The following is a 47490-nucleotide window of genomic DNA, read 5'->3' on the forward strand; positions in this document are numbered from 1 at the left end:
CATCGATCTGACGCGCGGCAGCCTTGTCCGCGGCGCCGCCGAGCCAAGTTTCGAGGAGGCCGGTGCCACCTGGCACAACTCTCAGCGTGTACGTGTTCGCTCCGAGGCCAGTGATCCGGTAGCTCCCGTCGGCACTTACGGGAGCAATCCGAGCGGTTTGTTTGTCCGCCGGGACCCAGCGTTCTTGAAGCCAATAGTCGGCCGCGACTGACAGTTGGCTTACATCAACCCCCGGCGGCACGGTGATCTTCCCCGAGACGCTGGCTCCGACACCCATCTGAACGTCCACGTTGTCCAGATCTGAATCGTTGACGGAGAGAATCGTGGCGTCCTCCTGGCGCGAAACGTTCCCGTACCAGGTATCGGCCAGGCCGGTTTCACCGGCCAGGACCTTGATAACGGCGGATCCAATACCGTAATAGGAACACCGGAACCGGCCACTTTTGTCGACCGGAACTGGATCATCGAGGCCGCCCTGGGGCCCCCTGATGTGTACCTGCAACTGGTCGAGCCGAGTGCCCGGCGGCGCCGAAATGGTCCCCTGGAGATAGTAAATAACACGATCGTTGGCCCCGGCGGAGCCGCCGGCGGACGCCACGAGCGCCAGTAAAACCCCAACCGCCATGGCTGTTCCACGTCGAAATACGGTCCGCAGCGTCATGCTGCCGCCTTCCTAAACGGCGGCATCAGCCGCTCTCCCCCATGAGCTGCCAGCTGCAACTTCGGACAGTCTAGGTCAGGGGCGGGAGGGTGTAAACGATTTGTGAGAGCCGACTTTGCAGCCGCACTCCCTGAGTAATCCCAGCCGCTGCCCGCGCGTGATCAGGCCCCGGCGGCTACTTGGCGCGCCGTGCCGGCCCCGCGACGAGACGTGAGGGCAGCACCCGCGAAACCGAGGTCAGGACCTTGTAGCGCTTGCTCGGGATCGAGACTGCCTTGCCCTTGGCGTTGTCCGCCAGGCCCTCGCTGACCACCTGCCTCGCCTCGAGCCACATCCAGCGCGGCGTCGCGGTCTTGTCCATCCCCATCCGGTCGTGGAACTCGGTGTGGGTGAAGCCGGGGCACACGGCGGTGACCTTCACCCCGCGCGCCGCGTAAGCCATGTTGGCCGAACGCGAGAAACTCAGCAGCCAGGCCTTCGCTGCGGAGTACGTTCCGCGGGGCAGGAAGGCCGCCACGCTGGCGACGTTGATGATCCTGCCGGACTGGCGCCCCAGCATGCCTTGCAGGGCGGCATGGCTGAGCTCCATGGCGGTTTCGACATGGAGCTTCAGGTGCTTTTTCTCCTCGGCAATGTCGTTGTCCTCGAAGGGCCGCAGCAGGCCGATTCCCGCGTTGTTGACCAGGATCTCCACCGGCCGCGCGGGATCGCTGAGCCGCGCGACGACGGCGGCAATCCCGGCGTCGTCGGTCAGGTCCGCGGCGATCGTCTCCGCAGCGGTCCCGTAGCTGTTCTCCAGTTCCGCCGCTGTGGCCGCGAGGCGTCCGGCGTCGCGGGCCACGAGCACCACACGGTGGCCCTGTTCGGCAAGCTGGCGGGCGAACTCGGCGCCGAGGCCTGCTGTCGCGCCCGTGATCAGGGCGGTGCTGCCCGGTGTAGAGGCTGTTTGTGGGTTCATAGCGACAGCCTAGCCTCGTCCGGGCTCAGGCCAGGGCCGTGTCTTGCGCCAGTTCGTCCCCTGCCGGGTCCTCCCCATCCAGCAGGTGGCGGTTCTGTAGCTCTTCAGCCGCGAGTTCGTACCAGGTGTGCGCCCCGAAAGACGGGGTGGTGGTGTCGAGGTGGCGGTACAGGGCGTCCGCGAGCCGGCACAGCGCAGTGTCGGACAGGGCCCGGACCGTGGCCACAGGATCGAGCGTCCCCTCGAAGTACTCCGAAAGCGCCAGTCCGTTGATGGCGCCAAAGTCGTTGGCGCTGCCGGTTTCCGCGGCCAGAGGGCTGTTGGCCTCCCCCAGCCCCGAGTCGAGTCCGGAGCCCGGCCCGACGTCGAGCAGTCCGGCGGATTCGCTGTATCCGTTCCCAGCGACGGCGACCGGGGCCGGGCGGTAGCCGGTGTCGAGTTCGGCGAGGACTTCGGCGTCGGCGCCGGCGTGCAGGAGGCAGATAGGCAGCACGGCCGGCTCGTCGAGGGTGAGCCGGAACGGCACAGCCGCTGCGGGGTCCCCGGCGTCCGGAGACGGCAGGTGTCCGGACTCCGCGAGCCGGCGAAGGTCCAGCAGGACTTCCGGGTCCAGGTGGGACGTGCCGTGCAGGTCGATCACCACCAGGGCCCCCGCTTCAAGGCGGCAGGCACGGCGCACGATATGCAGGAGGGCAGCCGAATCAGACCGGGTAACGCAGCCGGTGATTTCGAGGGTGACCTGTGCGGGATCGACGTCCACACGTACAAGCACACGCAGTTTATGGTTCATGGGGGTACTCCAAAGTGACCTGTCCAAGAGCCAACTGCATAACTCTGCTCAAACTTTACGAGGTTGTCCTCCGGCTCACAAGCGGGCAGCGCACCGGCGCCGGTCCGGCATGCCGGGCCAGGCGCTCAGGCTCCCTCAGGGACCTGTTCCGGCCAGTCCACATACTGGTGGTACGACTCATGTTTGCGCAGGTAGCGGTACATGAACGGGCAATTGGGGATGATCCGCTTGCCCGATGCAACCACGTCATCGAGGGCGAAGTGCGCCAGCACTTTGGCGAGACCTTGGCCCTGGAACTGCTCTGCTGTATCCGTGTGGATGAAGTCGATATGGCCCGGCCTGTCGATGAAGCGCACCTGGACGGCCGGCTTGCCGCCGACACGGAGTTCGTAACGGTGCAGCTCGTCGTTCCGGGTGGTGGAGACATCCGGGGCGAAGGTATCTTCCGTGGTTGCCGAGTTCTCCGTCATGGTTCGACATTGGCACTTAATGGCGGGCGTGGCAATGGCGGTTCAGATCCGCCCTGCCGGTCCGGAGGCGTTATAAGCCGAACCGGAATCCGGCCCAGGAGCACGACGGCGAGCGCGAAGCAGGCGGCACCCTCGCCGAGGAGTCCGGGCGTGAGCCCGGTGAGCGCGGCGCTGACTGCCGGGACAAAAACGGCGACGGCGGCCAGCAGCACGGCGGCCGCCGGCCGGCTCTGCGACGGGCCGGACGCCGTCGGCCGCTCCTCCAGCCTGCCAAACAATGCCACCACCGGCAGCAGCAGCGCGACGACGCCCATCAGCACCAGGGGCCGCCCCCACCACCAGGCCGCGCTCCCTCCGGCCGGCTGGGGGAAATTCGTCAACAGCAGCAGCCCGGACATCGCCGCCAGCAGCGGCAGATGCCACAAATAAACGGTCATGGACCGCCGGCCGGCCACGCCCATCATCCGGCGCACCCCGGCCAGGGACGCGATCCGGGACAGCCCGGGCCGGAAGAGCAGGAGGGCGGCGGCCTGCGAGATACCCAGGAGCAGCAGCGTCACATTGGGCGGATTAAGATTTACCAGCATATTGCCGGAGTACAGCCCCAGCAGGACTATCAGCCCCAGCACCATGTTGCTGGCAACCATGATGCCAAAGTGCGCCGTCCGGCCCGGCAGCAGCCGCGTGCCGTCGGCGACGATGAATCCGAGCTGCTGCACTGCGCACCACAGGAACACCATGTTCAGGTAGGCCAGCGGCGGCAGCACTCCCCGCAGGCAATCGACCGTCACCACAAGCGCGGTGAGCCCTGCGAGGGTCAGCCACGGCGCGCGGGCGTGGAGGGCAGCCAGCCAGGGCAGGTTAAGTTGCGCGGCGAGGAACGCGGCCAGGAACCACAGCGGCATGCCGGCTCCGCTGGTGAGCAACTGGATGACCTGGGGGCTGACCCCTGCGAGCCGGGCCGCCGAGAGGGCAATGAACATGGCGGCCAGCAGGACGGCGGCCGGACGGATCAGGCGCAGCAGCCGGCCCTGCATGAAATCGAAGGCGTCCCCGCCCCTGGCGCGGAGCCGCCGCCAGGACTGCAGCCCGGTGATCCCGCCGGCCACAAAGAACAGCGGCATGATCTGGAAGACCCACACCACAGGTTCAAACCAGTGCTGATTGCCCAGGGTGTTTTCGGTCGTCACGGTGCCGTCCGGGTGCAGCACGGGGCTCACCATCATGGTGTGCGCGACCACCACTAATGCCAGGCAGAAGAACCGGACAAGGTCGATCACCGGGTCTCGGTCCGGCATCGGCGCCGGGCCACCGGCTCGCCGCTGCTGCGCAAGCATGGCACCCCTTGAGAAGGAAGGCTGTGTTGCCATCATTGTCGGGTTTGGGGCGCCCTGACTGCCAGAGCAGTTTGGCCCGGGTTCCGATGGCCTCCGTTCCGCCGGTTGCGGGTCAGGCAGTCCGTCAGCGTGAGAGTGTGGCCAAAGCGGTTGCCGCGAACGTTCTGGCCGAACCGTCCCACTGGCGCAGCAGTGCCTGGAGGTTCTCGCCGTCGGCACGGTGCGCGGCGGTCTGTTCCTCGAGGACCGCCAGGACGCCGGTGCGCAGCTCGGTGTTGAAGTTGACCTTGCCCACGTTCATGGCGGCGGCCTTGACCAGTTCCTCGGCCGGAATGCCGGAGGCGCCGTGCAGGACCAGCGGGATCCGGGTCCGCACGGCGATGTCCTGCAGAACGTCCCAGCGCAGCCGGGGCTCCCCCTTGTACTTGCCATGGACATTGCCCACGGCCACGGCGAGCAGCTGCGCCCCGGTGCGGGCCACGAAGTCCTCCACCTGGGCAGAGTCGGTGAGGCCGGCGGGTTCGTCCGCCACTGTGCTGCCTGCGTTATCCGCCGCGTCGGTCCCGAAGGCCCGGTCCTCGTCGCCGGGGAGGCCGCCGAGTTCGGCTTCAATGACGACGTCGGCCCGGCCCTGCGCCGCCAAGGCAGCACGGACGGTCCGAACCAAGGCGATGTTGTCCTCGTAGGGCAGCGAGGACCCGTCGACCAGGACCGAGTCGGCCCCGGCGCTGACGGCGTCGGCGATCACCTGCGGGTCGGTGGCGTGATCCAGCTGCACCGCAATCGGAACGGAGGCGGCGTCGGCGAGTCCGCGCAGGGCAGTGATCAGCCGCAGCCCGTTGGGTGTGGCCGCGGTCTTCGGTGCGACGAGCAGGATGGCGCCCCGGCCGGATTCCTCTGCCGCCGCCACAACGGCGAGCGCGGTGGTGAAGTCGTAGCAGGTGAAGGCAGGGACAGCGGAGCCGTGCTGGAGGGCGCCGGTGACAAGGGTGTCGAGTTGGGTACGCATCAGGCGCTCAAGCCTCCCACCAGGAACCAGGCCACGAACGTCAGGGCGAAGCCGGCGAGCCCGAGAATAGTCGTCAGCACCGTCCAGGTCCTGAGGCCGTCGGAGACGGTCAGGCCGTAGTAGCGCACGACGGTCCAGAATCCGGCGTCGGTCACGTGGGACAGGCCGAGGGCACCGAAGCCGATGGCGATCACGATCACGGCAATCTGGGCCGGCGAGTAGCCGCCGCCGGTAACGGCGGAGGTCAGCAGGCCGGTGGTGGTGACGATCGCAACTGTGGCTGAGCCCTGGGCGGCGCGGAGGGCAAGGGAAATGATGAAACCAAGAACGATGACCGGCAGGCCCAGGTTGTCCAGCGTCTGGGACAGGGCTGCACCGATACCGGAGGTCCGCAGGACCTCGCCGAACACACCGCCGGCCGCGACGACCATGAGGATGGATGCGATGGGAGGCAGCGCGCCTTCGAAAATTTCGCCGGTTTCCTTCAGCGACCAGTTGCGGCGGACGGCCAACAGGAAGAAGGAGAGTGCCACGGCCACCAGCAGGGCGAAGAACGGGTTGCCGATGAAGGCAGCCAGGCCGTACCAGCCGTTGTCCTTGGGAATGGTGAGGGTGCCCAGGGTGCCGATCAGGATCTGCACGATCGGGGCAGCGATGAGGAAGATGATCAGGCCCGGACGCGGCGGGGCAACGGCGTGGGCACCTGGACCTTCGTGGCCGACGCGCACCAGGGAGTCTGAACCGTACTCGTCCACCTGGGCTTTGACGGCGGGCAGCAGCTCGTAGTCCCTGCTGTTCATGATGCTGGCAACCCAGTAGGACAGGAAGCCGAGCGGGATGCAGATGAGCAGCGAGATGAGGGTGATCAGTCCAATGTCGGCGCCGAACACGCCGGCACCGGCCACGATGCCCGGGTGCGGAGGGACAGCCACGTGAATGGACAGCATGATGCCGGCCATGGGGAGGCCGAACTTGACCGGGTGCACGTTGGCGATCTTCGCGAAGGCGTAGACGATCGGTACGAGCACGATGATGCCCACCTCGAAGAACACCGGGATGGCCACGAGGAAGCCAACCGCGGTGAGGGCCACGGCCACCCGCCGGGCGCCGAGCTTGGCGGTGAAGTGCGCCGCGAGGGACTGCACACCGCCGGAGACCTCGATCATCCGGCCCAGTATGGCGCCGAGGGCGATCAGGAGGGCGACCTTGCCCATGGTTCCCCCCACCCCGGTGGCCACCACGGTGAAGACGTCTTTGAGCGGGATCTGGGCGGCCACGGCCACCAGGATGCTGACGGTCAGCAGCGCCACGAAGGCCTGGATCTTGAAGCGGATGATCATGAGTAGAAGCAGGGCTACGCCGGCGGCGGCGATGGTCAGCAGCAGCGGAGTTCCCAGCTCCACGGCCGGTTTGATGACGGGCGCGTCGGCCGCGCGCACCATCAGGGAATTGAGCAAGGGGGTCATGAAGAGGTGTCTCCTTTGACAGGAAAGTCGTCCGACGAGTCAGTCGTCGGGATCAGGGGCGGGGAGGGGCCCGGCGACGGCGGAGGGGGGACCGCCGTCGTCGGGGGTGGGATGGCTGGTTAGGCGGTGCGCTTGGTGGGGGCGATGACCTTGATGACGGCGGAGTCGTCGGCGGCGGCGAGGCCCTGGGCCTGGCCCAGGAGGTAGAGCTGCTCCGCGGCGGCGGCCACGGGGGCGGCGAGGCCGGCGGCGCGGGTGGCCTTGCCGACGATCCCCATGTCCTTGACGAAGATGTCCAGGCGGCTGAGGACCTCGGCACCGTTTTCCGTGTAGGCCTCCAGGATGCGCGGGCCGCGGTTGGAGAGCATGAAGGAGCCCGCCGCGCCGGCTTCGAGGGCGGCGAGGGTCTTGGCCTGGTCCAGGCCGAGGGCGTCGGCCAGGGCCATGGCCTCGGCGGCAGCGGCGATGTGGATGCCGCAGAGCAGCTGGTTGACGGTCTTGAGGGCCTGGCCGTCGCCGGGCTTGTCGCCCACCACGGTCAGGGTGGAGGCCAGCAGCTCCAGGGCCGGGCGGGCCTTTTCCTGGGCCTCGTGCGATGCGCCCACCACGATCAGCAGGTCGCCTTCGCCGGCACGCTTGGGGCCGCCGGAAAGCGGGGCATCAACCAGTTCGACGCCGTATTCGGCCAGGCGGTCCACGGCGGCCGGGATGGCCTCGGTGCCCACGGTGCTGCCCAGGATCACGACGGCGCCCGGCTTGAGCACGGAGGCCACGCCGTTCTCGCCGAAGAGGACATCGTTGAGCTGTTCACCGTTGCGCACGGCCAGCAGCAGCGCGTCGGCGCCTTCCGAGGCTTCCCGTGCGGAGGCGAAGGTGCGGATGCCGGCCTCTTCAGCCAGCTTCAGGCGCGGCTCGGCGATGTCGAAGCCGTGGACGGTGAGCTGGCTTGCCAGGCGCGTGGCCATGGGCAGGCCCATGGCGCCAAGGCCCAGGACGGTGATGGTGTAGTTGCTGGTCATGGTGTTCTCCATCGAATGACGTGTTGTGGCGTGCGGTGTTGAGGTTGGTCAGAAGGTGTTGCTGAGTTTGCGGGTGACTTGGGCGAGGGACTCGTCGTCGCCGACGTTTCCGGCGAAGACGATGTACGGGATGCCCTTCGCGGGCCCGTCCACCGGTTCCCAGAGGCTCACGATGCCCGGCAGCATGGGCCCGCGGACGATCCCGTGCCGGATCTCCAGGCCGTGGGCGGCGACGTCGGAGGACGTGATGCCGCCCTTGGCGATGACGAACCGCGGCGGGAAGGTCTTGAGCGTGCGATTGACGACGGAGACGACGGCGGCCGAGACGGTGCGCGCGATCCGCAGGCTTTCGGCGGCGTCATCGGTCTTGATGAGCAGGCGGCTGGTGTGGACGATGACGTCGCCACCATGCAGGGCATCGACGACCGTGTCAACGGTCTGGTCCAGGTGGCTGTCCGCGTCTTCGCCGAGCAATTTCTCGACGTCGATTTCCACGATGCGGGCGGCGCTGTGCTGCTCGGTAAGGACCTTGAGCTGACGGGTAGTGACGCCCACATGCGAGCCAACGACGATCAGGCCGCCGGCCTCCGACGGGGTGTTGCCGGCGTAGGCTTCCTCGCCGCTGAGTTCGGTGCGGATCTCCTGGCCGATCCGTGCGCGGACGAACGGCGGGCCGACGCGGTAGAGGAGCTTCTTGCCGCGGTGTTCTGCTTCTTCCAGGCCCAGGGACAGGGCCCGCAGATCGTTTTCGGTGACGATGTCCGCCACGATTGGGGTGGAGTCCGTGGCGGCGTCGATGGCGTCGGCAATGGCCTTGGCGGAGATGTTCGGATCGGTGGAGGCCCGGATGATGTCCAGATCCAGGACGATCACCGAGTCTGCGGAGAAGCGGCCCTGGGACTTTTCCTCCACGTACTTGGCCATCTCGGAGTTGGCGAACCCGAAACTGGCGTCCTTGGCGAATTCCGTCTCGGCGACGGGGGTGAGCTTGCCGGCGTCGTCGCCGGTGCCTCGCATGTAGTGCACGCCGCCGATCGTCACGCGGCCGGCGTCGGGGAACGCGGGGACGATCACGACGCCGTCCGTTGTCTCGCCGTTGACGGCGGTGACGGTGGCGGCGATGACGTCGGGTTCGAGCGGGTAGTGGCCGCGGAGGGTGGAATCGCTGCGGCTGACAAAGCTGAGGCGCAGCGCGGGATCAGCGGATGCGGCGGCCGCGAGGGCGTTCCGGACGACCTCCTCGTTGCGGCCAGCCGCCTCGGCAGGGTCAAGGCTGCGGGTGTTGGTCAGCACGTAGACCGCGCGCTGGCGCTGGCCGTTGACTTCGTAGGCGAATGCCCAGTCGAAGTCCGCCACTTCCCAGCGGGTGAGGACCGGCAGGTTCGCCACGGACTGGGTGCCCGTGGGGTCGTCGTCGAGCACTACCAGGATACGGGGGGACGCCTCGGCGGAGGCGGCTACGCTGTCTGCCACCAGGCGGGCGGGGATCTGTACTTCCGCGGGGAAAGCGGCCAGCACGTCTGCTTCGAGGGGCACTATGCACTCCATTGTGTGTGGATCTATCAGTGGAAAAACTGCGGTTCTCCGCGAGCCGCAGAAGGGACTAAATGTAAGATGTCAGACATCTTGCATCTGAGTGCTAGTGTGGCATATGGCACAACGACGCGCAAGTAGACTTGGCCGTCAGGAAGCGCCATGAGACAAAAATCAGGCAACGGGTCGCTGGACGGGGAGAATTGGCTAGGAAATCGCTGGTCGGCGTAGTGGCCGACGAACTGCTGGACCGGATCATTGCCGGCGAATTCCCGCCCGGCGCGAGCGTCCCCGGCGAACTGGAGCTCAGCTCTGTGCACGAGGTGAGCCGCATGACCGTACGCGAGGCGATGAAGACCCTTGAAGCCCAGCGGATTCTCAGCGTGGAACGAGGCCGCGGCACATTCGTGAACCCGGTCAACCGCTGGGGCTCCCTGGACGCCGTGCTGCGGGCGGCGTCGGAGGGCACGAACGACGCCTCGGCCGCTATTCAGCTCATTGAGCTGCGCCGGATGCTGGAGACGGGCGCCTGCGAACTGGCCGCCGGGCGGATGGCGGACTCCGACATCGAGGCCCTGCGCGCACACGTCGAAAAGATGCGTCTGGCGCACGAGAACAACGATCTGGCCGCATTCGTCGAGGCGGACCTCGCCTTCCACGACCTCATCCTGCAGGCGTCGGAAAACGTCTTCGTCGCCGCGTTGTTCGAACCCTTGCACCGCGTGCTGGAAAAGCGGCGGACGGAAACATCCAAGGTGCCCCAGATCCAGGAACACGCCATCGGGCACCACCAGAACATCGCGGATGCCTTGGCCTCACGCGACCCGCACCGCGCCCGCGACGCCATGGACGCCCACATGCAACAGACCCTTGACGACCTGAAGACGTATGTCCTGGCCGAAGGACCCGCCTGACGCGGGACCACAAGGACTTGCGGTTCAGGCGAGCGAGAGGAAGAGCTTCTCGAGTTCGGCCCGGTCCAGGCTGGGGTCTTCCTGCTGCATGCAGTGCTGCAGGCCCGTGGCAATGATGGCGAATCCCGCTTTGTCCAGGGCGCTCGAGACGGCCGCCAGCTGGGTCACGACGCTCTTGCAGTCACGACCCTCCTCGATCATCCTTGTGACTGCCGCGAGCTGCCCCTGGGCGCGGCGAAGCCGGTTGATGACAGGCTTCATGTCGGTGGGATCGAGTTCCATTGGTTCCTCCGGTTCGATGCGTCAGGCTTCACTTTATACCCCCCTGAGTATTTTGCCCTTCGGATGCCGGACCGCCCGGGGCGGCCGCCGACGCCGCCACGACGCCTCGCTAGGGGCGTAAGTACCTAGCGCGGCAGGGAATACCGGCGTAATGCTGGTGATGTGAACGCCGCCAGGTTCCTCGAGCCGGACGCCGGCCATACCGGCGTCAACATCCCCGCCGCGGGGCCGTGGCATTCAGGGGATCAGGGCTCCGGACGCGGGCAGTCCGGTGCCTGGCGTTCACGGCCGTGGAGCCGGTACGTCGCCTTAGGCGACTCGTTCACAGCAGGCGTCGGCGACCCGGAACCGCTGAGCCCCGGCGGCATACGGGGGTGGGCGGACCGCATTGCCGAGGAACTCGGCGAGGGCCGCCGCGAGTTCGGGTACGCAAACCTTGCCATCAGCGGCCTGGTCCTGCGCGAAATCCTCGACCAGCAACTCGGACCGGCCCTGAACCTGAAGCCTGACCTCGTCACCCTCTCGGCCGGCGGGAACGATCTCGTGTTCCATCGCGGCGATCCGGACCGGATGGCCGCGGCCCTGGACGACGCCGTGGCGGCGCTCTCGGCCACCGGGGCCACGGTGGTCCTGTTCACCGGCCCGGACTGGGGCGAGACCGCCGTGTTCGGCCACATCCGGGGGAAGGTCGCGGTATTCAACGAGAACATTCGTGTCATCGCTGCCCGGCGCGATGTTGTCATCGCTGATTTGTGGGCCCTGCGGCAACTGAGCGATCCGCGGATGTGGGATCCGGACCGCCTGCACTTCTCGCCGCTGGGACACCACACCATTGCGGCCATGGTCCTGGACACGCTCAGCGTGCCACACCGCCTGCGGCCGCTGGAGCCCAAGCCCATGCCGCCGGGCAACTGGCGGGAAGCCCGGGCCGGTGACCTGGCTTGGATGGCGCACTACATGCTGCCCTGGATGGTGAGCCGGATCAGGCCGCGGGCAGACGCCCCGCCCCGGCAGGCCAAACGCCCGCTGCCGGGACCGCCTCCAGGGGTCCCGGACTCCGGGCACAAACCCCTAGTCCGGCCGGGTTCGGTCGGCTAGTCTGCAGGAACGGCCCACAGCCGGGCATTGATGGCGATCATGAGGAGCGAAGTTGTCTAATCACACTTACAGCATTTCTGAAATTGTCGGAACCTCGAACGAGGGCGTCGATGCCGCCGTCCGGAACGGCATTGCCGAGGCCGCCAAGACCCTGAGGAACCTTGACTGGTTCGAAGTCAAGGAGATCCGCGGCCACCTTGAAAACGGGCAGGTCGCCGACTGGCAAGTCACCATCAAACTCGGTTTCCGTCTGGAGCGCTGACGCCAGCCTCCGGGGCAGTGGCGGCACACACCGCCCCGCCTTCGGAGAAAACCCGCAACCCGTCCGGACGGAGGAGGTCCGGGCGGAGAGGAAAACTTCATGCGCTATACGCATCTGGGCCGCTCCGGCCTGACAGTCTCGCGCCTTTGCCTGGGCACCATGAACTTTGGCCCGCAGACCGAGGAGACGCAGGCCTTCGCGATCCTGGACACCGCGCTGGCCGCTGGCATCAATTTTGTCGACACCGCCAATGTGTACGGCGGCTCGAGCCACCGCGGCTGGACGGAGGAAATCCTCGGCCGCTGGTTCGCCCAAGGTGGCGAGCGCCGTGAGCGCACGGTGCTCGCCACCAAGCTGTTCGGCACCATGACGGACCGGCCCAATGAGTCGAAGCTCTCGGCGCTGCACATCCGCCGGGCGCTCGATGCCAGCCTGAAACGGCTGCAGACGGACTACATAGATCTGTACCAGTTCCATCACGTGGACCGGAACACGCCCTGGGATGAGATCTGGCAGGCTATCGAGGTCGCCGTCCAGCAAGGCAAGATCCTGTACTCCGGCAGCAGCAACTTTGCCGGGTGGCACATCGCCCGGGCCCAGGAAACCGCGGCCCGCCGCAACTACAACGGGCTGGTCAGCGAACAGTCGATCTACAACCTGCTGACCCGGGACGTGGAACTGGAAGTCATCCCTGCCGCCCAGCATTATGGCCTGGGGATCCTGCCATGGTCGCCGCTGCACGGCGGCCTGCTGGGCGGAGTGCTGAAGAACGAGGGCGACGGCGTCCGCCGCATCGCGGGCCGGGCCCTCGATGCGCTCAAGTCGCACCAGAAACAGATCCGGCGCTACGAGGACTTCGCCGCCGAACTGGGCCAGGAGCCGGCGGACGTGGCACTCGCATGGCTGCTCCACCAGCCGGCGGTCACCGCCCCGATCATCGGCCCCCGTACCCTGGAGCAGCTGGAAGCCTCCGTCAGGGCTCACAAATTGAAGCTCGAGGCCGACGCGCTCAAGCGCCTCGACGAGATTTTCCCGGGCCACCGCACGGCGCCGGAAGACTACGCGTGGTAGGCCGCGGGCGGCGTCGGGCATCCCAGCGAACAACTGAACAAAAGACAAATTGAACAAAGCCCGTACACGGCGTGAACTCCCGTGAATCGTCCGGCCATACCCGGCTGTTTTTGCACTCCCCCGGCCAAACCCACGGGGAGTCGGGTGGCTCTTTTATACTAAGCATGATTAGTATTAGGGCAGAAGGATGAAGCGCACCCGGCGATCCGGGTGCCTCCTCTATGAAAGAAGAAGGAACGAAAAATGGGTTTTCTCGCATTTCTGATTCTGGGCCTCATCGCCGGAGCAATCGCTAAGGCCATCCTCCCGGGACGTCAGGGCGGTGGCATCATCATCACTCTGATCCTCGGCGTCGTCGGCGCCCTCCTGGGCGGATTCATCGGCAGCGCACTGTTCGGCGTGGGCATCAACGAGTTCTTCTCGCTGTCGACCTGGCTGCTGGCCATCGGCGGTGCGATCATCGTCCTGCTCGTTTACGGCATGATCAGCAAGCGCTCAGCCCGCTAACACGGAGACTGACCGGAAACCGGTCCCGGGATATTCCCGGGGCCGGTTTTTTGCATTAGTTTGACAGGCAAGGTGGCCTGCGGATCGTTCGAGTCAGCCCCGCCACCCCTGTTCAGAAACGTCTACTTTTTACCTACGTCAGGGAGCAGGAGCACAACGTGAAAGGCAAACTTCTTTTCGGCATCGGAGTGGCAGCAGGATATGTCCTGGGATCGAGGTCCGGCCGCGCGGCCTATGACAAGCTCAAGGCCCGGAGCACAGAACTTTGGCAAAGCAAGCCGGTCCAGGACAAGGTGGCCGCGGCAGCCGAAACGGTCAAGGACAAAGCCCCCGAGGTCTCCGAGCATCTCGGCGAAGCCGCCCGCCGCGCGGGTACTGTCATCAGCTCCGCCGTTCACCGCGAAGCCGGACACGGGAGTACCTCCGCGGCCACGCCCGGAACTGCCACGCAGGGAACAGCCACGCCCGGAACGCCCGTACCCACGGCCCGCGATGTCCATTCCGACCCGGCGCTCACCGACCGGGACGGCCAGGACTGGTCGGACGAGGGCGGCGCCACGCCGGCCGGTCCGGCCACCAACGTGGACGGGGACAAACTGCCCTAGAAGGTCCCTGCAGAGAGCGCCGTCGCCACCCGCGGATTGCTGCCGTCAGCCGGAAGGCACCAGCGCGCCGGCCACCACCGTAGCCCCAAGCTCCTCAGAGCGCAGCACGCGGGCCGCCAGTCCGTGCCTTCGAAAAATTCCGGCCGTCTGCGCGGCCTGCCGGCGGCTGGTCTCCATCAGCACGTGGCCGCCGGGCACCAGCCACTGCCGCGCGCCCGCGGCGACCCGCCGCTGTACCTCCAGCCCGTCGACGCCGCCGTCGAGGCAGGCCCGCGGCTCATGCAAGCGCGCCTCCTGCGGCATGGTTTCAATGTCCGCCGACGGAACGTAGGGGGCATTGACGGCCAACAATCGGACGCGGCCCCGCAGTCCCGCCGGGAGCGGAGCATAGAGATCGCCTTCATGGACCTCCCCGCCCAGCGGCAGGACGTTGGTGCGCGCACACGCCACAGCCGTTGGGTCGATATCGGCGCAGTGGAGTTCGGCGGGGCCGGCGAGCGCGGCAAGCGCCGCACCGACAGCGCCGGACCCGCAGCAGAGATCGACAACGACGGGCGCCGGGCCAGCACCGGGCGCCATACGCCATGCGTCCAGCAGCGAAGTGGCCTGCCGGACGAGAAATTCCGTCCGCCGCCGCGGCACGAAGACTCCGGCGTCGACAGCGATGCGGAGTCCGCAAAATTCCGCCCAGCCGAGAATGTGTTCAAGGGGAAGGCCCGCAACCCTCCGGCTGGCCATCTCTTCGAGTGCCTCCGGCGTCGGGGCTGCCTCGATCAACAGGCGGGCTTCGTCTTCGGCAAACACGCAGCCAGCCGCACGGAGCCTGGCCGTGAGGGTCGCGCGCGGGGAAAGGTGGCGGATTACTGGCATGGGAGCGCCTTTCGGTCTGGTGTCAGACGCCCTCACCGTGAGCTGGCCAAAGCCGGCACTGCCCGGCGGGCATCCTTTCTGGACTTGCGTGAACGGGACCCACCTCCTTTTGCTGCAGTTGCTCGGATTCCCCATGCTACCGAAGGCGCCTGATTGTGACGCCTCGGCAGGGCCGGCTGGCAGGATGTCAGCATGGACTCCATCCCCGCACACGATCTCATCTGGACCGGCTCCTACACAGCTGACTCTGGCGGCGGCGGCACGGGGATCGGCGCGGTTGCCGCCGCGGCCGACGGCACACTGCACTGGTTGGGGGTTGCGGCGGCGGCCGACTCGCCGTCCTTCCTGGCGGTCCACCCTTCGCTCCCTGTGGTCTACGCCGTGGCGGAGCAGGCCAGGACCGTCCGGGCCTACCGCCGGGCCGGGGCGTTTGGCCTGGAGCCCGCGGGTCCCGCATGGCCGGCCGGTGACGCGGCCTGCCATGTCGCCGTCGAGCCTTCCGGCCGCTTCCTCGTGGTCTGCTGCTGGGGCGACGGCCAGGTGCTGTTCTACGGGCTCGACGCCGACGGCGGCATCATTGACCGGACCGCCGCCGTCGAATCGCGCGACCCGTACGGTGAGGCTCCCGACGGCGGCCCCTCCGACCGGGAAAAGCGGCCCAGCCGCGCGCATGCCGCGCTCATGCTGGCCGGCGGCCGGGTGATGACCACCGATCTCGGCCACGACCTCCTGCGGATCTGGGATGTCCGCTCCGGGCCGGGGCTGGCTTTGGAGCCGGTCCTGGACCATGAGGTGGTCCTGCCGCGGGGCAGCGGCCCCCGGCACCTGGTCCAGCACCCGGGCGGCCACGTCTTTGTGGTGACCGAGTATTCAATCGAGGTGGCCGTGGCCGGGTTGTCGCCGGACTCCGGGGAGTTCCGGCTCGGTTTCGTCGGGCCTGCTACCGCCGGCGGGGCACTGCCGGACGATGCAGCGGCCGAGATCGCATTGGCGGGCGACGGCAGGCACGCCTATGTGGGCGTCCGCGGGTCGAACCGGATCTGCGTGCTGGAGGTAGAGCCCGGAGGCGCGGGGCTGCATCCGGTGGCCGATGTTCCCAGCGGCGGGAACTGGCCCCGGCACCACCTGGTCCGCGATGGGTTGCTGCACGTCGCCCACGAACGCTCCGGCGACATCGTGTCGTTTCCCCTGGACGCGGAATCAGGGTTGCCGGGGATCCCCGCGGACCAGCTGCAGGTGGCCTCCCCCACCGCGTTGGTGCCGGCCGGGTCAGCAGGCCGCGGCAAGCCGCGCAGCATCCTGGTCGACACCTGATTCGACACCCTCCAACTGGAACCCACCGTCCAGCGGGAAATTACCCTCCAACTGGAAACCACCGTCCAGCTGGAAGCCGCAGGGGCAGCGCCACAGGGCAGGAAGATCGAGGGACGGGTCGGCGGGCCCGAACGAGTAGGAGGGCACGGCGCCCGTCTCCGGTGCGCTCCACTGCATGGGTGCGCCGCAGTGCAGCGGGGCGCTGGGCGAGAGAACTGTCGCAGGGTCCCCGGTCAGGGTTGCGGATTCAGCCACGGCGCCTACTCTCGTTGAGATCGAAAAAACAAGTAGTAAGCATACATATAAGTAGTTAAACGAGCTAGTTGGGCCGCTCGTCACCGATGGCCGCGCCCATCCTGCGCAGGAAAGTAATGACCACCCGGGCGTCCTCGGCACTCATAGATTCGGCCACTTCCATCATCCGCCGGTGCATGTGTCCAAGCGTGGCGCGGACTTCGGAATCCGTCGCCACCGTGGGCACGACCACGAGCGAGCGCCGGTCAGTCGGGTGCGGCTCACGCCGGACGTGCCCGCTGGCCACAAGCCGGTCGATCAGCGACGTGGTGGAAGCGGTAGTGATGCCCAGGACACGACTAAGGTCCTTCGGACCAACCCGCTCGCCGGTCGACTGGGCCCGCAGCAGGTAGCGCAAAGCCAGCAGGTCCGTCTCGCCCATCCCCATAGAATCGCGGGTGGACCGCCGGGTGGCCACTTCCGAGATCCGATAGTCGCGGAGGGCCTGCAGGATCGCCGCAGGGGGATCCAGGCTGTCATCGGGGCCATACCAGTATCCGGAGGCGCCGAGGGAGTCCATCCGCCAAGCCTAGCGGAACTGATAACTAGCCAGCCGTACAATCCAGCGGCTGCAGCCACAGCGCCCCGCGGCACAAAAAACCCCGGCCTCCTGTTGCCAGGAAACCGGGGTTTTACCACTCTTCGCTAAAAGAGTGGGCCCTGTGGGGATCGAACCCACGACCCACGGATTAAAAGTCCGATGCTCTACCAACTGAGCTAAAGGCCCCAGCCGTTGGCTCCGAACAGCGGATAAATCCGCCGCTGCGGCGCGTTTCAGCCCAGTCCATTTCTGGACGTTTAATACTGTACCCCAGACCCGGGCCGCCTTTTTCACGTTGCCGGGACCGGCGTCGTCGATCAACGGCGGTCACCGGCAGCAGCGCACACCGATCCTCGATTCCCTTGCGGCACTGGAGTAGCGTGGGGGCATGAGCGAGCAAGCAGGATCAAGCGCCCCCGGCCCGCGGCACCACAAGCCGAAGCCCTTCGCACCGATCGACTTCGAGCCCTTCGCCGGAGGGGCCGATCCTGCCCGCGTTTCGGAGGCGGCCCACTTGGCCGCGCAGGCGCTCGTGCGCCGCGGCCGGGACAGCGACGACCCCACAATCACCAGGCGGCTCGTCAAACTCGCCGATGAGCAGGGCCTGGAAGCGATCGCCGAAATGTGGGCCGAAAGCCCCGCCCGGTCCCTCCCCGGCGCGCTGTGGCGCCTGTACGCCCTGCGGGCCGCCACCATCCAGGATCCCGAGCGAATCTCCGTCTACTTCAAAGCGGGCAAGGACACGGCCCAGGTTTCGCATGTGGTGGCCGGCGCCGCCGAACCGCCCGGCGCCGATGAGATGAAGTCCATGGCGGACGCCATCCTCTCCGGGGCGTTCGACGGCGAATTCGACGTCGCGCTGGAACGTTCCGCCGCGTTCTGCCGCGTGGTGGCCCTGGGCCAGGCGACGCTTGCGGACAACGCCGAGCACAGCAACGAGAACCACGCCAGCAAGCTCACCCGCAACTCGCATCTTCTGGTCAAGACGGCCGAGGACCTCGAACACGCTGCCAATGCGTGGCGGCTGGGCGAACTGGATTAAAAGGCCGGCCCGACGGGATGGCGGGCGCCCGAATGACGGGCTGGAACCACCCCGGCCACGCACGACGTGGGCAGGCTGTCAATGTTGACTTGCAAGAACCTACGTAGAAAACTGAAAGCGGTGCCGAACCGCGAAACCCCCGGGCTTCAACATTTAGCCGCCTAGAGCGGCCTACCGCCGAGAGGCGTATCCGGTTCGGCACCATTTTCATGCCTTCTTTGCCTACTTTCTTTTCCTGCGTTGCCTGGTTTTTCGCCGGCGCCGTCATATGCCGCGTCCGTCCCGTCCGGACCCGGTGCGGACGGTAAAGTACTGCCTATGCGCTGGTCTTCGTCAAGTCACACGGCCGGCCGCCCCCACCCGCAAAACCCTCCTCGGAAGACCGGTGACACCACGTGAAGCTGCGCCTGTTCCCGCAGGAGTCCGCCGGCCTGGACCTGCTCTCCCAGATGGCGCGCCAGATCGTGCTGGGCGCTGGAACACTCTCGGAGATCCTCGGCGCCCCGGCCAGTGAGCACGCCCGGCTCGTGGAAGACATCCACAACCATGAGGCCAAATCAGCGGAGCTGCACTTTGCCCTCCTGACCCACATGCGGACCAGCTTCCTAAACCCGCTGCCCCGCGAGGACATGTACACGCTGTCCCGCTTCCTCAACGAGGCCATGGAGAAGCTCGACGCCGCCGCCGAGCTCGTGTCCCTCTACAAGCTCGACCGGCTGCCCAAACGCGCCGCGGACCAGCTGGAAATCATCAGCCGCCAGGCCGAACTCACGGTCGAGGCGATGCGGCAGCTGAACAATCTGGACGACCTTGAGGACTACTGGATCGAGATCCTGCGCCTGGCCAAACGGGCCGAACGCACGCACCGCATCTGGGTCGCGGACATGCTCCACGAGATGAAGGCGATGCAGTACGCGCGCAACCGCGACATCGCGAACCAGCTCGTGGAAGTCACGAAGGACATGCGCCGGATCGCCACGCAGGTGGGCAGCATCATCGTCAAGGAATCCTGACGTGGTGATGTTCTTCCTTGCCCTGGTGCTGCTCTGCGCCGGGGCCTTCGCATTTCTCAACGGCTTCAGGGACGCGTCCTCGTCGGTGGCCTTGGCCGTGCGGACGCGGGCGCTGACCCCAACGGTGGCGGTGCTGCTGGCAAGCCTGTTCAACTTCATCGGCGCCGCGCTCAGCGCCGCCCTGGCGCTGGCCGTGAGCCAGGCGTGGCTGTCCCTGCCGCCGGGCACGAACGGCCTGACGATCCTGCTGGCCGGGCTGCTCAGTGCCATCCTCTGGGGGCTCTACCTGTGGTGGCGCGGCATCCCGTCCTCCTCCACTCACGCCCTGGTCGGCGGGCTCGCCGGGGCCGGGGTCGCGAGCGTCGCCGTCGGCGGTAACCCCGTCACGGGCGTTGACGCCTCGCTCCTGTCCCAAGTGGTGCTGCCACTGCTCATTTCGCCGGTGATCGCCTATATCGGGGCTTACCTGCTGGTCTGGCCCACCAGCTGGGCCGCCCGCTACACGCCACCCAACGTCGTCAACACCCGGTCCCGCCTGGCCCAGGCCGTTGCTGCCGGTGCGGTTGCCTTTGGGCACGGGTTACAGGACGGCCAGCGCACCAGCGCGGTGGTGATCCTGGCGCTGCTGGCGGCCGGGCTCTCCGACGGCGGTTCTGTGCCGTCGTGGGTGGCCCTGCTGACGGCCATCTTGATGTCGGCGGGAACCCTGGCAGGCGGCTGGCGGATTTCGTACACCATTGGCTACAGGCTGACCCGGATCGACCCCCTGCGCGGATTTATCGCACAGATGTACAGCACAGTAATGCTGCTCGTGGGCGCGATCGGGCTGCACTGGCCCGTCTCCACCACCCACACGGTGACGTCGGCAACCCTCGGCGCCGGCGCCAACCAGACTTTCCCGGACACCAACCGCCGGCTCGTGATCCGCATCCTGGCGTTCTGGGTCCTGACCCCGATTGCCACCGCCGCCGCCGCGTTCGTCCTTCAGTTGGCGCTCTCGCCGGTGGCCGGCCTGTAAGGGCCTCGCCGGCTATCCGAAGCGGCCGGAGACGTAGTCCTCAGTGGCCTTCTCGGACGGGTTGCTGAAGATCGTCGGGGTATCGCCGAACTCGATCAGCTTGCCCGGCTTGCCGGTACCGGCAATGTTGAAGAAGGCCGTCTTGTCCGACACGCGGGCCGCCTGCTGCATATTGTGCGTCACGATCACCACCGTGTACTGGTCCTTGAGTTCGTTGATGAGGTCCTCAATGGCCAGCGTCGAGATCGGGTCCAAGGCGGAGCAGGGCTCGTCCATGAGGATCACCTGGGGTTCGACGGCAATCGCGCGGGCAATGCACAGGCGCTGCTGCTGGCCACCGGACAGTCCGGAGCCGGGTTTGCTCAGACGGTCCTTGACCTCGTTCCACAGGTTGGCTCCTTGCAGGGAACGCTCCACCAGGACATCGGCCTCGCCCTTGGAGATCTTCGTGTTGTTCAGCTTCACGCCGGCCAGCACGTTGTCCCGGATGGACATGGTGGGGAACGGGTTGGGGCGCTGGAACACCATGCCGATCTGGGAACGGACCGTAACCGGGTCAACGCCGGGGCCATACAGGTTGTCCCCGTCCAACAGCACTTCGCCTTCAACTCTCGCACCGGGAATGACCTCGTGCATGCGGTTCAAGGTGCGCAGGAAGGTGGACTTGCCGCAACCCGAGGGGCCGATGAAGGCGGTGACGGACTTGGCTTCGATGTTGATGTTGACGTCTTCGACGGCCAGGAATTTGCTGTAGTAGACGTTCAGGTCCTTGACGTCGATGCGCTTAGACATGGTGTTCCTTCACTTGCTGGAGGTATGGGCGGCGGGCGCGGCGGTGGCCTAGCGGCCTGTCTTGGGGGCGAACCTGCTGGCAATCAGGCGGGCGCCAAGATTGAGCAGCATCACCAGGATGATGAGCACCAGGGCAGCGCCCCAGGCCCGCTGGGACGACGGGTCCGGGTTGGACGGCGACGTGGGGTTCAGGATCTGGGTGTAGATGAACGTCGGCAGCGAGGCCATCCATCCGCTGAACACGTTGGTGTTGATGGTGGTCGCGAATCCGGCGGTGACCAGAATCGGTGCGGTTTCGCCGATCACGCGGGCGATCGCCAAGGTGATGCCGGACGCGATGCCGGAGATCGCCGTCGGGAGGACCACCTTGACGATGGTCCGCCACTTGCGGACGCCGAGGGCGTAGGCGGCCTCGCGGAGTTCGTTCGGCACGATCTTGAGCATTTCCTCGCTGGAGCGGACCACCACCGGGATCATCAGCACCGACAGTGCGACGGCGGCAACGGCGCCTGTCTTGGTGCCCGGGCCGACCAGCGCGAAGAAGGCGGCCGCGGCGAACAGGCCGGCGACAATCGAGGGGATGCCGGTCATGACGTCCACGAAGAAGGTGATGGCCCGGGCCAGCGCGCGGTCCTCGCCGTATTCGACGAGGTAGATCGCGGTCAGCAGGCCCACTGGGACCGAGATGAGGGTGGCGAGCACCGTGATCAGCAGGGTGCCCATGAGCGCGTGGTAGATGCCGCCCAGCAAGGGGGCGCCTTCCTCGACGGTCTTGTTGTCGAAGGCGCCGGTGACGCCGTTCATGGACGTGGTGAGGAAACCCGGGTCCAGGAGTCCGGGGAGTCCATTGACCAGCACGGTCCAGATCACCGAGAACAGGGGCAGCAAGGCAACCAGGAAGGCGCCCACAACCAGGCAGGTGGCCAGCTTGTCCTTGGCCTTGCGGGCGCCTTCGACAACAAGGCTCCAGCCCACCAGGCCGGCGGCGAAGAGGATGGCGGAGACGATTGCCCAGCCGAAGGCATTGAAGCCGATCAGCGCCAGAATCGCCGCGCCGAGGATCAAGGCAACGGCCAGGACAATGTACGGCGCGGCCTTGGGCAGTTGGCCCTTGGTCAGCGCCGAGCGCTTGCGAACCGGAGTCAGGGTGGAGGTCATTTAGTTGGCTCCCGAGAATTCTTTGTGCCGGGCGATGATTCCCCGGGCGATCATGTTCACGCCGAGGGTAATGACGAACAGCACCAGGCCTGCGGCGATCAGCGTGTTGACCTTGATCCCGCTGGCCTCGGGGAAGTTCAGGGCGATTTCGGCGGCGATGGTCTGGTTACCGGTCTGGATCAGGCTGGCGGTCAGGGCTCCGGAGGACAGCACCAGTGCGACAGCCATGGTCTCGCCGAGGGCGCGGCCGAGTCCCAGCATCACGGCGCTGATGATTCCGGGCCGGCCGAACGGCAGCACGGTCATCCGGATCATCTCCCAGCGGGTGGCTCCGAGCGCCAGCGCGGCCTCTTCGTGCAGCTTGGGGGTCTGCAGGAAGATTTCGCGGGTCAGGGAGGTGATGATCGGCAGGACCATGACGGCGAGCACGATCCCGGCCGTCAGGATGGTCTTGCCCGTGGCGGAGGCCGGACCTTGGAAGATCGGCAACCAGCCCATGTTGTCGGCCAGCCAGTTGTACGACGGCGAGATTTCCTTGGCCAGGAATGCCACGCCCCAGGCCCCGTAGACCACGGACGGGATGGCGGCGAGGAGGTCAATCACGTAGCCCAGGCCGGAGGCGAGCTTGCGCGGTGCGAAGTGCGAGATGAACAGCGCGACGCCGATCGCGATCGGCGTCGCGATCACGAGTGCGATCACCGAGGCGATGAGGGTGCCGATGACAAGGGGCCAGATGTAGGTGAAGAATCCTTCGCCGCCCTGGATCTTGTCCGCCGGCGCCACGAGGGCCGGGAGCGCCTGAATAACCAGAAACAGTGCCACGCCGAAGAGCACGACGAGGATCAAACACCCTGCTGCCAAGGTGGCTGCGGAAAAGACTTTGTCACCGGCGTGGCCTGCGCCCCGGGACTTGGTCAGGGAGGTGGTGGTCACTTCACGGTCCTTCGGTTTGGATGGGGATCCGGGTGCCGGCTGCGGAGGCTCCGCGGCCGGCGCCCGGCAAATCTTGATCTATAGAACAAACGCGTCGGTTCCCTGCTCCATGGCGGCCGCCGGTGACGGCCGCCATGATGCAGGGAACCCTTAATCAGGCTCGTGTTTCCACTATGCCTCGCGGTGCAGCGTATCCCTAGGCCTTGGCCTTGACGGCTTCGAGGGCAGCCGTTGCCTTGTCCTGGAGGGTCTTGGACAGCGGCGCCGACTTGGCGGCCTCGGCGGCGGACTGCTGGCCCGCGTCGGAAGCGGCGTACTTGACGAACGACTTGACCAGGTCAGCGGTGGCCTGCGTGTCGTAGGTGGTGCAGACGATGTGGTACGACACCAGGACAATCGGGTAGGCACCCGCGACCGTGGTGGTGCGGTCCAGCTTGATGGCGAGGTCGTTGGCGTTGCGGCCCTCGACCGGCTTCCCCTGGTCGACTGCCTTGGCAGCGGCCTCGGCGGAGATCTTCGTGAAGGAGTCGCCGACCTTGATCTGCGCGGTGCCGAGCTTGCCGCTGACAGCGGAGTCGTCGGCGTAGGTCACGGCGCCGGGGGTGTCGGTGACAGTCTTGACGACGCCGGAGGTGCCCTTGGCGTTCTCGCCCTTCAGGCTCGCGGGCCAGACGCCGGCGGACTTGTCGGTCCAAACCTCGGGGGCGACGGCGGACAGGTAGTCCGTGAAGTTGGTGGTGGTGCCGGAGTCATCCGAGCGGTTCACCGGGGTGACCTTGAGGTCCGGAAGCGTGACGCCCGGGTTCAGGGCCGCGATGGCGGGGTCGTTCCAGTTGGCGACCTCGCCGCGGAAGATCTTGGCAACGGTGGGAGCGTCGAGCTTCAGGTCCGTGATGCCGGGCAGGTTGAAGGCCACGGCGATCGGGGAAATGTAGACCGGGATGTCGATGGCCCCGTCGGGACCGCACTTTTCCTTGGAGCTGGCGAGCTCGTCATCCTTGAGGTAGGCGTCCGAGCCGGCGAACTGGGCCGAGCCGTCAAGGATCGCCTTGCGTCCGGCGCCCGAACCGTCCGGGGAGTACTGCACATTGGCACCCGGGTTGGCGGAAGCAAAGTTGGTCTTCCAGACATCCATGGCTGCGCCCTGGGCGGAAGAACCGATACCGGTCAGGGTGCCGGTAACCGCGGGACCCGAGGCCGACGGTGCCGCTGTCTGGGCCGTGTTGGTTGCGTTGTCCGAACCGCAAGCGGTCAGAGCGAGTGCGCCAACGGCGATGACAGCGATAGCCGCGTTGCGGCCGAAGCGGAGTGCCTTCACTGAAATGTACCCCTTCCAGGGCTGTGAGTGCCGGGCCCGGAGAAGGCCCGCAGGGATGCGTACGGTTTGTACCTTTACTGACCGTAGGTGGCCCAGGTGAAGAGAATTGCGGACCAAAGTGAACGGCCGGTAAACGACGCGGGGCCATTGGCTTACATATGGCAGGCAGCCATTGTGTTCTGTGCGTCACAGTCGTAACGGCTTCAGCGTGCTTTCGGGCGCCTGCTGGGCTGATTGGCCCGGTCTGCGACGGGCAGCGACGGGCCGCCCCGGGGCAGCAAATAGACTGGAGGGCATGGCCTCCGCGACTGGACTCTCCGCAAGCGCACGATTCCTGCGCGGCCGGGTCCGTACCGGCTTTGTCCGGAGCCGGAACTCCCTGGTCCCGGCCATCCAGATGACCGCCTGCGCCGTCGGCGCCTACGCGTTCGCTGAATACGTCCTGGGCCATTCCGCGCCGTTGTTTGCGGCCACGTCAGCCCTGATTGCCCTCGGGTTTTCCCGCGAGCCCAGGTTGCGCCGCGTCATCGAGGTGGGCATGGGCTGCACGATCGGAATCGTGGTCGGGGACCTGTTGCTGCACTGGCTGGGTTCCGGAATCTGGCAGGCCGCCGTCGTGCTCCTTCTCTCCATCCTGCTGGCCAGGTTCCTGGACAGCGGGACAATCTTCACCACCCAGCTGGGCCTGCAGTCGGTGCTTGTGGTGCTCCTGCCCGCGCCGATCGGGGGACCCTTCACCCGCAGCATCGACGCCGTGGTGGGCGGGGTGTTCGCACTCCTGATGACCATCCTCGTGCCCAAGGACCCCCGGCGTGAACCCCGCAGTGACGTCAGGAAGCTCCTGCACGAGCTGGCCGAGGTGCTGCGGGAATGCGCGTCGGCGCTGACCTACAGCGACTCCACCAAGGCCTGGCATGCCCTCATCCGGGGGCGGAATTGCCAGCCGCTCGTCGACGCCATGCGTCAGTCGCTCCGCGCCTCCGGCGAGGTGGCCACCCTGGCCCCCGCCTACCGGCGGCACCGGGACGAGCTGGACCAGATGGAGCAGTCGCTGGACTACATCGACCTCGCGCTGCGCAACAGCCGGGTCTTTGCGCGCCGCCTGACCAGCGCCATCAACCATGCTGCGCTCTCGGACGAGGCCACCCAGAACATCGCCGAGGTCCTGCAGGAGACGGCCGCCGCCGTCGACGAGCTCTCGCTGGGCCTGGCAGAAGTCCACGACGGCGCCCGCCGCGCCCACCTGCGCACGGCCCGGTCCGAGCTGCGGGAGATCGCCGTCCGCCTGCATCCGCGGATGCTGGATGTCCAGCTGCTTGAGGGCGAAACGGTGGTCATGCTGTTCCGCCCGCTCATGGTGGACCTGCTCGAGGCCGCCGGGCTGGATTCCAAGGAAGCCCGGGACATTCTTCCCCCGCTGTAGCTGCCGGCCCGGCTCTTCTGACCCCGCCGCCGGCGCCCGGTTGTCGCTGGCCCCCGATAGTGTGGACCAATGGCTACGAAGACTTCCCGGGGGCCGAAGGCACCCGGCTATAAATGCGCCGAATGCGGCTGGACGACGGCCAAGTGGGTGGGCCGCTGCGGCGAGTGCCAGGCGTGGGGCAGCGTGGAGGAGACCGGCACCGCCGTCGCCCGGACGACGGCGGCCACGACGGTCCTGGAACCGGCCCGCCGGATCGCCGACGTCGACGCCACGACCGCCGCTTTCCTGCCCACCGGCGTGGACGAACTCGACCGCGTGCTCGGCGGCGGGCTGGTGCCCGGGGCCGTGATCCTCTTGGCGGGCGAACCCGGGGTGGGCAAGTCCACGCTGCTGCTGGACGTTGCGGCCAAGTTTGCCCGCACGGCGCAGGACGTCCTCTACATCACGGGCGAGGAATCCGCGGCTCAGGTCAAGCTCCGCGCGGACCGGATCGACGCCGTGGCCGAATCCCTGTATCTGTCCGCCGAAACGGACCTCGGGCAGGCCTTGGGGCAGGTGGAGAAGCTGGAACCGCGGCTGCTGGTGGTGGACTCCGTGCAGACCCTCAGCAGCGCCGATGTCGAGGGCAGCGCCGGCGGGGTGTCCCAGGTGCGCGAGGTTGCTGCCTCCCTGATCGCCGCGGCCAAACGCCGCAACATGACCACGCTGCTGGTCGGGCACGTGACCAAGGACGGCTCCATCGCCGGGCCCCGGCTGCTGGAGCACCTAGTGGACGTCGTCTGCCAGTTCGAGGGCGAACGGCACTCGCGGCTGCGGCTGCTGCGCGCCGTCAAGAACCGCTACGGACCCACCGACGACGTCGGCTGCTTCGATCTGAACGAGGACGGCATAGAGGGTCTCGCCGATCCCAGTGGACTGTTCGTCTCGCGGACCAAGGAACCCGTTTCGGGAACCTGCATCACGGTCACGCTGGAGGGCCGCCGGCCGCTGTTGGCCGAGGTCCAGGCACTGCTCGCCGAGAGCGCCAGCTCCCAGCCCCGCCGCGCCACCAGCGGACTGGACAGCTCGCGCGTGGCGATGCTGCTGGCCGTGCTGCAGCAGCGGGCAGGCTGCCTGCTGCATAAGGACGACTCCTACGTGGCCACGGTCGGCGGGGTCAAGCTCAGCGAACCCGCCACGGACCTCGCCGTGGCTCTGGCGGTGGCTTCGGCCAAGGCCAGGAAGCCGCTCCCCCAGCGGCTCATAGCGTTCGGCGAAGTGGGCCTGGCCGGCGAAGTCCGTCCAGTGCCCGGCATTAACCAGCGCATCCAGGAGGCGCACCGGCTCGGCTTCACCCATGCCGTGGTGCCGGCCAGCCCCAACGGACACGGACCGGTTCCGGCGGGCTTCTCGGTCCGCGAGGTCAGCCACCTGGCCGAGGCTCTGGGACTGCTGATCAGCTGACGCCGCGGAGGCAGGCCCCCTTGCGCGGAATACCCCCTGGGGGTATCTTAAGCGTAGCCGCAGATGACTGAACATCATTCAGGAGCACGCACCATGGAACACCGGCACAGCAGCCCCGGCGTGGACCGGGGCATCCGGCACCACAGCCCGGGCGGGACGCCGCACGGGAACCATGCAGTGAGCCCGGCCGGCCCACCTGCCGGCACCGCAGGCTCCTCCACTGCCGGCTCCGGCGCGGACGTGCACACGGTGCACAGCCACGGCCAGCATGCCGGGCACAGCGTCGCGATGTTCAGGGACAGGTTCTGGCTGACACTGGCCCTGGCCGTGCCGGTGCTCTTCTTCAGCCCCATGTTCGCGGAACTCCTGGGCTACGAGCCTCCCGCCTTTCCCGGCTCAGCCTGGATCCCGCCAGTGTTCGGCACGGCGATCTTCCTTTACGGCGGCCGGCCGTTCCTCAAGGGCGGCCTCAACGAACTGAAGGCGCGCAAACCGGGGATGATGCTGCTGATTGCCATGGCCATCAGCGTCGCCTTCATCGCCTCCTGGGTGACCAGCCTCGGCATCGGCGGTTTCGAACTCGACTTTTGGTGGGAGCTGGCGCTGCTGGTCCCCATCATGCTGCTGGGCCACTGGATCGAGATGCGCGCCCTCGGCTCGGCCCAGGGCGCCCTGGACGCCCTGGCGGCGCTGCTGCCCGACGAAGCGGAACGCGTCACGGCCGCCGGCACGGAGACTGTCAGCCTGTCCGAGCTCCGCGCCGGGGACACCATCCTGGTCCGCTCCGGCGGCCGGATGCCGGCCGACGGCACTGTCAGCGGCGGCCAGGCCGAATTCGACGAATCCATGATCACGGGCGAATCGAAAACCGTCCTGCGGGCGCCGGGCGATCCCGTGGTGGCCGGCACCATCGCCACGGATAACTCCGTGCGGGTCCGGGTGTCAGCAATCGGCGAGGACACCGCCCTCGCCGGGATCCGGCGCCTTGTGGCAGAGGCGCAGGCTTCCTCCTCCCGGGCACAGGCCCTGGCCGACCGGGCTGCGGCGTTCCTCTTCTACTTCGCCGCCGGCACCGGCGTCCTGACGTTCATCTACTGGACCCTGATGGGCAGCGTAGGCGACGCCGTCACCCGCACCGTGACTGTCCTCGTGATCGCCTGCCCCCATGCCCTCGGCCTTGCCATCCCGCTCGTCATCGCCATCTCCACCGAGCGGGCCGCCCGGGCGGGCGTCCTGATCAAGAACCGGATGGCGCTGGAGCGCATGCGGACTGTCGACGTCGTGCTGTTCGACAAGACCGGAACCCTGACCAGGGGCGAGCCGGAGCTCAAGGCGGTCGCCGCCGCAGGCACGGGAACAGCAAACGGACAAGACGCCGCGCAGGATACAGTGCTGGAACTCGCGGCCGCCGTGGAGGCGGACAGCGAACATCCCCTGGCCCGCTCAATCGTTGCCGCGGCCCGGGAACGGGGACTGAAGATTCCGACGGCGGACGGGTTCACCTCGCTGACCGGCCGCGGAGTCCGCGCCACGGTCGATGGCCGCACGGTCCACGTGGGCGGCCCGGCCCTGCTCCGGGAGCTCGGTTTGCAGGAACCGCCGGATTTGGCCGCCACGACCGGCGCCTGGCTGGAGCGCGGGGCCGCGGTGCTCCACGTCGTGGCCGGCGGCAGGGTCCTGGGCGCTGTCAGTCTCGAGGATGCCGTGCGGCCCGAGTCCCGCCAGGCCGTCCGGGCCCTGCAGGCACGCGGCATCAAGGTGGCCATGGTCACCGGCGACGCCCGGCAGGTGGCGCACGCCGTCGCCGCCGAGCTCGCCATCGATGAAGTGTTCGCCGAGGTCCTCCCCGCCGACAAGGACAAGAAGGTGGCGGAACTGCAGGGCCGCGGACTGAAAGTGGCCATGGTGGGCGACGGCGTCAACGACTCCCCGGCGCTGGCACGGGCAGAGGTCGGGATCGCGATTGGCGGCGGCACGGATGTGGCCGTGGAATCCGCAGGTGTGGTCCTGGCCGGAAACGATCCGCGGGCAGTGCTCTCGATGCTCGATCTGTCCAAGGCGAGCTACCGGAAGATGTGGCAAAACCTCGTGTGGGCCACCGGATACAACATCATCTCGGTGCCGCTGGCGGCCGGGGTCCTCGCCTTCGCCGGGATCGTCCTCTCCCCCGCCGCGGGCGCAGTCATGATGTCGGCGTCGACCATTGTGGTTGCCCTGAACGCGCAGGTGCTGCGCAGGCTCAAGCTCAACCCGGCCACGGTCAGCTGAACGGAAGGAAGGGCCCATGCCGGAAACCAACCGCCGCGATTCATCCTTCGGGAGATCCTATGCCCGCGTAGGTCCGCGGATGGATGCCCGCGGGGCAACGGAACACCGCCGGCGGCTGGTGGAACCGGCGTACGGTGTCGTCATCGAAATCGGGGCCGGCTACGGTGCCACCTTCCCCTTCTACCCTTCCACTGTGTCCGGTGTGCTGGCCCTGGAACCGGATCCCACGCTCCGCGCGCTGGCGTTCGCCGCCGCCGGCAAGGCACCGGTGCCTGTGACCGTGAAAGACGGCGTGGCGGAATCGCTGCCTGCGGCGGACGCCTCGGTCGACGTCGTCGTCTCCAGTTTGGTGTTGTGCAGCGTGGCGGACCAGTCCGTCGCCCTGGCGGAGGTGGTCCGCGTCCTGCGCCCAGGCGGTTTGTTGCTGTTCTATGAACACGTCCGCTCCGCACACCGCGTGCTGGGGGCAGCCGAAGACCTGCTCACACCGCTGTGGAGCCGGGTGGCAGGCGGATGCCACCCGAACCGTGACACCGCCGCCATGATCGCGGGGGCAGGACTGACGGTGCAGGGCCTCGAGCGCTTCGGCTTTTCGGTCCTCCCCGGCAACCCGCGGCTGGCCCACGTCCTTGGTGCGGCGGCCAAGTCCTGAGCCGGCCGCCGGTAAGCGCCGCCGGTAAGCAAAGTTACGTACGACGGAAAGGGGCGCCTGCCGCGATGGCAGACGCCCCTCTCATCAATCACTCATACCCGGCACTTGGGCCGTGGAAGTTGAGTCTGTACCGGCTAGGCCTTCTTGGGAGGCAGGGCCAGCCTGAAGATCTTGGCCCACGTGGAGCCGACCTGCTTCAGCAGCGGACCCGTGGTGTACGGCAGTCCGTAGCGTTTGCAGATCTCCTGCACCTTCGGCGCCACCTCCGCGTAGCGGTTCGAGGGCAGGTCCGGGAACAGGTGGTGCTCGATCTGGTGCGAGAGGTTTCCGGTCATGAGGTGCATGAACTTGGAGCCGGAGATGTTGGCCGAGCCAATCATCTGCCGCACATACCAGTCGCCGCGGGTCTCGCCTTCCACCATTTCCTCGGTGAAGGTGTCAGTGCCTTCGGGGAAGTGGCCGCAGAAGATCACCGCGTGGGCCCACACGTTGCGGACGGCGTTGGCGGTCAGGGTGCCGTAGAGGGCCTGCTTGCCGGAACCGGTCAGCATTGCGACGGCGGGAGTGGCGGCGTAGTCCTTGGTGAACTGCGTCAGGGCCTTGCGGCCGAGGGCCTTCAGGTCCTTGGTCAGGGCTTCCTTGGACTTCCTGCCCTCCTGGTAGTCCACCAGTTCGAGGTCGTAGATCGCGATGCCCCACTCGAAGACGGGTGCCAGCAGCGCGTTGTACAGCGGGTTACCCAGGTTGAAGGGCTTCCATTCCTGGTCCGGATCCATCCGCAGCAGGTTGTATCCGATGTCGTTGTCCTTGCCGACCACATTTGTCCAGCGGTGGTGGAGATCGTTGTGGGTGTGCTGCCAGGAACGCGCGGGGGTGACGAAGTCCCATTCCCACGTGGTGGAGTGGATGTCCGGGTCCCGCATCCAGTCCCACTGCCCGTGCAGGATGTTGTGCCCGAGTTCCATGTTTTCCAGGATCTTGGCGAAGCTCAGCAGCGTGGTGCCGGCGATCCAGGCGGGCTTCTTCTTGCTGACCAGGAGCAGGGCACGGCCGGAGAGCTCCAGGCCGCGCTGGATCTTGATCATGCGGCGGATGTAGGCGGCGTCGGCGGATCCGCGCTTGGCGAGGATGTCATCCTTGATGGCGTCGAGTTCGCGCCCCAGCTCCGCCACCTGCTCGTCGGAGAGGTGGGCGGCCGCGGGCGGACGCAGCAGCGGCCTGCCGGTTTCAGCGAGGGCGCCGGGCCGCTTCTTCGCGACCGTGACGACCTTTGCTGCGGCTGCGTCGGCGGTGGTGGAACCGCTGGCGGCTGGGGTGTCGGCGTCGGAAAGGTCCGGTTTGTTGGAAACAATCGTCATGCGGTGATTCTCCTCAGAGGTCGAGGTTAACGGGGCCGGCGGCTGCCGACACGCACGTCTGGATTAGTTGGCCGGGCTCGCCGTGCACTTCGTTGGTGCGAAGGTCACGGACGTGGCCGGCCCGCAGCGGGATGAGGCAGCTGTGGCAGATGCCCATGCGGCAGCCGCTGGGCATCAGGATGCCGGCGTCCTCGCCGACATCGAGCAGCGGGGTGTCGCCGTCGGCCTCGACTTCACGGTCGGAGGCCTCGAAGGTGACCAGTCCGCCGTCGTGCCCGTCACCGCCGGCCAGGCTGGTGCTGAAGCGTTCGATCGTCAGGGTGCCTGCGCTAGCCGCGGCCTGCTGCGCGTCCTCGGCTTCGGCCTCCCACAGCGCCTCGGCGTCGTTGAGATAGCCTTCCGGGCCGCACGCGTAGGCGGCGCGCTGGCGCCAGTCCGGGCAAAGCCGGTCCAGGTCGGCGGCGGAAGTGAAGTCCAGCCGTCCGCTCTCGCCGGTGAACCAGTGCGTGACGCGCAGGTTCGGGAACTGGTCGGCGAGCTCGGCGAGTTCTTCACGGAAGATCGTGTCCGCGGCAGTGCGGGCGGTGTGGATCAGGACGACGTCGGAGTCCGGGCGGTGCGGGACGAGCGTGCGGATCATCGACATCACCGGGGTGATGCCGCTGCCGGCCGTGAGCATAAGCAGCGGGCGCGGATGCTCGGGAAGGACGAAGTCACCCTGCGGGGGCGCCAGGAACAGGACGTCGCCGGGCTTGGTGCCGCGAACAAGGGCCCCGGAGACGGCGCCCATGTCGGTCACGGTGATTGCCGGGTCCTGCCCGGCGGGGGCGCTGAGCGAGTAGGACCGCCAGTGGCGGACGCCGTCGAGCTCGACGCCAATACGGGCCCACTGGCCGGCAAGATGTGCTTGCCAGCCGCGGCCGGGACGGAAGAAAATGGTGGCGGAATCGGCCGTTTCTGGAACCACCTTGGTGACCACACCGCGCAATTGGCGGGCGGAAAACACAGGATTGAACAGCGACAGAATGTCTTCTGGAGCTAGTGGGGTGGTCAGTAGAGATGCGGCGCGCGCCAGCTTACGGAGCCGGATCATTCATCAACCTTATGTCAGATTGCGCCATACTTCTTCACCCAAGGCATACGATCGACTCAAGAAAACTATCCCGCCGCAACAACTCATCGGATTGTCCATGAACGCATCCCCCGCACGGGAGCCTGCCGGCCCCGCCCCCGCCTACGATCCTCCCTGGCTGGCCCTGCCGCGGGAGGTCAGCGACATGCTGCGTCCGCGGATGCCCGGCATTGTGGAGGCCATCATCGAGGCCGTCCCGCAGCTCGTCCCGGCGTACGCCAGGCCGATTGAAGGGCGCTTTGGCAGGGGGCTGCGGAGGGGTGTGGCCGCGGCGCTGGACCGGTTCCTGCAATTGCCCGGGACCCGGCTCCCGGCGTTGTCCGAGGAAAGCCGGGATCTGGTGGCCGGGCTGGGCAGCGGCGAGTTCCGGCAGGGGCGGAGCATGGACGCGCTCCTGAGCGCCTACCGGATGGGCGCCCGCGTGACCTTCCGGGAGATGTCCAAGGTCTCAGTGGAACACCACCTGGGCCAGGGCGTTGTGGTGGATCTGGGCGAATCGATCCTCGCGTACATCGACGAGCTGTCGGCGGTCAGCGCCGAGGCCTACGCCTTTGAACAGTCCGAACGGGCCGGAGCGGTGGACCGGCGACGCACCGAACTGCTGGACCTGCTCCTGCTCGGCCAGGCCGACGAGGCGGCCCTGCGCCAGACGGCGGCGATGGCGGACTGGTCCCTGCCCCAGCGCATGGCGGTGGTGACGCTGCCGCTGGACCGGGCGGCCGGACTGCGGCTGCGCCTGGGCCCGGGCACCCTTGTGATTGAGCGCGAGACCGACGTTGTGGCCCTGGTGCCGGCGCGGATTTCGCGTTCCGCCCGGGAGGACCTGGACCGTGCACTGAAGGGACGCGGCGCTTCCGTGGGACCGTCCGGGGGCTGGGAGAAGGTTCCGGACTCACTGCGGCTGGCCGTGCTGGCGGCCGCGGCGCTGCCTCCGCGGGAGGGGCCGGACGATCCCCCGATCTGGGCCGACGAGCACCTGGCGCAGGTGATCCTCGGCGCGGAACCCTCGGCGATCACCGAACTCGCCAACCGCCGGCTCGCGCCGCTGGAAGGGCTCCGGCCCGCCCAACGCGAGCGGCTCGCCGAAACCTTGCTGTCCTGGCTGCGCCACTGGGGCCAGCGGGCGCCCGTGGCCGCCGAACTCGGGATCCACCCGCAGACCGTGGGCTACCGGGCCGCGCAGCTGCGCGAGCTCTTCGGCGACGCGCTCGAGGATCCAACGGCGCGCTTCGAACTCGAACTGGCCCTGCACGCCGGCCGGCGGTAGGCGGGCCGGCACCTGGCCCCGGATGTCCGACGTCGGGCGGCGGACCACCGATTACCCGGCGAGCGCCCGCCGGCTGTGGAGCCGCAGCTCCAGGTCGTGCATCACGAGCGCCGCCAGGTCTTCCAGCGCAGCCGTGTCCTCATCGCTGAACTCGCGGGGCTCACGGTCCAGGATGCACAAGGTACCCAGGTTGTAGCCGTCCGGAGTGCGCAGCGGCACCCCGGCATAGAACTGCAGGCCGAACTCGCCGGCTACGAGGGGGTTGGCCAGAGTCCGGGGATCGTTGATGGCGTCCCGGATAATCCAGGCATCGCCCTGCAGGACGGCGGAGGCGCATAATCCGGGGTCCCGGCCGATTTCCGTGACGTCCGTGCCGTGGTGGGACTTGAACCAGATGCGGTCATGGTCCACAACGCTGACAATCGCCACAGGCACCGAGAACATGCGTGCGGCCAGCGCCGCGATCCGGTCGAAGGCGCCATCCGCGGGAGTGTCCAGGATCCTGTACCGCTCGACCGCCTGCATGCGCCCTTCTTCGTCGGTCAGCAGCGCGGCCGCGTCCCGGCGGTGGCGTCCCGCGCCATTGATGACTTCCTGGCGCAGGGCCAGGGACACTTCCCGGGCGGGCGGGCGGGCCGCCGGATCCCTGTCCAGCATGGAGGTCAGCAGGGCCGCCCACATGGGCGCGAGCTCTTCGGGGATTGCCGGGTCGTGGAGAAGCCGGGCCAGGGCGGACTGGACCGGCGCGCCGGGATAGGCCATTTTCCCGGTCAGGCCTTCCAGCAGGACCAGTCCCAGCGAATAGACGTCGCTGGCAGGGCCGGCCGGTTCGCCGGCGGCCTGTTCGGGGCTGAGGTAGGCGGGGGTGCCGGAGCTGTCGTCGGGGTCGCCGCAGTGGCCTTCGCGGATTGTGATGGCCACGCCGAAGTCGCTGAGTTTGGCGCGCGGGCGCCGGTCCTCGACGCTGTAGTCCACGAGCAGGATGTTGGCCGGCTTGACGTCCCGGTGGATGATGCCGTGGTGGTGGATGTGTGCCAGCCCGTCGGCGAGATCGTGTCCGATCAGCGCCATGTGGGCCGCCGACAGCGGGCCCTCGGCCGAGCGGCTGCGGAGGTCGGGGCCGCGGACGAGTTCCATCACCAGATAGCTGAGCCGGCGGGTCGGGTCACTCAGGTCTGTCCCGGCGTCGAACAGTGTCACGAGGGCGTGGTGGGCCATCCCCGCCAGGATCCGCACTTCGTCGCTTTGCCTGCGGGTCCGTTCCTCGTCCACAGTGCCGTCGCGGAAGAGTTTGACTGCCACTTCCCGTCCCAGGACCTCGTCCGTGGCACGGTACACGCTTGATTGGCTGCCCCGGCCAATGAGTTCTTCGATCCGGTAGCGCCCGCCGAGCAGGAAACCGGGGTCCATGGTTGTCAAAGGTTTACGTGGTCCCTCTAATGGGGCCGCCGCTGGAATCGGGCGGATCAGTCCAAAGCCGGAAAATCAGTCCCGGCACCCGCATCATAAGCAAGCTTACTTATCATAACGCGGAAACCGGATTCCGGAAGACGTCCCGGCGATCTTTCGGTCCGGCGCCTTGCCGTTATTTTGCGGGGTTGTGGGTCCCGATCGGCACGAGGGTGAGGTCAGGGTGGTTCTTTTCGATCCGGCGCAGGGCCCAGACGTCGTTGAACAGGGCCAGGTATTCCCCGTCGGAGCGCAACAGGACTTCGGCGCCGGGGACGTTGGCCAGCGCCGGCATGGCGTCGGCGGTCGAAATCCGGGCCATGGAATACGGGAGCCGTTCCAGCCGCATCGGGGCGCTGAAGTCGTGCGCCATGCGGTCTTCGACCACTTCGAACTGCATGGGGCCGACGGCGGCAAGAACGGGCGCCTGGTCACCGCGGATGTCGGAGCGGAGCACCTGGATGACGCCCTCGTGCTCGAGTTGTTCGATGCCGCGGCGGAACTGTTTGAACCGGCTCGGGTCTTTGGAGCGCGCCACCTGGAAGTGCTCCGGGGCGAAGAGCGGGATCGCGGGGAACTCCACGGGCTGGTCCAGGAACAGGCTGTCCCCCACGCGGAGGGAGGAGGCGTTCACGAGGCCCACCACATCGCCCGGGAAGGCCTCGTCGATCACCTCGCGTTCGCGGCCGAAGACCTGCTGGGCGTATTTGGTGGCGAAGGATTTCCCCGTCCGGGTCTGGGTGACCACCATGCCGCGCTCGAACATGCCGGAGCAGACACGGATGAAGGCAACGTGGTCGCGGTGGGCCTTGTTCATGCCGGCCTGGACCTTGAAGACGAATCCGGCGAACGGGGCATCCACGGGGCGGGGGTCGCCGTCGACGTCGGGCCGCGGGGCAGCGGGCGGGGCGAAGTCGACGAGGGCGTCGAGGATTTCCTTCACGCCGAAGTTCAGTGCGGCCGAGCTGAAGAGGATCGGCGTCGCCTTGCCGGCGTGGAAGGCCTCGACGTCGAACGCCAGGTTGGATTCGATGACCAGCCCGGCCTCGTCCACGGCGTTGGACCAGTCGTCGCCCTGGCTGGCGGCGGCCTCTTCGGGGGTGAAGTATTCGGTGAGCGCGATGTTGGCGCCGGCGTTGTTGCGCTTGAACTGCGCGAAGCGGTCATTGCGCAGGTCCCAGACGCCGCGGAAGTCGCCGGAAATGCCCACGGCCCAGGTCAGCGGCATCGGCTGCAGGCCGGTGCGCTCGGTGATCTCATCCATGAGGGCCAGCGCGTCCAGGCCGGGCCGGTCCCACTTGTTGATGACAGTGATGATGGGCAGGTTGCGCTGCTTGCAGACCTCGAAGAGCTTCATGGTCTGGGTTTCGAGTCCCTTCGCGGCGTCGACCAGCATGACGGCACAGTCCACGGCCGCGAGAACGCGGTAGGTGTCCTCGGAGAAGTCGGCGTGGCCCGGGGTGTCCAGGAGGTTGATGACGGTGTCCCGGTAGGCGAACTGCAGCGCGGCGGAGCTGATGGAGATGCCGCGGTCCTTTTCCATCTGCATCCAGTCCGAGACCGTCTCCTTGCGGTTGGCCTTGCCGCTGGAGGCGCCGGCGGTGCCGATCACCTTTGCGTGCAGCGCGAGGGCCTCCGTCAGGGTGGATTTGCCGGCGTCGGGGTGCGAAATGACCGCGAAAGTCCGGCGCCGGGCCGCCTGCTTGTGAATCTCCTGGACTCGGGCGGGGCTGAGGACTTCTTGAGACACGATGCTACTTTCGCTGCGGCAGTGGACGGGTCACGGCGCGGAGAGCCCGCGGTACACCCAAGGATCCAAGTTTATCGCAGGCCGCGGACCGGCGTACGAGGCGGCCGCCGGCCGGCGCCAAAATGCGGTCGTGGACGGCACCCGGGACAGCCCTTCCGGAGGCTCCCGGCGGTACACCGTAATGGACCACTTTAAGGCTTGCCTGTGCGGAAGTGGCCGTGCTTTACCCCTATCATGGGGAGAGCGGGGAACTGAGTACTTTGATCCTGCCGGGAGACCCTGGAATCCGGCGCACTTGCAGGCTCGTCCCTGCACCTTTGAAGGGAAATCTATGGCTCGGAGCCCTGAAGATGCGCTCAAGGCGACCCTGGCCAGGGTGGCACCGGGCACGGCCCTCCGCGACGGCCTGGAACGCATCCTCCGCGGCCGGACCGGCGCGCTGATCGTCCTGGGCATCGACAGGACCATCGAGTCCATCTGTTCGGGCGGCTTCGAGATCGGCATCGACTTCTCCCCCACCCGGCTGCGGGAACTGGCGAAGATGGACGGCGCCATCGTCTGCGACAAGGATGCCAGCAACATCCTGCGCGCGGCGGTCCAGCTCGTCCCGGACTCGAGCATCGAAACGCAGGAATCGGGCACCAGGCACCGGACCGCGGAACGCGTGGCCATCCAGACGGGCGTCCCGGTCATTTCGGTCAGCCAGTCAATGCAGATCATCGCGCTGTACGTGCACGGTCTGCGCCACGTCCTGGAGGGCTCCGAGAAGGTCCTGGCCCGCGCCAACCAGGCCCTGGCAACCCTGGAACGCTACCGCTCGCGTCTGGACCAGGTCACCAGCTCGCTCTCCGCGCTGGAAATCGAGGCCATGGTCACGGTCCGTGACGTCGCGGTCACCCTTCAGCGCCAGGAAATGGTCCGCAGGATCTCCGAGGAAATCTCCCAGTACGTCCTGGAACTGGGCGAGGACGGCCGCCTGCTGTCGCTGCAGCTGGACGAGCTCACCGTGGGCCGCGGCCCGGGCAGCGACGTCATCATCCGCGACTACTCCAGCCCGGCCGCAACCGCGGAGGACATCGACAACGCGGTCAAGGCCCTCGTCAGCCTGGGCCCAACCGAGCTGATCGACCTGGGCAAGATCGCCGGGATCGTCGGCTTCGCCGGCGGCGAGGCCAACCTCGACGCGGTCGTGCAGCCGCGCGGCTACCGCCTGCTCTCCGGGCTCAAGGCCGTGCCGAAGGCCGTCGCCGACCGGCTCGTCGACCACTTTGGCGGCCTGCAGTTCCTGATGGCGGCAACGATCGATGACCTCATGACGGTGGACGGGATCGGTGACCAGCGTGCCAGGACCGTCAGGGAAGGCCTGAGCCGCATGGCCGAGGCCAGCCTGCTGGACCGCTTCCTCTAACCCCCCAAACACCCGTCGTTAGCGGGAGTTAACGGGTCAGCTGAGCTGGAACACGGCCTTGGGGCTGGTCTTGTTCGCCAGCCGCGCGGTGAAGACATAGTAGGCGCCGCCGGCTCCGGGCTTGGCCTCGACGGGCTCGCAGCCCTGCACCGTGCGGTTGCGCTGCCACGGGAAATTCGCTGTCTCACTCTTGCCCGGAGCAATGGTCTTCATCAGGTCCGCGCTCTCCGCCTGGCAGTCCTTGGAGGAGAAGATCCGGTCCGAGCCGCTGGTGATCATGTACTCCATCTGCGACGTCCCGATGTTGACCTCGCACGGCACCTTGTTGTTGTTGGTAACCGTGAGGCTGAGCAGCGGCTTCTCAGCGGCGGCATAGTCCTGTTTGTCGGTGGCAGCCGTGACGGTGATCAGATTCTGCTCGCAGCCCTCGCCCGATGTGGCCGTGGGTGAGGCCGACGCATCCCCGGACGCCGTGGGGGTCCCGGACTCAGAGGCAGTCGGGGAGACCGCCGGCGCCGCTCCGGCCCCGGAAGGCTGGCCGCCGGAGGGGTGGCCGCCGCTCATGGCACTCGAGACCGCCACAAAGCCGCCGAAGACCACAGCGATGACGAGCAGCAGGACCACGCCTGCAAAGAGCCGGCGGCGGCGGTAGACCCGGCGGAGCGGGGGCCGTCCGGATTTGCGCCCGGGTTGTCCTGCGGGCGAACCTTTCGGCCGCGAACCACCCGTACCTGAACTGCCTTGCCTGACCATCCTTCTAGCCTAGAGAACCGCGCGGGCTATGGCGCCCGACCACGCCGCGTGACCCGCCGCCGTCCCGATCCGTTACCCCGATCTATTACGCTGAATGGATCGAAACTCTAACCCCAACGCCCCTCGTATCCGCCGCGGCACAGCGGGAACCCCTTCCCGCCGGGACGCCCGCCCGCGCCGCGGATCTCCGCGCCCTCCATGCGGCCCTGGCTGACTGGTTCGCGTCCAACGCCAGGGAACTGCCGTGGCGGGCCACGGAGTGCAGCCCCTGGGGTGTGCTGGTCAGCGAGGTGATGCTCCAGCAGACGCCGGTGGTCCGGGTCCTGCCGGTCTGGGAGGAGTGGCTGCGCCGCTGGCCGGAACCGTCCGATCTGGCCGGCGAACCCGCCGGGGAGGCCGTCCGGGCCTGGGGCCGGCTGGGGTATCCCCGGCGCGCCCTGCGCCTGCATGCCGCCGCCGCCGCCATCAGGGACAGCCACGGCGGGGCCGTCCCCGGCACCTACACCGAGCTCCTGGATCTCCCCGGTGTGGGCAGCTACACGGCCGCGGCCGTCGCCGCGTTCGCCTATGGACGCCGCGAAACGGTGGTGGACACCAACATCCGCCGGGTCCACGCGCGGCTGGTCTCCGGCTCTGCCCTGCCGGCACAGGCCCTGACCGCTGCCGAAATGCGGCTGGCGGCGTCACTGCTCCCGGACCGCCCCGGCGCCTCGGTGCGCTGGAACGCCGCCGTCATGGAACTCGGCGCGCTGGTCTGCACTGCGCGGGCCCCCAAGTGCGGCCAGTGCCCTGTCCGGGAGTCCTGCGCCTGGCTGGCGGCAGGCGAGCCGGCGCCAACGTACACGCCCAAGGGGCAGGCGTGGCACGGCACGGACCGGCAGGTGCGCGGCGCCGTGATGGCCGTCCTGCGGGCAGCCGAGGAGCCAGTGGCGCCGGTGCTGTTCCACCAGGCCCCCGCGGACCTGGGCTTCGAACCGCAGGGCATCAGCATCCCGCTCGCGGCCCTGCACCGGCTCAACGCGGCCCCCGAGCAGCTGGAACGGGCGCTGGCCGGCCTGCTGGGCGACGGCCTTGCCGAACTGCACCAGGGCGGCTTCCGGCTCCCGGGCTGAGGATCTACGCTGGAGCATGCGCAAGCTGGCGGCCGCGGCCGCTCTGGTCCTCACCGCCGTCCTGGCAGTCTCGTGCCGGCCGGAGGCCGCCTGCCCGGCGATCGCTCAGGCGCCCGTTGTCTCACTCACCGTGGACCGGGAGTACGCCCCGTCCGTGAAGACGGTACACCTCAAAGCCTGCCAGGACGGCAGCTGCAAGGAAGCGGACCTCGAACTGGCTCCCGGAAGCACGGCCGTGGACCAAGGCTGCGAACCCGGACCCTACGGCGGCGACGGCGTCTGCTCGGCCACCTCTTCGCCCGACGGCACCCTGACCGGCATGCTGATGATGGGGGCGCTGAGCGCCAGCCGCATCGAGGTGACGGCCACGGGCACGGATACCGCCGGGAACCCGCTGCCGGCCCGGACCGCGGCGTTCACGCCCCGCGCGGCGCACCCGTTTGGAGAGCAGTGCGGAACGTTCATCACGGCCAGTGTCGTGCTCGACGAGGCCAGCCTCCGCCAGGCACCCTAGCGCCTACGGTTCTCCGAACCCCGAGCTGACCAGGCGCTCCAAGTAGCCGACCGCTTTGGCGGCGTCCGGGCCGCTGGCCTCCACATGCAGGACGGTTCCCTTGCCGGCGGCAAGCATCATGAGCTCGGTCATGGAGGCGCCGTCGGCGCCGTTGACGGTCACCTCGGCGTCCATGCCGGACAGGCCGCCGGCGATCTTCGCCGCCGGCCGGGCATGCATGCCGGTCTGGTTGACGAGCTCGAAGTCCCCGGTGGCGTCCGGCGGCTGCTGGTGCTCATGGCCGGCCTCCGCGGGGTGGGCCGGGGGCCGGTAGACGGCCTCGGCCGCGTCCTTTACCGCCGCCGCTTCTGCCCCCGCCTGGGCAGCCACAGCGGCCGCCACCAGTCCTTCAACGAGGGGCGCGTCAGCGATCAGCACCGATCCTGGATCGGCTGCAAACTCCGCCGCGGACTCGGCCGTCATCACCGCGGAGCCGAGGTCGGCGAGCATCACCACACCGTCGCCGGCAGCCTGCTCCAGGGCTGCCATGACCTTTTCCAGGCTCGTGCCGATGCGGCCGTCGTCGGTGCCGCCGGCCGGGAGGATCAGGACGTCGGGGGCCATCTGCGCGGCGAGTTCGGCGGCGCCGTCCGCGATCTTGGAGCTGTGCGAGACGACCACCAGCCGGACTGTCATTCGGTCGCTCCGGCCGCGGCGCGCAGGATCAGGGCGCTGGAGACCGCTCCGGGGTCGCGGTGGCCGATGCTGCGCTCCCCCAGGTAGCTGGCACGGCCCTTGCGGGCGAGCATCGGATCCGTGGACACGGCGCCGGCCTCGGCGGCCTCCGCCGCGGCAAGCAGCACCTTCCGGACGTCGCCGTCGCCAGCCGCGGCGGCGGCAGCCTCGATCGCGGGCGTCCACGCGTCCACCATGGTCTTGTCCCCGGATTCGGCCTTACCGCGGGCGACGATCCCGTCGCGGGCGGCCTGCAGCGCGGCAGCCAGGGTGGCGGCGTCGACGTCGGACGTCTCACCCAGCGCCGTGGCGGCCCGCAGGAACGCGGTGCCGTACAGCGGGCCGGCCGCCCCGCCGACCTTGGACATCAGCGTCATGGCGGTCAGTTTCAGGGCCCCACCCGGGGTCTCCGGCGGCGCCTCGGCAAGTTTGTCCAGCACGGCCTTGAAGCCGCGGTCCATGTTCTCGCCATGGTCCGAGTCCCCGATCGGCCGGTCCAGCTCGATCAGCTCCACCCGGTGCTCCGCCATGGCCTGCGCCGAAAGTGTCAGCCACCGCACGGCCCAGCCGACGTCCAAGCCCACGGTCAGACGCCCCAGCGAAGGGCCGGAGTGTGCACGGGAGCGTCCCAGAGCGTCGTCATCTCGTCATCGAGGCGCAGGACAGTGATGGAGCAGCCCTGCATTTCCAGGGACGTGATGTAGTTGCCCACAAGGGAGCGTGCCACGGTGACGCCCTGCTCGGCCAGTTTCTGCGCGGCCCGGCGGTACACGATGTACAGCTCGCTCGCCGGGGTGCCGCCCATGCCGTTGACGAACAAGAGCACCTGGTCCCCGGAGCTAAGCCCGAGGTCGCTGACCACAGGGTCCAGGAGCCGGTCTGTGATGCCGTCGGCGTTTTCCATCGGGATGCGGTGCCGCCCCGGCTCGCCGTGGATGCCGATCCCGATCTCGATCTCGTTTTCCTCCAGCTCAAAACTGGGCACCCCTGCATGCGGAACAGTGCAGGCGGACAACGCCACGCCCATGCTGCGCACGTTCTGGTTGACGCGGTCACCGATCGCGGCGACGGCGTCCAGGTTGTCGCCCCGCTCGGCGGCCGCACCGGCGATCTTCTCGACCAGGACGGTGCCGCCGACCCCCCGGCGCCCGGCCGTGTACAGCGAATCCTCCACGGCGACGTCGTCGTTGACCAGCACGGTGCGGATCTCGACGCCTTCGGCCTGCGCGAGTTCGGCGGCGGTTTCAAAGTTCAGTACGTCACCGGTGTAGTTCTTCACGATGTGCACGACGCCGGCGCCGGAGTTGACGGCCAGCGTGGCCGGCAGGATCTGGTCCGGGGTGGGCGAGGTGAAAACGGCGCCCGGAACGGCGGCGTCGAGCATGCCCCGGCCCACGTAACCGCCGTGCAGCGGCTCGTGCCCGCTGCCGCCGCCAGAGACGAGGCCGACTTTCCCCGCCACGGGAGCGTCCTTGCGCACGATGTATTTCGGGTCCGGAAAGACGGTCACGAGGTCGGCGTGTGCAAGTCCGAACCCTTCCACTGACTCGTCGACCACGGCTTTGGGATCATTGATGAGTTTCTTCATGGCGGTGCTCCCTGGATGGTGTCCTGGCTGCTTGCTTAGACCCTACTACCGGGGCACGGCCGGCGGTAGGCTCCCGGTTCCTCCGGCCCTGGGGCTCCCTGGCGGGGCTGCGAATACCGGGCCGGCGGGGTTGTGGCTGTGCGTTCCCTGCTCCCGCGCTTCAGGCTTGCTGCTCGGCCCACGCAGGGGAATGCGGCCAGGCGTCGACGCCCAGCCATGAGAACGGCGGCGCGGCGAGCCGGCCCTTGCTGGCAAGGGACGCGGCCGGCGGTCCTGATGCGGCAGATACCGGACCAGCGGTTTGCCCCGTCGCGGGGGCACCCGTGACAGGCGAGGAACGGTTGGTGGGTTCGGGCGGTAGCGCTTCCGGCAGCCGGACTGGCAACTGGACCGGCGGCACTGCCGGAGCGCTGGCGATTGTCCTGCGAAAAGCGGAGAAATCGGGAAAAATCACGTCTTTATGCAATTTTTTGCCTCCGAAAGTATGGTGGCCCACCCCCTGGGCCGGCATCAGTTTATCCACCAAATTTACTGAAGGGAAGCCCTGCGTGGACGTCGCCTTCCTGGCGGCTGACGGCACTGGCCGGGAGCGGCCCGGGGGCACCCGGGAACGGGCACAGCCGGCGGGCGCTACAGCTCCTTGATCATCCTGGTGTTGCCCAGCGTGTTCGGCTTGACCCGCGCCAGGTCCAGGAACTCGGCCACGCCTTCGTCATGCGAGCGCAGGAGCTCGGAATACACCATGGGATCGACGGCGGTCTGGTCAGCCATGACTTCAAAGCCGTGTTTCTTGAAGAAATCCACTTCGAACGTCAGGCAGAAGACCCGCGAGACTCCCAGCGCGCGGGCATCCTCAAGCAGACGCTCCACGAGCGCGTGGCCCACACCTTTGCCGCGCCAGGCGTCCGAGGCCGCGAGGGTCCGCACCTCGGCGAGGTCCTCCCACATAACGTGCAGCGCCCCGCAGCCGATCACCTCGCCGTCTTCGGATTCGGCGATCCGGAACTCCTGCAGGCTTTCGTAGTAGGCCACGGTTTCTTTGGCCATGAGGATTCGCTGGTCGGCCAGCGGCGCCACGAGCGTCTTGATGGCGCCGACGTCGTCGGTGCGGGCAGGGCGGATGCGGATCGTCTCAGTCGCGGTCTCACTCACGGTCTCAGTCACAGCCCAATCTTACGGGTGCCCGGGGCCCGGCCGGCTCCCTGCTGGCACGGGCCCCGGGGCGTCAGAGACCGAGTTCGTCGGGGACGGGAACGTCCTTGTCCAGGAGGTTCCTGGCCAGGAAGTGCTCCACGACGCCGTACCAGACCTTGGCGTGCTGCGGCTGCAGAATCCAGTGGTTCTCGTCCGGGAAGTACAGGAAACGGTGGTCCGTTTCGCCGTTCCCGTCCGCCGCCAGCTGCGACTTGGCGAGCAATTCGTACCAGAGCCGGAGCCCCTCGCCGATCGGCACACGGTAGTCCTTGTCGCCATGGATGACCAGCATGGGAGTCCGGATGTTTTCCACGTGCAGATGCGGGGAGTTCTCCAGCGCCATCTCTGCCGTCATCTCCTTGAGCCAGTACTGCGCGGCGTCGGTGGTGGGGCCGAACTGGTCCAGGGCCCAGAGGCTGGCGTGCGTGACGATTGCTTTGAAGCGGTCCGTATGCCCGGCCACCCAGTTGGCCATGTACCCGCCGAAGGAGCCGCCCATGGCGGCCGTGCGCGTCTCGTCGATGTCCGGGCGCTGCACGACGGCGTCGGTGATGGCCATCAGGTCGGTGAACGGCGCCTTGCCCCATTCCCCCCAGCCTCGCTGGATGTAGTCCTGGCCGTAGCCGGTGGAGAGGGCGGGGTCCGGGAGCAGCACCGCGTAGCCGCGGGCCACCAGCAGCCACGGGTTCCAGCGCCAGGTCCAGGCGTTCCAGGATCCCAGCGGGCCGCCGTGGATCCAGAGCAGCAGCGGGGCCGGGGCCGCGGCGGACGCGCCGTCCGGCAGGGCCAGGTACGCGGGCACACGGGCGCCGTCGGCCGCCGTCGTCTCCACGCGCTCCAGCGTGCCCTTGAAGCGGGGGCGCTCCGCGGGCGCGGGCAGGCGGACGACGCCGCCGGCGTCGAGGTCGATCCGCACAGGTTCGGCGGGGAATTCGTAGGAGCTGCGCAGGGCGTAGGCGCTGCGCCCGTCCGGTGCGACGACGACGTCGGTGTACGCGGCGGCGTCGTCCGTCAGGCGGAGCACCTGGCCGGCCTGGCCCGGGTCCCCGGCCACACCAATCCGGAAGACCGGCGATGCGCCGTTCTCGTCGGCGGTGACCAGCAGGGCCGATCCGTCCGGCAGCCATGCGGCGGGGCGCGCCCAGCGGTCCCAGTCATGGGCGAGCGGCGTCAGCGCGCGCTCTCCTGCTGCGGGGCCGGCGACGTCGAGGAGGTGCAGCTTGACCTGCGGGGCCGCCAGCGGCGTGGTGTCGCTTTCACTGACCACCACGAGGCTCCGGCCGTCCGGACTGACCGGGCCCGGGAAGTAGCTCAGGCCTTCGGTGTCCAGCAAAACCGTCCGGGTCCCGGTGGCGACGTCGATGGCGACCAGCACGGAACGTGAATCGGCATTAGCGAGGGGCTTCGCGAAGCTGCTGTAGATGGTCCTGCCGTCCGGGCTGAGCACCGATTCGGCGTCCCTGAGCCGGGTGCCGGCGTCGGGCGTCAGGTTGCGGAGCTTCAGCGGCGTGGCGGCGTCAACGGTGGTCGGCTTTCCGGCCTCCAACTGGCCTCCGGGTTCGACGGCGAACAGCCGCGGCTGCGCCGGGCCCAGGTCCGCGTCCCAGTAGCGGACAGGGTAGCCGCTGTGCAGGATGGCCGCGACCTTGTTCTCCTTGCGCGCCTTGCGGCGTTCTTCGTCATTGTCCTCGTCCGTGGAACCGGCCAGGACCGAGGCCGCGACCACCACGGTGTCGGCGTCCGTGGCGGCGTGGACCCCGCCGATTCCACCGGCGCGGGACAAAGCCACCCGGGCTTCACCGCCGTCGGACGGGAGAATCCAGAGGGCGCTGACGGGGTCGGCCTCGGGGCTCTCCGGATCGGGGCGGGCCGAGGTGAAGTAGAGGTCGCCGTTGGCGGCAAACACCGCGCCGGCCTCCCCCTTGGCGCTGCGCGTGATCCGGCGGGCCTGTTTGACCCCACCCGGGTCCACCTCCCACAGCGCGGTGCAGTATTCGGTGCCTTTCGTGCCGAGGGTCGCCACGGTGGCGACCAGCCGGGCGCCGTCCGGGCTCAGCGTCAAACCGCTCGCTCGAGGGATCGCGAGGTAGTGGTCCAGATCGTGGAAGGGGGTCTCGGGTTGTTCGCTCAGGGTCTCTGAGTCCTTAGCAGCCATGCACCGATTCAACACCGTATGTGGCAGCGATCACAAAACTTTCACTATGAGTGAAACACTGCTTTCAGATACGGGAGTCGCTGGGCCCGGCCGGTAGCACAAACGCAAAGGCCCCGCCGTCCCTTTCGGGGCAGCGGGGCCGTTGCTCTTGGTGCTTAGACGCTCGGGGCGATCTCCGGGATGCGCGGCTTGGCGTTGCCGGCGAAGGTGAACTTCGCGTCGTCGCCTTCGCCTTCCACATCCACCACCACGATGTCGCCGGCGTGCAGTTCGCCGAAGAGGATCTTCTCGGAGAGCTGGTCCTCGATCTCGCGCTGGATGGTGCGGCGCAGCGGCCGGGCACCCATGGCGGGGTCGTAGCCGCGGGTCGCCAGGAGCACCTTGGCCGCGGTCGTGAGCTCGATGCCCATGTCCTTGTCCTTGAGTCGCTTCTCGAGGCGGCCGACGAACATGTCCACGATCTCGATGATCTCGTCCTGGGTCAGCTGCGGGAAGACCACAACATCGTCAACACGGTTCAGGAACTCGGGGCGGAAGTGCTGCTTGAGCTCCTCCGTGACCCGGGCCCGCATCCGGTTGTAGCCGGTCTGCGTGTCCGTGCCGGACTGGAAGCCGGTGGCAACACTCTTCGAGATGTCCCGGGTGCCGAGGTTGGTGGTCATGATGATCACGGTGTTCTTGAAGTCCACCACGCGGCCCTGGGAGTCGGTCAGGCGGCCGTCTTCCAGGATCTGCAGCAGCGAGTTGAAGAGATCGGCGTGCGCCTTCTCCACTTCATCGAACAGGACCACGGAGAACGGACGACGGCGGACCTTCTCGGTCAGCTGGCCGCCTTCCTCGTAGCCCACGTAGCCCGGAGGGGCACCGAAGAGCCGCGACACCGTGTGCTTCTCCGAGTACTCGGACATGTCCAGGGTGATCAGCGCGTCTTCCTCGCCGAACAGGAACTCGGCGAGGGCCTTGGCCAGTTCGGTCTTACCGACGCCGGTGGGGCCGGCGAAGATGAACGAGCCGCCCGGACGCTTGGGGTCCTTG

General features: G+C 67.9%; 46 protein-coding genes and 1 tRNA gene (1 of these 47 cut by a window edge). 18 read left to right on the top strand and 29 right to left on the bottom strand.

Features of this window, described 5'->3' with window-relative positions; all coding sequences use genetic code 11:
• The 9 genes from AC1DZQ_RS13435 to AC1DZQ_RS13475 all read right to left on the bottom strand — a co-directional run.
• Positions 1–625, bottom strand: partial view of an MSCRAMM family protein gene (locus tag AC1DZQ_RS13435; protein ID WP_476963994.1) — the beginning only. 2078 nt of this gene lie to the left of the window's left edge; 625 of the gene's 2703 nt are visible here — the first part of the coding sequence; its start codon is at positions 623–625; its stop codon lies off the left edge, out of view.
• Between the two features lie 211 nt (positions 626–836).
• Positions 837–1619 carry an SDR family NAD(P)-dependent oxidoreductase gene (locus AC1DZQ_RS13440; RefSeq protein WP_476963995.1) on the bottom strand — a complete coding sequence of 261 codons (783 nt, stop codon included), beginning with the start codon at positions 1617–1619 and terminating at the stop codon, positions 837–839.
• A gap of 25 nt (positions 1620–1644) precedes the next feature.
• A complete protein-coding gene (locus AC1DZQ_RS13445; protein ID WP_476963996.1) occupies positions 1645–2409 on the bottom strand; it encodes a hypothetical protein in 765 nt (254 codons plus the stop codon).
• A gap of 125 nt (positions 2410–2534) precedes the next feature.
• Positions 2535–2879 carry a GNAT family N-acetyltransferase gene (locus AC1DZQ_RS13450; protein WP_476963997.1) on the bottom strand — a complete coding sequence of 115 codons (345 nt, stop codon included), beginning with the start codon at positions 2877–2879 and terminating at the stop codon, positions 2535–2537.
• Complete coding sequence (locus AC1DZQ_RS13455) at positions 2876–4216, bottom strand: acyltransferase family protein (RefSeq protein WP_476963998.1); 1341 nt, start codon at positions 4214–4216, stop codon at positions 2876–2878. Before AC1DZQ_RS13455 ends, AC1DZQ_RS13450 begins: the two co-directional genes overlap by 4 nt.
• A gap of 124 nt (positions 4217–4340) precedes the next feature.
• The gene (locus AC1DZQ_RS13460) at positions 4341–5225 is read right to left on the bottom strand and encodes a class II fructose-bisphosphate aldolase (RefSeq protein ID WP_476963999.1); all 885 of its coding nucleotides are present in this window, start codon (positions 5223–5225) and stop codon (positions 4341–4343) included.
• The gene (locus AC1DZQ_RS13465; RefSeq protein ID WP_476964000.1) at positions 5225–6691 is read right to left on the bottom strand and encodes a GntP family transporter; all 1467 of its coding nucleotides are present in this window, start codon (positions 6689–6691) and stop codon (positions 5225–5227) included. The genes AC1DZQ_RS13460 and AC1DZQ_RS13465 overlap by 1 nt, the downstream gene beginning before the upstream one ends.
• A gap of 119 nt (positions 6692–6810) precedes the next feature.
• Complete coding sequence (locus tag AC1DZQ_RS13470) at positions 6811–7710, bottom strand: NAD(P)-dependent oxidoreductase (RefSeq protein WP_476964001.1); 900 nt, start codon at positions 7708–7710, stop codon at positions 6811–6813.
• Positions 7711–7758: 48 nt separating this feature from the next.
• Positions 7759–9246: a four-carbon acid sugar kinase family protein gene (locus tag AC1DZQ_RS13475; RefSeq protein WP_476964002.1), complete on the bottom strand. Its 1488-nt coding sequence runs from the start codon at positions 9244–9246 to the stop codon at positions 7759–7761.
• Positions 9247–9446: 200 nt separating this feature from the next.
• On the opposite strand from AC1DZQ_RS13475, the gene AC1DZQ_RS13480 reads away from it, so the two are divergent.
• Positions 9447–10157: a FadR/GntR family transcriptional regulator gene (locus tag AC1DZQ_RS13480; RefSeq protein WP_476964003.1), complete on the top strand. Its 711-nt coding sequence runs from the start codon at positions 9447–9449 to the stop codon at positions 10155–10157.
• Positions 10158–10181: 24 nt separating this feature from the next.
• On the opposite strand, the gene AC1DZQ_RS13485 is transcribed toward AC1DZQ_RS13480, so the two are convergent.
• Positions 10182–10439 (bottom strand): metal-sensitive transcriptional regulator, encoded by a 258-nt coding sequence (locus AC1DZQ_RS13485; RefSeq protein ID WP_390202094.1) that lies wholly within the window; start codon positions 10437–10439, stop codon positions 10182–10184.
• 162 nt (positions 10440–10601) lie between these two features.
• Between AC1DZQ_RS13485 and AC1DZQ_RS13490 the strand changes: the two genes are divergently transcribed.
• The 5 genes from AC1DZQ_RS13490 to AC1DZQ_RS13510 all read left to right on the top strand — a co-directional run bounded on the left by AC1DZQ_RS13490 (position 10602) and on the right by AC1DZQ_RS13510 (position 13982).
• Positions 10602–11537 carry an SGNH/GDSL hydrolase family protein gene (locus AC1DZQ_RS13490; RefSeq protein WP_476964004.1) on the top strand — a complete coding sequence of 312 codons (936 nt, stop codon included), beginning with the start codon at positions 10602–10604 and terminating at the stop codon, positions 11535–11537.
• Positions 11538–11589: 52 nt separating this feature from the next.
• A complete protein-coding gene (locus AC1DZQ_RS13495) occupies positions 11590–11799 on the top strand; it encodes a dodecin (RefSeq protein ID WP_011690139.1) in 210 nt (69 codons plus the stop codon).
• A 99-nt stretch (positions 11800–11898) separates the two neighbouring features.
• The gene (locus tag AC1DZQ_RS13500) at positions 11899–12870 is read left to right on the top strand and encodes an aldo/keto reductase (RefSeq protein ID WP_476964005.1); all 972 of its coding nucleotides are present in this window, start codon (positions 11899–11901) and stop codon (positions 12868–12870) included.
• Between the two features lie 243 nt (positions 12871–13113).
• Positions 13114–13377, top strand: coding sequence for a GlsB/YeaQ/YmgE family stress response membrane protein (locus AC1DZQ_RS13505; protein WP_018774889.1), 264 nt, complete (start codon positions 13114–13116; stop codon positions 13375–13377).
• A gap of 158 nt (positions 13378–13535) precedes the next feature.
• A complete protein-coding gene (locus AC1DZQ_RS13510; RefSeq protein WP_476964006.1) occupies positions 13536–13982 on the top strand; it encodes a hypothetical protein in 447 nt (148 codons plus the stop codon).
• Between the two features lie 45 nt (positions 13983–14027).
• On the opposite strand, the gene AC1DZQ_RS13515 is transcribed toward AC1DZQ_RS13510, so the two are convergent.
• Entirely contained in the window at positions 14028–14852 is an 825-nt protein-coding gene (locus AC1DZQ_RS13515) for a putative protein N(5)-glutamine methyltransferase (protein ID WP_476964007.1), read from the bottom strand.
• A gap of 192 nt (positions 14853–15044) precedes the next feature.
• On the opposite strand from AC1DZQ_RS13515, the gene AC1DZQ_RS13520 reads away from it, so the two are divergent.
• Positions 15045–16166: a lactonase family protein gene (locus tag AC1DZQ_RS13520; RefSeq protein WP_476964008.1), complete on the top strand. Its 1122-nt coding sequence runs from the start codon at positions 15045–15047 to the stop codon at positions 16164–16166.
• Here the strand turns inward: AC1DZQ_RS13520 and AC1DZQ_RS13525 are convergent.
• From AC1DZQ_RS13525 to AC1DZQ_RS13535, 3 genes are all read right to left on the bottom strand, one after another.
• Positions 16122–16421, bottom strand: coding sequence for a hypothetical protein (locus tag AC1DZQ_RS13525; protein ID WP_476964009.1), 300 nt, complete (start codon positions 16419–16421; stop codon positions 16122–16124). The two genes, AC1DZQ_RS13520 and AC1DZQ_RS13525, sit on opposite strands and share 45 nt — an antisense overlap.
• 64 nt (positions 16422–16485) lie before the next feature.
• A complete protein-coding gene (locus AC1DZQ_RS13530) occupies positions 16486–16980 on the bottom strand; it encodes a MarR family winged helix-turn-helix transcriptional regulator (RefSeq protein WP_476964010.1) in 495 nt (164 codons plus the stop codon).
• A gap of 134 nt (positions 16981–17114) precedes the next feature.
• Positions 17115–17187 (bottom strand) — tRNA-Lys (locus tag AC1DZQ_RS13535).
• Between the two features lie 202 nt (positions 17188–17389).
• Between AC1DZQ_RS13535 and AC1DZQ_RS13540 the strand changes: the two genes are divergently transcribed.
• The 3 genes from AC1DZQ_RS13540 (at position 17390) to AC1DZQ_RS13550 (ending at position 20074) form a co-directional block, all read left to right on the top strand.
• Complete coding sequence (locus AC1DZQ_RS13540) at positions 17390–18043, top strand: hypothetical protein (RefSeq protein WP_476964011.1); 654 nt, start codon at positions 17390–17392, stop codon at positions 18041–18043.
• Positions 18044–18438: 395 nt separating this feature from the next.
• The gene (locus tag AC1DZQ_RS13545; protein ID WP_476964012.1) at positions 18439–19056 is read left to right on the top strand and encodes a DUF47 domain-containing protein; all 618 of its coding nucleotides are present in this window, start codon (positions 18439–18441) and stop codon (positions 19054–19056) included.
• Between the two features lie 7 nt (positions 19057–19063).
• Positions 19064–20074, top strand: coding sequence for an inorganic phosphate transporter (locus AC1DZQ_RS13550; protein ID WP_476964043.1), 1011 nt, complete (start codon positions 19064–19066; stop codon positions 20072–20074).
• Positions 20075–20086: 12 nt separating this feature from the next.
• Here AC1DZQ_RS13550 and pstB read toward each other — a convergent pair whose 3' ends face one another.
• The 4 genes from pstB to pstS form a co-directional block, all read right to left on the bottom strand.
• Positions 20087–20866: a phosphate ABC transporter ATP-binding protein PstB gene (gene pstB / locus AC1DZQ_RS13555; RefSeq protein ID WP_476964013.1), complete on the bottom strand. Its 780-nt coding sequence runs from the start codon at positions 20864–20866 to the stop codon at positions 20087–20089.
• 48 nt (positions 20867–20914) lie between these two features.
• Positions 20915–22024, bottom strand: a complete 1110-nt coding sequence (pstA, locus tag AC1DZQ_RS13560; RefSeq protein ID WP_476964014.1) for a phosphate ABC transporter permease PstA — start codon at positions 22022–22024, stop codon at positions 20915–20917.
• A complete protein-coding gene (gene pstC / locus AC1DZQ_RS13565) occupies positions 22025–22957 on the bottom strand; it encodes a phosphate ABC transporter permease subunit PstC (protein WP_476964015.1) in 933 nt (310 codons plus the stop codon).
• Positions 22958–23153: 196 nt separating this feature from the next.
• A complete protein-coding gene (gene pstS / locus AC1DZQ_RS13570; RefSeq protein ID WP_476964016.1) occupies positions 23154–24275 on the bottom strand; it encodes a phosphate ABC transporter substrate-binding protein PstS in 1122 nt (373 codons plus the stop codon).
• Between the two features lie 295 nt (positions 24276–24570).
• On the opposite strand from pstS, the gene AC1DZQ_RS13575 reads away from it, so the two are divergent.
• From AC1DZQ_RS13575 to AC1DZQ_RS13590, 4 genes are all read left to right on the top strand, one after another.
• Positions 24571–25698 carry an FUSC family protein gene (locus AC1DZQ_RS13575; protein WP_476964017.1) on the top strand — a complete coding sequence of 376 codons (1128 nt, stop codon included), beginning with the start codon at positions 24571–24573 and terminating at the stop codon, positions 25696–25698.
• A gap of 69 nt (positions 25699–25767) precedes the next feature.
• Positions 25768–27141 carry a DNA repair protein RadA gene (gene radA / locus AC1DZQ_RS13580; RefSeq protein ID WP_476964018.1) on the top strand — a complete coding sequence of 458 codons (1374 nt, stop codon included), beginning with the start codon at positions 25768–25770 and terminating at the stop codon, positions 27139–27141.
• 63 nt (positions 27142–27204) lie between these two features.
• Positions 27205–29409 (top strand): copper-translocating P-type ATPase, encoded by a 2205-nt coding sequence (locus tag AC1DZQ_RS13585; protein WP_476964019.1) that lies wholly within the window; start codon positions 27205–27207, stop codon positions 29407–29409.
• A 16-nt stretch (positions 29410–29425) separates the two neighbouring features.
• Complete coding sequence (locus AC1DZQ_RS13590) at positions 29426–30061, top strand: class I SAM-dependent methyltransferase (RefSeq protein ID WP_476964020.1); 636 nt, start codon at positions 29426–29428, stop codon at positions 30059–30061.
• Positions 30062–30195: 134 nt separating this feature from the next.
• Here AC1DZQ_RS13590 and AC1DZQ_RS13595 read toward each other — a convergent pair whose 3' ends face one another.
• Positions 30196–31419 carry a fatty acid desaturase family protein gene (locus tag AC1DZQ_RS13595; protein ID WP_476964021.1) on the bottom strand — a complete coding sequence of 408 codons (1224 nt, stop codon included), beginning with the start codon at positions 31417–31419 and terminating at the stop codon, positions 30196–30198.
• Positions 31420–31432: 13 nt separating this feature from the next.
• Positions 31433–32512 carry a ferredoxin reductase gene (locus AC1DZQ_RS13600; protein WP_476964022.1) on the bottom strand — a complete coding sequence of 360 codons (1080 nt, stop codon included), beginning with the start codon at positions 32510–32512 and terminating at the stop codon, positions 31433–31435.
• A gap of 97 nt (positions 32513–32609) precedes the next feature.
• Between AC1DZQ_RS13600 and AC1DZQ_RS13605 the strand changes: the two genes are divergently transcribed.
• Positions 32610–33818, top strand: a complete 1209-nt coding sequence (locus tag AC1DZQ_RS13605; RefSeq protein ID WP_476964023.1) for a PucR-like N-terminal domain-containing protein — start codon at positions 32610–32612, stop codon at positions 33816–33818.
• Positions 33819–33869: 51 nt separating this feature from the next.
• On the opposite strand, the gene AC1DZQ_RS13610 is transcribed toward AC1DZQ_RS13605, so the two are convergent.
• Both AC1DZQ_RS13610 and AC1DZQ_RS13615 read right to left on the bottom strand, forming a co-directional pair.
• A complete protein-coding gene (locus tag AC1DZQ_RS13610; RefSeq protein ID WP_476964024.1) occupies positions 33870–35228 on the bottom strand; it encodes a protein kinase domain-containing protein in 1359 nt (452 codons plus the stop codon).
• Between the two features lie 175 nt (positions 35229–35403).
• Positions 35404–37017 carry a peptide chain release factor 3 gene (locus tag AC1DZQ_RS13615; protein ID WP_476964025.1) on the bottom strand — a complete coding sequence of 538 codons (1614 nt, stop codon included), beginning with the start codon at positions 37015–37017 and terminating at the stop codon, positions 35404–35406.
• 331 nt (positions 37018–37348) lie between these two features.
• Between AC1DZQ_RS13615 and disA the strand changes: the two genes are divergently transcribed.
• Positions 37349–38425, top strand: a complete 1077-nt coding sequence (disA, locus tag AC1DZQ_RS13620) for a DNA integrity scanning diadenylate cyclase DisA (RefSeq protein ID WP_476964026.1) — start codon at positions 37349–37351, stop codon at positions 38423–38425.
• A 36-nt stretch (positions 38426–38461) separates the two neighbouring features.
• On the opposite strand, the gene AC1DZQ_RS13625 is transcribed toward disA, so the two are convergent.
• On the bottom strand, positions 38462–39049 hold the full coding sequence (locus AC1DZQ_RS13625; RefSeq protein WP_476964027.1) for a hypothetical protein: 588 nt from the start codon (positions 39047–39049) through the stop codon (positions 38462–38464).
• A 404-nt stretch (positions 39050–39453) separates the two neighbouring features.
• On the opposite strand from AC1DZQ_RS13625, the gene AC1DZQ_RS13630 reads away from it, so the two are divergent.
• Both AC1DZQ_RS13630 and AC1DZQ_RS13635 read left to right on the top strand, forming a co-directional pair.
• Positions 39454–40290, top strand: a complete 837-nt coding sequence (locus AC1DZQ_RS13630; protein WP_476964028.1) for an HhH-GPD family protein — start codon at positions 39454–39456, stop codon at positions 40288–40290.
• A 16-nt stretch (positions 40291–40306) separates the two neighbouring features.
• The gene (locus AC1DZQ_RS13635) at positions 40307–40804 is read left to right on the top strand and encodes a hypothetical protein (protein ID WP_476964029.1); all 498 of its coding nucleotides are present in this window, start codon (positions 40307–40309) and stop codon (positions 40802–40804) included.
• A gap of 3 nt (positions 40805–40807) precedes the next feature.
• Here the strand turns inward: AC1DZQ_RS13635 and dhaM are convergent, their stop codons facing one another.
• From dhaM to AC1DZQ_RS13665, 6 genes are all read right to left on the bottom strand, one after another.
• Positions 40808–41479: a dihydroxyacetone kinase phosphoryl donor subunit DhaM gene (dhaM, locus tag AC1DZQ_RS13640; RefSeq protein ID WP_476964030.1), complete on the bottom strand. Its 672-nt coding sequence runs from the start codon at positions 41477–41479 to the stop codon at positions 40808–40810.
• The gene (gene dhaL, locus AC1DZQ_RS13645; protein WP_476964031.1) at positions 41476–42102 is read right to left on the bottom strand and encodes a dihydroxyacetone kinase subunit DhaL; all 627 of its coding nucleotides are present in this window, start codon (positions 42100–42102) and stop codon (positions 41476–41478) included. Before dhaL ends, dhaM begins: the two co-directional genes overlap by 4 nt.
• Positions 42103–42104: 2 nt before the next feature.
• Complete coding sequence (dhaK, locus tag AC1DZQ_RS13650) at positions 42105–43106, bottom strand: dihydroxyacetone kinase subunit DhaK (protein ID WP_476964032.1); 1002 nt, start codon at positions 43104–43106, stop codon at positions 42105–42107.
• Between the two features lie 630 nt (positions 43107–43736).
• A complete protein-coding gene (locus tag AC1DZQ_RS13655; RefSeq protein ID WP_476964033.1) occupies positions 43737–44270 on the bottom strand; it encodes an amino-acid N-acetyltransferase in 534 nt (177 codons plus the stop codon).
• 61 nt (positions 44271–44331) lie between these two features.
• Positions 44332–46455, bottom strand: a complete 2124-nt coding sequence (locus tag AC1DZQ_RS13660; protein WP_476964034.1) for a S9 family peptidase — start codon at positions 46453–46455, stop codon at positions 44332–44334.
• Positions 46456–46610: 155 nt separating this feature from the next.
• The coding region (locus AC1DZQ_RS13665) for an AAA family ATPase (protein ID WP_476964035.1) at positions 46611–47490 on the bottom strand (880 nt) is incomplete at its 5' end.

This window comes from Arthrobacter sp. P1_C12_2 (assembly GCF_056406415.1).

Bases quoted from the DNA above. Each gene is read 5' to 3' on its own strand.
- AC1DZQ_RS13440 (WP_476963995.1), bottom strand. From the start codon at position 1,619: ATGAACCCACAAACAGCCTCTACACCGGGCAGCACCGCCCTGATCACG.
- AC1DZQ_RS13445 (WP_476963996.1), bottom strand. From the start codon at position 2,409: ATGAACCATAAACTGCGTGTGCTTGTACGTGTGGACGTCGATCCCGCA.
- AC1DZQ_RS13450 (WP_476963997.1), bottom strand. From the start codon at position 2,879: ATGACGGAGAACTCGGCAACCACGGAAGATACCTTCGCCCCGGATGTC.
- AC1DZQ_RS13455 (WP_476963998.1), bottom strand. From the start codon at position 4,216: ATGCTTGCGCAGCAGCGGCGAGCCGGTGGCCCGGCGCCGATGCCGGAC.
- AC1DZQ_RS13460 (WP_476963999.1), bottom strand. From the start codon at position 5,225: ATGCGTACCCAACTCGACACCCTTGTCACCGGCGCCCTCCAGCACGGC.
- AC1DZQ_RS13465 (WP_476964000.1), bottom strand. From the start codon at position 6,691: ATGACCCCCTTGCTCAATTCCCTGATGGTGCGCGCGGCCGACGCGCCC.
- AC1DZQ_RS13470 (WP_476964001.1), bottom strand. From the start codon at position 7,710: ATGACCAGCAACTACACCATCACCGTCCTGGGCCTTGGCGCCATGGGC.
- AC1DZQ_RS13485 (WP_390202094.1), bottom strand. From the start codon at position 10,439: ATGGAACTCGATCCCACCGACATGAAGCCTGTCATCAACCGGCTTCGC.
- AC1DZQ_RS13500 (WP_476964005.1), top strand. From the start codon at position 11,899: ATGCGCTATACGCATCTGGGCCGCTCCGGCCTGACAGTCTCGCGCCTT.
- AC1DZQ_RS13505 (WP_018774889.1), top strand. From the start codon at position 13,114: ATGGGTTTTCTCGCATTTCTGATTCTGGGCCTCATCGCCGGAGCAATC.
- AC1DZQ_RS13515 (WP_476964007.1), bottom strand. From the start codon at position 14,852: ATGCCAGTAATCCGCCACCTTTCCCCGCGCGCGACCCTCACGGCCAGG.
- AC1DZQ_RS13520 (WP_476964008.1), top strand. From the start codon at position 15,045: ATGGACTCCATCCCCGCACACGATCTCATCTGGACCGGCTCCTACACA.
- AC1DZQ_RS13530 (WP_476964010.1), bottom strand. From the start codon at position 16,980: ATGGACTCCCTCGGCGCCTCCGGATACTGGTATGGCCCCGATGACAGC.
- AC1DZQ_RS13540 (WP_476964011.1), top strand. From the start codon at position 17,390: ATGAGCGAGCAAGCAGGATCAAGCGCCCCCGGCCCGCGGCACCACAAG.
- AC1DZQ_RS13550 (WP_476964043.1), top strand. From the start codon at position 19,064: ATGTTCTTCCTTGCCCTGGTGCTGCTCTGCGCCGGGGCCTTCGCATTT.
- pstB (WP_476964013.1), bottom strand. From the start codon at position 20,866: ATGTCTAAGCGCATCGACGTCAAGGACCTGAACGTCTACTACAGCAAA.
- pstA (WP_476964014.1), bottom strand. From the start codon at position 22,024: ATGACCTCCACCCTGACTCCGGTTCGCAAGCGCTCGGCGCTGACCAAG.
- AC1DZQ_RS13575 (WP_476964017.1), top strand. From the start codon at position 24,571: ATGGCCTCCGCGACTGGACTCTCCGCAAGCGCACGATTCCTGCGCGGC.
- radA (WP_476964018.1), top strand. From the start codon at position 25,768: ATGGCTACGAAGACTTCCCGGGGGCCGAAGGCACCCGGCTATAAATGC.
- AC1DZQ_RS13585 (WP_476964019.1), top strand. From the start codon at position 27,205: ATGACTGAACATCATTCAGGAGCACGCACCATGGAACACCGGCACAGC.
- AC1DZQ_RS13590 (WP_476964020.1), top strand. From the start codon at position 29,426: ATGCCGGAAACCAACCGCCGCGATTCATCCTTCGGGAGATCCTATGCC.
- AC1DZQ_RS13595 (WP_476964021.1), bottom strand. From the start codon at position 31,419: ATGACGATTGTTTCCAACAAACCGGACCTTTCCGACGCCGACACCCCA.
- AC1DZQ_RS13600 (WP_476964022.1), bottom strand. From the start codon at position 32,512: ATGATCCGGCTCCGTAAGCTGGCGCGCGCCGCATCTCTACTGACCACC.
- AC1DZQ_RS13605 (WP_476964023.1), top strand. From the start codon at position 32,610: ATGAACGCATCCCCCGCACGGGAGCCTGCCGGCCCCGCCCCCGCCTAC.
- AC1DZQ_RS13610 (WP_476964024.1), bottom strand. From the start codon at position 35,228: ATGGACCCCGGTTTCCTGCTCGGCGGGCGCTACCGGATCGAAGAACTC.
- disA (WP_476964026.1), top strand. From the start codon at position 37,349: ATGGCTCGGAGCCCTGAAGATGCGCTCAAGGCGACCCTGGCCAGGGTG.
- AC1DZQ_RS13635 (WP_476964029.1), top strand. From the start codon at position 40,307: ATGCGCAAGCTGGCGGCCGCGGCCGCTCTGGTCCTCACCGCCGTCCTG.
- dhaM (WP_476964030.1), bottom strand. From the start codon at position 41,479: ATGACAGTCCGGCTGGTGGTCGTCTCGCACAGCTCCAAGATCGCGGAC.
- dhaK (WP_476964032.1), bottom strand. From the start codon at position 43,106: ATGAAGAAACTCATCAATGATCCCAAAGCCGTGGTCGACGAGTCAGTG.
- AC1DZQ_RS13660 (WP_476964034.1), bottom strand. From the start codon at position 46,455: ATGGCTGCTAAGGACTCAGAGACCCTGAGCGAACAACCCGAGACCCCC.